Origin of the sequence: Rhizobium sp. CF080 (genome assembly GCF_000282095.2) — a bacterium.
Lineage (GTDB): Bacteria > Pseudomonadota > Alphaproteobacteria > Rhizobiales > Rhizobiaceae > Neorhizobium.
On sequence record NZ_AKKC02000005.1, the window covers coordinates 285,684 to 343,354 of the forward strand.

44 protein-coding genes and 4 pseudogenes (1 of these 48 only partly in view) are annotated in these 57,671 nt (G+C 58.9%); 18 read left to right on the plus strand and 30 right to left on the minus strand.

The window, feature by feature from the left end:
- Nucleotides 1–107 precede the first annotated feature (107 nt).
- Nucleotides 108–1,013: a LysR substrate-binding domain-containing protein gene (locus tag PMI07_RS16965; protein WP_007755389.1), complete on the minus strand. Its 906-nt coding sequence runs from the start codon at nt 1,011–1,013 to the stop codon at nt 108–110.
- A 453-nt stretch (nt 1,014–1,466) separates the two neighbouring features.
- Here PMI07_RS16965 and PMI07_RS16970 point away from each other — a divergent pair, with 453 nt between their 5' ends.
- On the plus strand, nt 1,467–2,180 hold the full coding sequence (locus PMI07_RS16970) for a response regulator transcription factor (protein ID WP_007755385.1): 714 nt from the start codon (nt 1,467–1,469) through the stop codon (nt 2,178–2,180).
- Nucleotides 2,181–2,216: 36 nt separating this feature from the next.
- Here PMI07_RS16970 and PMI07_RS16975 read toward each other — a convergent pair whose 3' ends face one another.
- Genes PMI07_RS16975 through PMI07_RS16985 form a run of 3 tightly spaced genes read right to left on the minus strand, consistent with a single transcriptional unit; the run spans nt 2,217 to nt 5,410 of the window.
- On the minus strand, nt 2,217–3,422 hold the full coding sequence (locus PMI07_RS16975) for an ATP-grasp domain-containing protein (RefSeq protein WP_007755382.1): 1,206 nt from the start codon (nt 3,420–3,422) through the stop codon (nt 2,217–2,219).
- A 45-nt stretch (nt 3,423–3,467) separates the two neighbouring features.
- Complete coding sequence (locus tag PMI07_RS16980; RefSeq protein WP_007755378.1) at nt 3,468–4,511, minus strand: cysteine synthase family protein; 1,044 nt, start codon at nt 4,509–4,511, stop codon at nt 3,468–3,470.
- Between the two features lie 17 nt (nt 4,512–4,528).
- Nucleotides 4,529–5,410: a GHMP kinase gene (locus PMI07_RS16985; RefSeq protein ID WP_007755375.1), complete on the minus strand. Its 882-nt coding sequence runs from the start codon at nt 5,408–5,410 to the stop codon at nt 4,529–4,531.
- A 392-nt stretch (nt 5,411–5,802) separates the two neighbouring features.
- Here PMI07_RS16985 and PMI07_RS16990 point away from each other — a divergent pair, with 392 nt between their 5' ends.
- Complete coding sequence (locus PMI07_RS16990; RefSeq protein WP_007755372.1) at nt 5,803–6,222, plus strand: hypothetical protein; 420 nt, start codon at nt 5,803–5,805, stop codon at nt 6,220–6,222.
- A gap of 143 nt (nt 6,223–6,365) precedes the next feature.
- Here the strand turns inward: PMI07_RS16990 and PMI07_RS16995 are convergent, their stop codons facing one another.
- Both PMI07_RS16995 and PMI07_RS33695 read right to left on the minus strand, forming a co-directional pair.
- A complete protein-coding gene (locus PMI07_RS16995) occupies nt 6,366–6,704 on the minus strand; it encodes a hypothetical protein (RefSeq protein ID WP_155956546.1) in 339 nt (112 codons plus the stop codon).
- A gap of 16 nt (nt 6,705–6,720) precedes the next feature.
- On the minus strand, nt 6,721–7,104 hold the full coding sequence (locus PMI07_RS33695) for a hypothetical protein (RefSeq protein ID WP_007755369.1): 384 nt from the start codon (nt 7,102–7,104) through the stop codon (nt 6,721–6,723).
- 400 nt (nt 7,105–7,504) lie between these two features.
- Between PMI07_RS33695 and PMI07_RS17005 the strand changes: the two genes are divergently transcribed.
- The 5 genes from PMI07_RS17005 (at nt 7,505) to PMI07_RS17020 (ending at nt 14,768) form a co-directional block, all read left to right on the plus strand.
- Nucleotides 7,505–10,090, plus strand: coding sequence for an ATP-binding protein (locus PMI07_RS17005; RefSeq protein WP_007755365.1), 2,586 nt, complete (start codon nt 7,505–7,507; stop codon nt 10,088–10,090).
- 171 nt (nt 10,091–10,261) lie between these two features.
- Nucleotides 10,262–12,850: an HWE histidine kinase domain-containing protein gene (locus tag PMI07_RS17010; RefSeq protein ID WP_007755361.1), complete on the plus strand. Its 2,589-nt coding sequence runs from the start codon at nt 10,262–10,264 to the stop codon at nt 12,848–12,850.
- A gap of 441 nt (nt 12,851–13,291) precedes the next feature.
- Nucleotides 13,292–13,486, plus strand: coding sequence for a hypothetical protein (locus PMI07_RS35745; RefSeq protein WP_007755358.1), 195 nt, complete (start codon nt 13,292–13,294; stop codon nt 13,484–13,486).
- 26 nt (nt 13,487–13,512) lie between these two features.
- Nucleotides 13,513–13,743: a hypothetical protein gene (locus PMI07_RS35750; RefSeq protein ID WP_007755355.1), complete on the plus strand. Its 231-nt coding sequence runs from the start codon at nt 13,513–13,515 to the stop codon at nt 13,741–13,743.
- On the plus strand, nt 13,740–14,768 hold the full coding sequence (locus tag PMI07_RS17020; protein ID WP_007755352.1) for a PHB depolymerase family esterase: 1,029 nt from the start codon (nt 13,740–13,742) through the stop codon (nt 14,766–14,768). The genes PMI07_RS35750 and PMI07_RS17020 overlap by 4 nt, the downstream gene beginning before the upstream one ends.
- Nucleotides 14,769–14,830: 62 nt before the next feature.
- Here PMI07_RS17020 and PMI07_RS17025 read toward each other — a convergent pair whose 3' ends face one another.
- The 16 genes and pseudogenes from PMI07_RS17025 to PMI07_RS35755 form a co-directional block, all read right to left on the minus strand.
- The gene (locus PMI07_RS17025) at nt 14,831–17,197 is read right to left on the minus strand and encodes a PAS domain-containing hybrid sensor histidine kinase/response regulator (protein ID WP_007755348.1); all 2,367 of its coding nucleotides are present in this window, start codon (nt 17,195–17,197) and stop codon (nt 14,831–14,833) included.
- 29 nt (nt 17,198–17,226) lie between these two features.
- Entirely contained in the window at nt 17,227–17,865 is a 639-nt protein-coding gene (locus PMI07_RS17030; protein WP_007755345.1) for a chemotaxis protein CheX, read from the minus strand.
- The gene (locus tag PMI07_RS17035; protein WP_007755343.1) at nt 17,862–18,245 is read right to left on the minus strand and encodes a response regulator; all 384 of its coding nucleotides are present in this window, start codon (nt 18,243–18,245) and stop codon (nt 17,862–17,864) included. Before PMI07_RS17035 ends, PMI07_RS17030 begins: the two co-directional genes overlap by 4 nt.
- Before the next feature lie 52 nt (nt 18,246–18,297).
- Entirely contained in the window at nt 18,298–18,582 is a 285-nt protein-coding gene (locus tag PMI07_RS17040; RefSeq protein WP_007755340.1) for a hypothetical protein, read from the minus strand.
- Nucleotides 18,579–20,540, minus strand: a complete 1,962-nt coding sequence (locus PMI07_RS17045; protein ID WP_007755339.1) for a chemotaxis protein CheA — start codon at nt 20,538–20,540, stop codon at nt 18,579–18,581. Before PMI07_RS17045 ends, PMI07_RS17040 begins: the two co-directional genes overlap by 4 nt.
- Nucleotides 20,533–21,408: a protein-glutamate O-methyltransferase CheR gene (locus tag PMI07_RS17050; RefSeq protein WP_007755337.1), complete on the minus strand. Its 876-nt coding sequence runs from the start codon at nt 21,406–21,408 to the stop codon at nt 20,533–20,535. The genes PMI07_RS17045 and PMI07_RS17050 overlap by 8 nt, the downstream gene beginning before the upstream one ends.
- The gene (cheB, locus tag PMI07_RS17055; protein ID WP_007755336.1) at nt 21,408–22,493 is read right to left on the minus strand and encodes a chemotaxis-specific protein-glutamate methyltransferase CheB; all 1,086 of its coding nucleotides are present in this window, start codon (nt 22,491–22,493) and stop codon (nt 21,408–21,410) included. Before cheB ends, PMI07_RS17050 begins: the two co-directional genes overlap by 1 nt.
- Nucleotides 22,490–23,911 carry a chemotaxis protein CheW gene (locus PMI07_RS17060; RefSeq protein ID WP_007755334.1) on the minus strand — a complete coding sequence of 474 codons (1,422 nt, stop codon included), beginning with the start codon at nt 23,909–23,911 and terminating at the stop codon, nt 22,490–22,492. Before PMI07_RS17060 ends, cheB begins: the two co-directional genes overlap by 4 nt.
- Before the next feature lie 4 nt (nt 23,912–23,915).
- A complete protein-coding gene (locus PMI07_RS17065) occupies nt 23,916–25,853 on the minus strand; it encodes a methyl-accepting chemotaxis protein (RefSeq protein WP_007755331.1) in 1,938 nt (645 codons plus the stop codon).
- 82 nt (nt 25,854–25,935) lie between these two features.
- Entirely contained in the window at nt 25,936–26,460 is a 525-nt protein-coding gene (locus PMI07_RS17070) for a response regulator (RefSeq protein ID WP_245277178.1), read from the minus strand.
- A gap of 51 nt (nt 26,461–26,511) precedes the next feature.
- Nucleotides 26,512–26,826, minus strand: coding sequence for a hypothetical protein (locus PMI07_RS17075; RefSeq protein ID WP_007755328.1), 315 nt, complete (start codon nt 26,824–26,826; stop codon nt 26,512–26,514).
- 118 nt (nt 26,827–26,944) lie between these two features.
- On the minus strand, nt 26,945–29,221 hold the full coding sequence (locus PMI07_RS17080; RefSeq protein ID WP_024163873.1) for a glycosyltransferase family 4 protein: 2,277 nt from the start codon (nt 29,219–29,221) through the stop codon (nt 26,945–26,947).
- The gene (locus tag PMI07_RS17085; protein WP_051484205.1) at nt 29,218–32,403 is read right to left on the minus strand and encodes a glycosyltransferase; all 3,186 of its coding nucleotides are present in this window, start codon (nt 32,401–32,403) and stop codon (nt 29,218–29,220) included. The genes PMI07_RS17080 and PMI07_RS17085 overlap by 4 nt, the downstream gene beginning before the upstream one ends.
- Before the next feature lie 46 nt (nt 32,404–32,449).
- On the minus strand, nt 32,450–34,807 hold the full coding sequence (gene glf, locus PMI07_RS17090; RefSeq protein ID WP_007752815.1) for a UDP-galactopyranose mutase: 2,358 nt from the start codon (nt 34,805–34,807) through the stop codon (nt 32,450–32,452).
- Between the two features lie 77 nt (nt 34,808–34,884).
- Nucleotides 34,885–36,039, minus strand: coding sequence for a glycosyltransferase (locus PMI07_RS34285; protein ID WP_155956557.1), 1,155 nt, complete (start codon nt 36,037–36,039; stop codon nt 34,885–34,887).
- A gap of 217 nt (nt 36,040–36,256) precedes the next feature.
- Nucleotides 36,257–36,455 (minus strand): annotated as a pseudogene (locus PMI07_RS35755) (hypothetical protein); the annotation flags it as partial.
- Between the two features lie 166 nt (nt 36,456–36,621).
- Between PMI07_RS35755 and PMI07_RS17105 the strand changes: the two are divergent.
- The gene (locus tag PMI07_RS17105; protein ID WP_007752819.1) at nt 36,622–37,341 is read left to right on the plus strand and encodes a DUF72 domain-containing protein; all 720 of its coding nucleotides are present in this window, start codon (nt 36,622–36,624) and stop codon (nt 37,339–37,341) included.
- Nucleotides 37,342–37,828: 487 nt separating this feature from the next.
- Here the strand turns inward: PMI07_RS17105 and PMI07_RS33700 are convergent, their stop codons facing one another.
- Nucleotides 37,829–38,434 carry a hypothetical protein gene (locus PMI07_RS33700; protein WP_007752822.1) on the minus strand — a complete coding sequence of 202 codons (606 nt, stop codon included), beginning with the start codon at nt 38,432–38,434 and terminating at the stop codon, nt 37,829–37,831.
- Nucleotides 38,435–38,680: 246 nt separating this feature from the next.
- Here PMI07_RS33700 and PMI07_RS17115 point away from each other — a divergent pair, with 246 nt between their 5' ends.
- Together PMI07_RS17115 and PMI07_RS34290 are read left to right on the plus strand one after the other, a co-directional pair.
- On the plus strand, nt 38,681–39,763 hold the full coding sequence (locus PMI07_RS17115; protein ID WP_007752825.1) for an ROK family protein: 1,083 nt from the start codon (nt 38,681–38,683) through the stop codon (nt 39,761–39,763).
- A gap of 302 nt (nt 39,764–40,065) precedes the next feature.
- A pseudogene (locus PMI07_RS34290) lies at nt 40,066–40,188 on the plus strand (DUF1236 domain-containing protein); the annotation flags it as partial.
- 1,005 nt (nt 40,189–41,193) lie between these two features.
- Here the strand turns inward: PMI07_RS34290 and PMI07_RS34300 are convergent.
- From PMI07_RS34300 to PMI07_RS17125, 3 genes and pseudogenes are all read right to left on the minus strand, one after another.
- Nucleotides 41,194–41,319: pseudogene (locus tag PMI07_RS34300) on the minus strand (DUF808 family protein); the annotation flags it as partial.
- 183 nt (nt 41,320–41,502) lie between these two features.
- The gene (locus PMI07_RS17120; protein ID WP_007752836.1) at nt 41,503–43,083 is read right to left on the minus strand and encodes a sorbosone dehydrogenase family protein; all 1,581 of its coding nucleotides are present in this window, start codon (nt 43,081–43,083) and stop codon (nt 41,503–41,505) included.
- The gene (locus PMI07_RS17125; protein ID WP_007752837.1) at nt 43,083–43,520 is read right to left on the minus strand and encodes a DUF2231 domain-containing protein; all 438 of its coding nucleotides are present in this window, start codon (nt 43,518–43,520) and stop codon (nt 43,083–43,085) included. The genes PMI07_RS17120 and PMI07_RS17125 overlap by 1 nt, the downstream gene beginning before the upstream one ends.
- Before the next feature lie 779 nt (nt 43,521–44,299).
- Here PMI07_RS17125 and PMI07_RS17130 point away from each other — a divergent pair.
- Genes PMI07_RS17130 through PMI07_RS17140 form a run of 3 tightly spaced genes read left to right on the plus strand, consistent with a single transcriptional unit; the run spans nt 44,300 to nt 46,276 of the window.
- Nucleotides 44,300–44,923 carry a hypothetical protein gene (locus PMI07_RS17130; RefSeq protein ID WP_007752839.1) on the plus strand — a complete coding sequence of 208 codons (624 nt, stop codon included), beginning with the start codon at nt 44,300–44,302 and terminating at the stop codon, nt 44,921–44,923.
- Nucleotides 44,916–45,332 carry a phage holin family protein gene (locus PMI07_RS17135; RefSeq protein ID WP_007752841.1) on the plus strand — a complete coding sequence of 139 codons (417 nt, stop codon included), beginning with the start codon at nt 44,916–44,918 and terminating at the stop codon, nt 45,330–45,332. The genes PMI07_RS17130 and PMI07_RS17135 overlap by 8 nt, the downstream gene beginning before the upstream one ends.
- Nucleotides 45,332–46,276, plus strand: a complete 945-nt coding sequence (locus PMI07_RS17140) for a DUF3618 domain-containing protein (RefSeq protein WP_007752853.1) — start codon at nt 45,332–45,334, stop codon at nt 46,274–46,276. Before PMI07_RS17135 ends, PMI07_RS17140 begins: the two co-directional genes overlap by 1 nt.
- Nucleotides 46,277–46,519: 243 nt before the next feature.
- Here PMI07_RS17140 and dinB read toward each other — a convergent pair whose 3' ends face one another.
- Nucleotides 46,520–47,620 (minus strand): DNA polymerase IV, encoded by a 1,101-nt coding sequence (gene dinB, locus PMI07_RS17145; RefSeq protein WP_007752855.1) that lies wholly within the window; start codon nt 47,618–47,620, stop codon nt 46,520–46,522.
- Nucleotides 47,621–47,806: 186 nt separating this feature from the next.
- Between dinB and PMI07_RS17150 the strand changes: the two genes are divergently transcribed.
- From PMI07_RS17150 to PMI07_RS17165, 4 genes and pseudogenes are all read left to right on the plus strand, one after another.
- Entirely contained in the window at nt 47,807–48,115 is a 309-nt protein-coding gene (locus PMI07_RS17150; protein WP_024163874.1) for a hypothetical protein, read from the plus strand.
- A 58-nt stretch (nt 48,116–48,173) separates the two neighbouring features.
- Nucleotides 48,174–50,822 carry a DNA ligase D gene (gene ligD, locus PMI07_RS17155; RefSeq protein ID WP_007757341.1) on the plus strand — a complete coding sequence of 883 codons (2,649 nt, stop codon included), beginning with the start codon at nt 48,174–48,176 and terminating at the stop codon, nt 50,820–50,822.
- A gap of 54 nt (nt 50,823–50,876) precedes the next feature.
- Nucleotides 50,877–51,803: pseudogene (locus PMI07_RS17160) on the plus strand (hypothetical protein).
- Nucleotides 51,804–52,174: 371 nt separating this feature from the next.
- Nucleotides 52,175–52,633: an MgtC/SapB family protein gene (locus PMI07_RS17165; protein ID WP_007757337.1), complete on the plus strand. Its 459-nt coding sequence runs from the start codon at nt 52,175–52,177 to the stop codon at nt 52,631–52,633.
- A 187-nt stretch (nt 52,634–52,820) separates the two neighbouring features.
- Here PMI07_RS17165 and PMI07_RS17170 read toward each other — a convergent pair whose 3' ends face one another.
- On the minus strand, nt 52,821–53,324 hold the full coding sequence (locus tag PMI07_RS17170) for a hypothetical protein (RefSeq protein WP_007757336.1): 504 nt from the start codon (nt 53,322–53,324) through the stop codon (nt 52,821–52,823).
- A 237-nt stretch (nt 53,325–53,561) separates the two neighbouring features.
- On the opposite strand from PMI07_RS17170, the gene PMI07_RS17175 reads away from it, so the two are divergent.
- Nucleotides 53,562–54,941, plus strand: a complete 1,380-nt coding sequence (locus PMI07_RS17175; RefSeq protein WP_007757334.1) for a hypothetical protein — start codon at nt 53,562–53,564, stop codon at nt 54,939–54,941.
- 542 nt (nt 54,942–55,483) lie between these two features.
- Here PMI07_RS17175 and PMI07_RS17180 read toward each other — a convergent pair.
- Complete coding sequence (locus PMI07_RS17180; RefSeq protein WP_007757332.1) at nt 55,484–56,080, minus strand: YiiX/YebB-like N1pC/P60 family cysteine hydrolase; 597 nt, start codon at nt 56,078–56,080, stop codon at nt 55,484–55,486.
- A gap of 361 nt (nt 56,081–56,441) precedes the next feature.
- A protein-coding gene (traA, locus tag PMI07_RS17185) for a Ti-type conjugative transfer relaxase TraA (RefSeq protein WP_007757330.1) crosses the window boundary here: on the minus strand, nt 56,442–57,671 show its 3' portion. Its footprint extends 2,088 nt past the window's final position; 1,230 of the gene's 3,318 nt are visible here — the last part of the coding sequence; the start codon falls outside the window, past its right edge; its stop codon occupies nt 56,442–56,444.

Sequence of the window (57,671 nt, forward strand, 5' to 3'; positions counted from 1 at the left end):
TCTTCCGTCGAAAATTCATTAAGAATCAGCGCAGTGGCTAAAGCATCCTCAGCAAATCGCCGGGTAGCTCAGTGGTCGGGCTATTTTGGTCATGTCGCTGGATATTTCTAGATTGCATTGAATTGCAGGACTGCTCGGTCTCGCTCTTCAGTCAAAAGGGCGAGGAAATTCCGCGTCACGGCCGACGGGGCGCGCAACCTCGGCGTCACCATCATGTAGTCGATTTTGATAGTTGGGCGGAAACGACGCATGACGAGCCCAAGGCCAGCAAAGTCAGCGGCAGCGAATGGGCTGATCACCGAGACGCCAGCGCCGCTCACGATAAAGTTGCAGACAGTCGCGGCGAACTGGGTCTCAATATGCGGTTTGAACTCTACTCCAGCGTTTTCAAAGCTCTGGTCGACCTGCCGGCGCGTGACGTCGTCCTTGACGAGTGCGATGAACGGAAGACCGGCAATATCCGAAGGTGAAATCTCTGTTTTTGCGGACAGGGGATGGCCCGAGGGGAGGATGCAGACGCCATCGACGCTGGCGAAATGCTCCGATCGCTCATCGCGATCGTTTCGCGAGCCTGGCAGGAAGCCGAGGTCAAACTCCTGTGTCGCCGTCACGCCCCTGACTGAACCAGCACTGCGAACCTGAAGGGAGACATTGACGCTCGGATATTGCTTCGAAAAGCGGCTGATGACACGCGGCAGGAAACCCAAGCCGAGCGCCGGCAACGAAGTGATGCGAAGATGGCCGCTATTGAAACTGCTGATGGTGTCGGCGATATGGCGCAGGTTTTCGAGGCCTATGAACGCACGCTTCACTTCCTCATAGAACGCGGTGCCTTCAGGCGTCGGTTGGAGACCGCGGCCGACGCGGCTGAAGAGCTTGAGTTTCGAGACCCTTTCCAGCCGCTCGATCTGGCGGCTCACAGCGGGTTGTGAAAGATTGAGCAATTCGGCGCCAGCGGTAATGCTGCCAGTGCGCATCACCGCCTGAAAGATTTCAATCTGCCTCAGATTCATGGCCGTCCCCTGACCATCGGGGTGACGGAACAGGTTCCGGCTGACAAAGCGATTCGGTCAACGCCGGCCCACCAGACCACCTTGCGGCGTCGAATGGCACCCAGAACAGAAATCTTCAGAAATTTCTCAGCCAAGAACAGCCCCGAGACCGTCCGGCGCGGGCATGGCGACGTGCCATCTCGGTCCGGACGTTACCCACAGGCGAATGCGCGGTTGTATATTCGCGCGGCCCCTTGCCGAAGACAGCGCGTAATTTATGACAGATGAACCTCCACCAAGCAATCCGGCAGAATTACCTGGATCGACCGCCTTTCCGCCCGACCCATGGTTCTGGGGTCCAGCCGGTATTTCCGCCAGGAGAGCTGGTAGTTTTGTGAGTTGACGACATGCGTTTGGCCTTTGCAAATCAGTGGAAGTTGAGGAGTTGCGCGCAAGATTTTCTGGAGCGAGCGCATGAAGGCCTTGGTCGAGATCTGGTCCAGCGATGTGGAATTTCACCTCCTCGCCAACCACATTTTCACGGCCGGCGGGTTCGACACCGTCCTTTCGGACGACGTCGAAGAGGTGCTCCGGTTGGCACACCAGAGGCGTCCTTTCGCAGTTGTGCTGGACTGCAGGGCCGATAGCTCGACGATGGCTGCCGAGATCTGCGTTCGACTGAAAGGCGATCCAGAGACTGCCGAAATTTTCGCTGTCGCTGTCATCAGCCAGGACGCCGGGGATCATTACCTGGAGCTGCTCAAGGCCGGATTTGACGAAACCTGTATGCGTCCCCTCGCACCTTCGAGGTTGCTCGACTTCCTGCGCGCCCGGCTTCGGCGAGAGGACCTCGCAGTCCATCGATCAGTTGACGATGCAGTGCTTCGCTACGAGGGCATCGAAATGAACCTTGCCACAATGCGGGTACAGCGCAACGGCACGGCGATCCATCTGGCGCCGATCGAATTCAGGATGCTGAGACTGCTGATGGAAAAACCGGAGCAAGTGGTTAATCGTGACGAACTGATCGCGGCGGCATGGCCGACTACCCACTATGTGGAGGACCGAACTGTTGATGTTCATGTCGGACGGTTGCGCAAATTCCTGAAGGGCCGGAATGACTCGGACGTGATCCGCACGGTGCGCGGTGTCGGATATGCTCTCGACGCCAAAGCAGACGGCGACTAGCGATCCGCCGCAATCGCTTGGAAGCAAACCCGGTCTTTATTGTGCTTCGATCCGGACATCGAGCAGAGCCAGGGCGCTCTCAAGCGCCGAATCGGTTTGAGCGGCCTGCGACGTCAGGGCGATGACGTGGCCGATTCGATCGCGGAAGTCGCCCCGACGTCGAATTTGCGAACCGTCCGGAGCGTACAGCTCGACCTCAACGATCCCTTCCACCGACCGCGCAAGAGCAACGTCGCAATGCCAGCGCAGAACGCCGTCACTGCCGGGGTTTAGAAAGCGAATGCCTGCGCATTGATTGGCCGGCGCCGTCAGGTCGACAGCGTCGCTGACGACAAGCTTGATCGCTTCTTTGATCAGGTCCAAGCCGTATGCCAACCTGACCAGTTGAGGAATGAAGTCGCCCGCTATCCGCGGATTCACCTCAATGATGACCGGCCCCTCCGGCCCAAGGCGCAGTTCGGTGTGCGCAGGCCCCCATTGTAACCCGAGCGCGCTAATCGCGGTTGTAACGGCAGTTGCGATTTCCTGCTTCACCTGCGTTGACAAATGGGCCGGAAAATCGTGCCCGATCTCGACAAAGAAAGGCAGGGGACCAAGGTGTTTGGCGGTAACGCCGATGACATTTTGACCCATCGTTTCCACGGAGAATTCCGGGCCGACGATATATTGTTCGACAAGGACACCCGGAGAGGAAGCAAAGTCTTCTTCGCGAAGAAGATAAGATGTCTGAGCGGAGACCTCGGGAAGGGCCGTGCAGAGTCTCACTCCCATGCTGCCGCTTCCGACCACCGGTTTGACGATGACCGGCAAGCCAATAGCGTCAGCAAATTCCACAGCATTATGGGGGTCGGTGACGTACCGATAAGCGGGTGTGGCTAGCCCCGCCGCCTTCAATCTGGTCCGTTGCTCGAACTTGTTCTGGCACTGGGCCACCGCGTCAGGATCCGCACCGGGCAATCCAAAAAAACGGCTAACGCCCGCAGCGACCGCCGCATAGGCCCCCGAGCTCGACAATATGCCTTTGATCTCATAGGTCGACTGCAGCCTCTGGCAAACTTCGATCACGGCTTCGACGCTAAGAGTGTTTGCGAACACGGCGACAGGGTCGATTAAGCCCAGACCACGGTATCGCTCGGCATCTTCGCTCAAGAGGATCGGCACGTAACCGAGACGCTTGGCTGCATGATGAAACAGATGACCTGTCGTGCTGCTTTCGATCAGGACCAAGGCTTTTTTCTGCATGGCGGCACCTTTTGCTCGCGTTCTCATCAATGGTTCCGTATTTCGTCAACCCGGGGGGAGACCATCTCCGAGTACCTCGGATAGGCCCCGCCGTCCCCATGGGTAACGAGCCCAGTCCGTCATCTTGACGCCGGGACTCGGCACCGTGATCGGCTCTTCGCTACGCGTCCTTGTCCAATTAGGGATGTTGGCTGCAACCCAGGCCACGTCGAAGACTGTGTCGGCATAGCGATGCCCCTCGTCCGGGAAGATCGCGACGACCCGCTTGCCTGGATGATTGTCGCTCCACCAACGCGCGACGCGAAACGCCGCACCACTTGTCGGGCCCATGAACAGGCCGTGCTTCTTGTGAAGATCGTGAGCTGCGCTTATTATTTCCGCTGCCGAGAGCCAATGGATCTCGTCGAATTGGGTGTGATCGACATTGGCCGGGATAATTCCCCCGCCGAGCCCGCTAACGTGGCGAAGAGCGTTCGGCTGACCGAATAAAACGCTGTTATGCGTGTCGATCCCAACGACCTTGAGCTCCGGAAAGAGCAGGCGAAGATAGCGCGCGGTCCCGCACATCGATCCACCAGAACCCACGCTCCCCACGAGGCAGTCGACAGGACCGACTACATCGATGAACCGTGCGGCAATCTTCGAATAGGCGGTGGGATTGTCGTGGTTGCTGTACTGCGCGGGCCAGTAACTACCGGGCTTGTTCCGCAGGTGGTCCTGAAGCCTTTCAAGGCGGGCAAGCTGAAACCCGCCCGTCGGATGAGCCGTCTCGACGATATCAAGTTCGACGCCGAGCTGGAAAAGGCGGCGCCTCAAATTCCGGTCGAGTGCCCAATCGCCAACGATCAAAAGCCGATAGTCGTTCTGGACTGAAAGCATGGCAAGGGCGAGAGCAAAGGTACCGGATGAAGATTCGCAGATAATCCCGCCTGGGCCGAGCTGCCCCCTTTCCACCGCCCGCTCGAGCATGAAACGTGCCGGCAGGAGCTTCATGAGGAAGAAACAGGCGCCGAACAGGTGCCCCCCCAGTGGTACCATTCTGGGATCCTCGAACTCTTCGAGATTGCGCAGCCGGACACGGTCGAACATCGGTGCCTCACGGTCGTTTAAGTCAGGAACGTGCGCTGACTGAGCCCAAGTGCATCGATCGCCCGTATTGCCAGATCCATGTTCTCCGGTGTGCGCGCGTCGACTGGATCGAACAATAGCCCTGCGATTGTCCCGCTATGCGCAACCTGCAAGCCGGAGGCGCCATACCGCATTGCGATTGCCTGGAGTTCGCGCAACCGCGGTTTCGGCAGGAAGCGCTCATTGATCCACGCGCTTGCCGTCGCCACGCGTCCAAGAGAGAGAACATCGCCCGTATCGATGGCTCTTCGCAACAGGCTGCGCAGCGGCCGGAAGATCTCGACCTCGCCGGGTTCATACTGGGCCGGCTGAAATTCAAGCGTCGAGACGGTGCTCGCCGGTGCCATGTCAACGCTTACGATGTTCAGTGAGGGAATGGGTTTGCGGAAGGCCTCCAGAACGATTCCGTCACGCTGCGCAAACAGTACTGCCTGCTGCTTGAACAGCGTCGAGTCGCAGGCGGTTTCCGCGTCGACGGCAATGCGCATAATGCTCTCAGTGGTGGTGACGATCCCCAGATAGTCCAGGACCGCATGGATGCTGGCGAGGACGTCCGCGGTCGAGGATCCCATACCGCGGCCAATGGGGATATTCGTGACGAGACGCAGGTGCCCACCAGTCCTGACGCGTGCGAACGTCACCAGCGACTGACTGGCTGCACGCCTCGCTTTCTCGCAAAAGGTGGGAGATACGGTGACCTCGTCGCGTTCATTCGGTGCGAAGGTGGCAATCGACGTTAATGCGGGGCAAGGTAGAGATACCAGCCCTCGGAGAAGTTGCCCGCCAGCATCCTCGAACACGCCTTGCAACAGTTCGCCATGGTGGGCGATCGCTTTTCCCGTGCCACGCTTCTTTGCCATTCGCGCCTCCTCCCGTGCGGAGCGTCGAACCGAAATCCTAAGTCAGATGGAGCGAAAGTCTCTCAAGGTCACGGAGGGAATTCAATGAATGCAACCCAAAATATGCATTAACTTTTGATGTGTTGCGCGCCTCTCGGGGATCAGCATCGCGTTTACGTTGCACAACTTTTACGTTCGGACCTAAATCGCTAGTGCACAAGACATGCCATTCCCACACAAGCTCGCTCGCAGATCCTCAATGCCGACCTCAAAGACGATCTGGGGAGATGTGGATGGGGATCCGGAATCGATCGCGCGTGTGGTACAGGACGACGCGCCGCCTGACAGACCGATCACCGTTGACAGCGCCCTTAGAGCCATGGACAAATGCGGCGCCCAAACAGGAGAGATCTATGGCCGACGAAATCAATCCGACACTCGATACCGATATCTCAGGCTCACAAACTGTACCGGTTTCGGAACCGAAGAAGCAGCGCAAACCGCGCACGAAAAAGGCGACCACTGAGACGGTATCAGCCAAGGTCAGCGCGGATATCTCTGGTTCCCCAAGTCCTGCGGGCGTAAAGCCTGGAAGACAAACAAGAACACGCAAATCCAATCCCGGCTCGCCGAGCGCGACCAGCGTCAGGAAATACACCAGAAAGCCGGCCGTGAAACCGGGCAAGCTGGTTACAGGGTCCGAGGTTCTCGCCATCGATGAGCTGGCGAACTTGTCTGAGCTGGAGCAGGAGAACCAAAAGCTTCGTAAGCTGCTGACAGAAAAGCTTCGCGGAGAAAACGCCGATCTGCGCAAGAAGCTCGGTCTCGGTTGAACCAGCGACACGGGGTCGGTCGATAGGCCGCCCGCAACTCTTCCTTCTAACAGGTCGCAGGCTACACAGGACCCTTGCTGGCGCGATAGCAATGCAGGGCAAGCTGAGACGAAAATCTAGCTGCCCTGTCTCCCCTCCACGTGTTAACCTTGGCCAGGGGCCGCTTCCAGCGCTTGTCGATCGGATGCTGAGTATTCGGCCGTTTCAATAGCGGATGCGCCAAGCTGAACATGGGATTCGCACTGCGAAACGAAGTCGTCGCAAGCTGCGAAAAGTTCTTCCTGACTTGTTTTGCCGGTGCGGTAGGCGTTGATGATCAGCTTGACCACGTCCTGACCGAGAACGCTGGACGGATCGAGCGCCCGGCGCACCAGTTGACGTGTGCTTCGCGCATCACGTTGAGCTCGTTGATTGAGAATATCCCGTGTGAACACCCGAACATCTTGCTTCCTCCTGATGTTGCTCGAGATAGCCGCCGACATATTGATGGACCGCCTTTCAGCGGGCGCGGATCAGGCCCAAGATGAATCCGGTCAGGGCTGCCACTCCGACCGCGGCTAGTGGGCGATCTGAGATTCGGCCGCGCGCATCTTCGAGCAGGTTTGCCGCCTGCGCTGTTGCAATCCGCAATGATGCACTGCCTATTTCTGCCGCGCTCTCGCTTAGGCGCCCGACCTCGGCCCGAAGCGCGCTAATCTCCTCGGCCGGTGAGGTCGAGGCCCCCACTCGAAAGGGCCTTTCACCGATCGACGCAAGTGCAAGATCCACAAGGGGTGCGTCAGACTGGGTGTCGGCGACACTTAACGCCGCGGAATCGAACGAGGCAGGCTCGGGGGCAGCGGCCGGAAGCGCTTGTACCGTAGAAGATTTTGAGGTGGTCATGATGTTCCTCCGTCTGACCACGGCTCAACGGGTTTCGTCGACGTATGTTCCGATGCAGTAGGCACGACGGCAGCCAAGCGGTGTTGCACGACGAAAGCTCGACATCCGCACCACCCGTTCGCTTCCGGCACGGTAAAGCCCCCCTTTGCTGACCGCACGTACGAAGTCTCTTTGGGGTGTCAACGAGAACTATCTCATTTAAGAATTTCCAATCGACATGTTCGTTTGTCATGCCCCCGGAGGTCAATGCCCCAATACAACAAGGCCGCGCATCCGAGCTTGTACCGGCCTAGCGCGTCGGACCACTTCACATCAGAGGGCGTGCGCCTATGTATTGTGGAAATTCCTCGCACCTGCGGATTCCATGGCAAACGACACTTTTCCTTCCTCTACTGGAGTAATGGCCGAGAAGATCAGGTCGTTCCGTTGGGAGGCGACACCGCTCGGCCATATCGCAACATGGCCCGTCGCTCTCAGGATCACCGTCGACGCAATGGTGGCTTCTAAATTTCCCCAGTGTCTTTTCTGGGGGACGGATCTGATCGCCATCTACAATGACGGCTATCTCCCGATGCTCGGAGCGAAGGAAGAAGCTCTTGGCAACCCCCTGTGCGTGAGCTGGAGTGAAAACTGGGAGGACCTCAGGCCGATTGCACAGAAAGCGATGTCGGGGGAAGCGGTTTACCATGAAGACTTTCCCCTCGAGACGACGCGGCATGGTCAGACCGAGACCGCCTATTTTACGTTCTGTTATAGTCCCATCCACGACGAGAGCGGAGCCGTCGTCGGGATGATAGACACCGTCATCGAGACGACTGAAACCGTTCGTGGGCGCGAGAAGCTGCGCTCCGAGAGCGAACGCTATCGTCAAATGTTCGAAAATGCTCCGGGCTTCATGGCGATGCTGTCGGGCCCAGAACATGTGATCGAGCATGCCAATCCCGCCTACCTCGACCTGATCGGCCGGCGAGACGTTATCGGCAAGCCCGTTCGATCAGGTATCCCCGAGGCGCTCGAGCAGGGTTTTCTCGATATCTTGGACCGTGTGAGGCTGACAGGCGAGCCGTATTCCGCGACGGCAGCCCGCTTTGATGCCGGCGGTCCAGAACAAAAGCCGCGCACGCGATACGTTGATTTTGTCTACCAGCCTATCAAGGACAGAACCGGGAGGGTGACGAACATCTTCGTCTCTGGCGTGGATGTTACCGAGCGCACTCTCGCCGACATTGCGATCAGGCAGTCGGAGGCCCGCCTTCGTTTCCTCGATGATCTTGCGCGGGAAACCGGAAAAAGCACGGACGCGGATGCGATCCTCGCCATCACGACCCGGATGGTCGGAGAGTACCTGTGCCTCTCAAACTGCGCCTATGCGGATATGGACGAGGACGAAGACGGGTTTACGATCCGAGGGGACTGGGCCGCGGCAGGGTTACCGTCGATCGTCGGTCACTACAGTCTCGCCGACTTCGGAAAACTCGCGGTGTCAAACCTCAGCCGCGGCTTACCTCTGGTGGTGAACGACAACCTTTCCGAGCTCGCCCCCGAAGAAGCCAAGACCTTCCAGGCAATCGGCATTGCAGCCACTATTTGCATGCCATTGATACTGGAAGGCAGGCTGACGGCGTTGATGGCAATCCACGACAAGGTGCCGCGCGTCTGGTCGGGCGAGGAGCTCGCCTTGATCCGGGAAGTGACGGAGCGTTCCTGGGCCCACATCCGGCGGGTCCGATCGGAGGCCGCTCTACGCGAAACAGCGACGGCCCTGGCCGAGCTCAACGCGCACCTCGAGGCAAGGGTCGAGGACCGGACCGCAGCACTGGTTCAGGCCGAGGAGGCCTTGCTCCACGCGCAAAAGATGGAGGCCGTCGGCCAGCTCACCGGAGGGCTGGCACACGACTTCAACAATATTCTGGCCGGAATCGGCGGCAGTCTCGAGCTAATGAACACGCGTCTGGCCCAAGGTCGGATCGCTGACCTGGAGCGCTACCTCAACGGAGCGCAGTCCGCAGTGAAACGGGCGGCCGGCTTGACCCAGCGGCTCCTCGCCTTCTCACGCAGGCAAACACTCGATCCTAAGCCCGTGGACATAAAGCGACTGGTATCAGGCATGCATGACCTTATCACTCGCAGCGTAGGCCCGGCGATCGAAATCAGCACCATCGCAGCAAGCGGCCTGTGGTCGACTTTCGCAGATGTCGGCCAGCTCGAAAATGCGCTGTTGAATCTGTGCATAAACGCCCGTGACGCCATGCCCGACGGCGGCAAGCTCACGATCGAAACGGAGAACCACTGGCTCGATGCGCGTGCTGGAAAGGACCGGGGACTGTCGCCAGGGCAATATGTTTCCCTAGGCGTGAGGGACACGGGGACGGGTATGCCACCCGAGATCATAGCCCGGGCATTCGATCCCTTCTATACGACGAAGCCCACTGGCCAGGGTACGGGCCTCGGACTTTCCATGGTCTATGGCTTCGCGGGTCAGTCGGGTGGCAGCGTCCGCATCGACTCCGATATCGGGCAAGGGACGACGGTCACCATTTACCTTCCTAGGCATCACTTGGATGCGGTCACGGAAGAAGAGACGGCAGACGCTTCGGAAGCTCCGCGCGCACCAGAGAACCGCACCATCATGGTCGTCGACGACGAACCCCTCGTGCGGATGGTGGCCGTCGAGATCCTGGAAGAGCTGGGGTACGGAATCATCGAAGCGGGCGACGGGCCTACTGCTCTTAGACTGCTGCACGGTCGAAACGATATCGACCTCCTGATCACCGATGTCGGCCTGCCGAACGGGATGAACGGCCGCCAGCTCGCCGACGCTGCACGAGGGGAGCGGCCGGAGTTGAATGTGCTTTTCATCACAGGGTATGCGGAGAACGCCGTCCTAAACCACGGTCATCTCGAAAAAGGGATGCAAGTGATGACAAAGCCATTTACCGGCGAAGCGCTAGCCCGTCGGGTGGAAGAGATCATCGGCGATTCATGAGTTGGAACATTTCTAAAGAGGGCGCGTTTTCGCCGTCGTGCCGATCTGTTGCCCTTCTACGCTTGCCTGTACGTCCGCATTTATTCCCGTTTCGCGTTAAGCGCCTCACGCGGTCACCCTGCCGCCAACGCCATGGCAAACACGGCATGCCCAACTTCTTGAGAAAGCGAGATGTCTACCTTGAGTTACGATAGGTCAAAAGTCGATCTGACGAACTGCGATCGAGAGCCGATCCACATTCCGGGAAGCATCCAGCCACACGGGGCGATGATCGTCATAAACGGGGAGGGCCTGGTTTCTTTCGTGTCGGAGAACATTGATCGATTCCTCGGCGAAACCAACCGCGACTATCTCGGAGCAGAACTCGCCGATGTCGTCGGCAGCACCCTCGCGCACGACATCGCGAACGCCGTAGCCCGCGCCGGATCCGGTCATATAGCCGGCGTCGTACTCAAGGCCACAGTAGGCGGGGGGCAGAATGTCGCAGACATCACCGCCCATCGGTACGAAGGCCGCACGTTCCTCGAGTTCGAGCAGCCAGCGTCGGTGGATGACACGGAAGTTGCGCTGCACCTTACTCAGTCCCTGGTGCGCCGCGTAGACGTCTACAAGGAATTCGATCCGCTCTTCAACGGGGTTGCGCGTCTCTTGCGGGCGATGCTCGGTTACGACCGCGTCATGGTGTACCGCTTCCTGCACAACGGTGCGGGCCGCGTAATAGCGGAGGCCCGGGAACCGTCGCTGAACAGCTTCTTCGGTCAGCACTTCCCCGTCTCCGACATTCCGGCGCAGGCCCGAAAGCTCTATGTCAAGAACTGGGTCCGGGTGATAGGCGACGCCTCGTTTGTGCCCGTCCCGCTTATCCCAAACATTTCCGATGGAGAGCCACCAGTCGATCTCTCGCATGCGCATCTTCGCAGCGTATCTCCGATCCACTGCGAGTATCTGCGTAACATGGGCGTTGCCGCATCCATGTCGATATCGATCGTAGTAGACGGAGAGCTCTGGGGCCTCATCGCCTGCCATCACAATACCCCAAAGTGGCTCTCGATCCCCATGCGCGTAGCGACCGAACTCTTTGCGCAGTACTTCTCCCTCCATGTCGCCGCTATCGAGCACCGTGAACAGAAGTCGGCGGCGGTGGCCACGCGCAGCCGCCTGGACGCCATCATCGCGGGGGTCAACCCTAACGACCCTGTCGAAATCACATTACAAACGAGGCTTCGCGAGTTCTCTTCGTTGATTGCAAGCGACGGCGCAGGGCTATGGTCACGCGGGCAATGGTGGGCCTATGGCGTCGCCCCGTCACAAACAGCTGTCCCGCGACTCATGGAGACGGTGGAGCGAAAGGCGGGGCGCTACATCTGGGAGACCCAAGACCTTCAGGCTGAGACCGGTGACCTCGGGGAATATGGAACCCGGGTTGCCGGCCTTCTTGCAATACCAATCTCCGTTTCATCCCCGGACTTCCTGATTTTCTTCCGCAGCGAGGAAGCGCACCAGATCGAATGGGCGGGCGAGCCGGCAAAAAACGAGGAGGTAACGGAGGCCGGGCGCCGTCTGACGCCTCGTGGCAGTTTCAACACCTGGCGCGAGGATGTCCGACACAGGTCCCTTCCGTGGACGAACGCTGACATGGTCGTGGCCGATGCTATCAGGGGTTACGTCAGGGACGTGATGCTGTCGCACAACGACGCGACCGAGGAACAGCGGGAAAAGAACGAGAACCAGCGCAAGCTACTGAATTCGGAGCTGAACCACCGCGTCAAGAATATCCTCGCACTGGTAAAATCGATCGCCACTCAGACCGGAGCCAACGCGGAATCGGTGGACGACTACGCGAGGTCCTTCGAAGGCCGACTCCGCGCTCTGTCCTACGCCCACGATCAGTCTTTCTCGGGAACCGAGGGCGGCGAGCTACGCGGGCTGATCGACGCGGAGGCCGGGATGCACCGATTCAGCAAAATGCCGGACCGGATCAAAATCGTGGGAGGCCCGATCGGGCTCACCGAGCGCGCCTTCGGCGTGTTTGCCCTTCTGCTTCACGAAATGATGACCAATGCCGCAAAATACGGCAGTCTCTCCGTACCTTCGGGCAGGCTGGACATCTCTTGGACGGCGGCTGACAACGGCGACTGCCGTCTCGACTGGGTCGAAAGCGGAGGCCCGGAGGTAAGGCCACCGACAAGGCGGGGGTTCGGATCCAACCTCATCGAAAAGACGGTGGCGCATGACCTCGGCGGGACGGTTGACATCGATTTTGCCAGAGAAGGCCTAAGGGCCCAGATCGTGGTTCCTTCCCATCATCTTCGCGCCGTCGCGGACGGCCGACATGACCCCGAAGAGGCCTTAGCTGCCCTCGACCGTCCTTTGGATGGCCTTCGGGTCCTGCTCGTCGAGGACCAGTCGCTGATTGCGATGGATACGGAGGAACTCCTGAAATCGCTTGGCGCCGATGCGATCGCGGTCGCGCCGAGCGTTGACACCGCCCTCGAGCTGATTTCCGAGCAAGAACTCGAATGCGCGGTCCTCGACCTCAATCTAGGAGGCTCGACTTCGGAGAAAGTGGCGCGGGAACTCGATCGGCGAGACATTCCGTATGTCTTCGCCACGGGTTATCGCGACGGCATCAGCATTCCCAACGGATTTTCAGACATCCCGGTCGTCCGCAAACCCGTTTCCGAACAAGCGCTTGCCGCAGCGATAATAGAAGCGATCAGAGGACGCCAGAGCGCGTCAATGCGGCAGGGGGACGGCTGAGCTAAGCCTGGAAGGATGATCACTGTCCGGACCCTGGTGCAACTGGACGAACAAGAGACACTGGCCCGTCGGGGAACACAGGCTTGCTCATATTCCGCATGCGCGCTGGCACGACATCGCCAATGCCCGAACGATCCAGGCCTACCGAACGACGTTCATCCGAACTTGGCTTCCGGGGCATTGCATCCGCTGCTGTCGCCGTGCAGATTGAACATGATTCCTCCGACGACGACTATGTCAGGGAAACCGGCAATTCTGCAAACAGGTCGGAACCTAATGGGCCCCCAGGGCTTGCCTAGCAAGATCTGCCTTGATCACGATTGATTAGACGATCATCAACGCCGAAAGATGCGAGATGTCTATGCGTTTCACCCGTAAGGCGATGGACCGACTGACCAGTGTTACAGCGCTAATTTGCGATAGCTTAAAATGGGAGAGCCTATGCACGAAGCTGCACAGAACGAGGTCTCCAACGAGGTCGTTAGTCCCGGCGTAGCGCAAGTGGGCGCGCTCTGCTACCGGCGGGACGGGGAGGGACATCTTGAAGTGCTCCTGCTCGGCAGCCGTCGCGGCGGCCGATGGGGACCCCCGAAAGGACATATCGAGAGCCGCGAACATAGCGGCGCGCTGCGTTGAGAGAGGCGTTCGAGGAGGCCGGCATCATGGGTGTCATCGACAACACGCCGTTGGGCAGCTTCACCTATCAGAAGCAGACCGGCACAAACCATTACAACGTCGCGGTTCATCTCCTGAAGGTAACCAAGGTCGCCGGCAAGTTTCCGGAGAAAGGCATCCGGAAGACCCAGTGGTTCCTGTTGAAGGACGCTGTCTGCGACGCCGCGCAGCCGGGTCTGCGGACGCTTTCGTCGCGGCTTGAGACCGTGGGCGTATGAAGTTTAGTTTCGGCAAATCGCTATCAGCGGTTTTTAAAGCCCAGAAGAAAATCAGCAGGCTGGTCGAGAAGGCTCTCAAAGCGCCGCGAAGCAAACCGAAACGTACGAAGTTAACGTCGCGGCTTGCGAAACAGCTTTTGGTCGAGACGACCACGTTCGGAAGCAATCCGGGCCGCCTGGTCATGAAATCTTTCGTGCCGCCGACCCGGCTGCCGAAGAACCCTGCACTCGTCGTGCTGCTTCATGGCTGCGGTCAGTCTCCCGAAAGCCTAGATGCCGCAACCGACTTCTCCATACTCGCCAAAGAGCGAGGTTTTGTTCTCCTTTATCCAGAGCAGAGGAGGGCCAACAATGCACAACGATGCTTCAACTGGTTCAGGCCGAGCGCCGTCGCCCGAGACCGCGGCGAGGTGCTTTCCGTCAAGCAGATGGTCGAGCACGCATGCGAGCGACATCGGATAGATCGTTCGAGGATCTTCGTCGCGGGGCTGTCCGCCGGCGGGGCGATGACGGGCGCGCTCGTTGCGAACTATCCGGAGCTCTTCGCCGGCGCCGCGATTATCGTTGGCATGCCGTTCGGATCTGCTCGCGATGCGATGTCCGCCCTCCGCGCGATGAAGACGGGTGGAACCCCGCCAGCCGGCGGATGGGGAAAACCCGTCACAGAGCTCTCCACAGAAGCCAGGTCGTGGCCCGCAATAACCGTATGGCAGGGAAGGGACGACAGGATTGTCAATCCCGCAAATGCGTTGGCCTGTGTTGCGCAGTGGCTTGAAGTCCGAGGCATGGATAAAGACAGCGGTAGTTTGGAGGAAAAGCCTTGGGGCAGTCTGCAGTCATGGAAGGTGGCAGGCAAGATGAAGGTGGCGCTTTATTCAATCAGCAACATGGGCCACGGACTGCCAATTAAGAAGCGCACTACCTCCACGTCGCGACTATCGGGAGACCCTTTTGTGATTCCAGCAGAAATCTCAGCTCCAGCAGAACTGATGCGCTTGTGGCGCTTGCCGAGATTTCGAACATAACCACGACGCAGCAGATTTATCCGTGGCCTGCGCCGGCACCGCTGGCCACGGCTCGACGGTCTTCACGACGACCCAGCCACAATTTCTCTCACCTTTTGAGCGAGATCGTCGATTGCGAAGGGCTTGGAAATCATTTCCATCCCAGGCGCAAGAAAATCGGCACGCGACGCCGCCATTGCTGCATATCCCGTGATGAAAAGAACTTTCAACGCAGGACGGACGTTCATGGCGATCTCCGCAAGTTGGCGGCCGTTTAGTCCCGGCAGGCCAACGTCGGAGATCAGCAGATCGATTCGGCTTGTCCCCTCGATGATGGGAAGAGCCTCGGTGCCGTCGACCGCTTCGATCACGCGATATCCGAGCTCCTTGAGTACGTCGACGACCAACACGCGCACTGAGTCGTCGTCCTCGACCACCAGAACCGTTTCCCCCTCGCCCCGGGGGGGCACGAAGTCGATCTCGATAGCTCCGTTCTGAGGGGAGATTTCCGCAAGGCTGCCGGGCAAATAGAGCTTGATCGTCGTCCCGAGGCCGACCTGGCTGTAGATCCGGACATGGCCCCCCGATTGCTGTGTGAACCCATAGATCATCGACAGCCCGAGACCGGTTCCCTGACCTATTGGCTTCGTCGTAAAGAACGGATCAAAGGCTTTCTCTATGGTTGCCTGCGACATCCCGATGCCTGTATCGCTAACGGCCAAGACAACGTAGCTTCCGGGTTTTAGCGTCTCACCGCGCGCGAGGTCCGTTTCCGTAAAAACGACGTTGGCTGTTTCGATCGTCAGCTTGCCACCATCGGGCATCGCGTCCCGGGCGTTAATGACGAGATTGAGAATGGCGCTCTCGAGCTGGTTGGCGTCGGTAACAGCCCTCCAGGTGTCGGGCACCAGATCGATAAGGAGTTCCACTTGCTCACCAAGCGTTCGTCGGAACAGGTCCTCCATCGAGCCGATGAGTTGCCTCACATCGACCGGCTGACGATCCAGCGACTGCCGTCGGGAGAATGCCAAAAGCCGATGGGTCAGAGCTGCTGCACGGCCTGCAGATGCACTTGCAGCATCGATGAACTTGTCGAGGTCGTCCAGTCGATTAGCCGCGATCCTCCGCTTAATCACGGCGAGGGCACCGATCACGCCTGTCAGCATGTTGTTGAAGTCGTGGGCTATGCCCCCCGTCAACTGACCGACCGCTTCCATCTTCTGGGCCTGCCTCAACTGGGCTTCGGTCTCTTCAAGAACTGCCTGCTGCTGTTTCTCGAGTGTGACATCCCGGCCATAGGCATAGACGCGGCCGCCCTCGCGGGACGTCATCCACGACACGATGCGGGGAGACCCATCCTTTCGGATCATGCGAATTTCAAGGTCGGTATGCGTATTTTCGACTGCCTTTCTGAGGTCCGGCTTGACCTGTTCTCGGTCCTCGGCCCACACGAACTCGATGACGTGACGGCCTATAACCTCTTCCAAATGATGACCGAGGATATCAAGCCATGCCGGGCTGACGTCGCGGAACACGCCATCCGTGCCGATCACCACGAGAAGATCCCGGGAATTCTTCCAGACACGGTTTCTTTCCCGCATGCTTTCCCGCGCAATTTCCGACAGGGCCTGATTTGCCTCCCGCAAACTTTCGTGCGTCTGTTTGGCTTCGGTGATGTCGAAGATCACGCCCATGAAGCGCCGGCCGCTAGACTCCGTATCGTCAACATATTCGCCCCGACGGGCGAGCCAGCGTTCCTGGCCATCGTCGGGGCGCCTGACACGGAACTCGGTGCTTCGCTCGTTCTGTATGCCGTCCGGATCGCTGAGGTCGATGACCCGATCGTCGTCGGGATGGATCAGGTCATTCAAGGTGCGAACAGGCAAGATACGTGTCGGATGCAGGCCAAAAAGCCGGCAGAACTGTTCCGAAACGTTGATGGTCCCATAACCGACAATATGTTCGAACGTGCCGATTCCGCCGGCAAGCTGAGCAATGCGCAACTGCTCGTTGGCGCGTTTCTGTTCGGTAATATCGACCAGCATGCCGACGAATTTGACAGGCTTGTCATTCTCGTCCAACACGGCCCGACCACTCGCATGGACCCAACGGTACCCCCCGTCGCTCCGCAGCAGCCGGTATTCCTTGGAAAACACTTCGGAGCCGGCTAAAATGCCAGCAACGGCGACTTTCACGCGCTTGAGGTCGTCGGGATGGATGGACGTGAAGAAATGGTCGGTCGATACCCCGTCCATGAGCGCAACGGGATCCTGCTGGGTGATCACCGCAAACCGGGCGTCGGCGAAAAGTTGTTTCCGGGCGATATCCCATTCCCACCCGCATGTCGCACCGGCAGCATCCAGCATGAACTGCAGCCGACGCTGAGCCAGTTCAAGTTCGGAACGCATGCGTGCCAATTCCGCTTCCGGGCTTTCGGCACCTTCAATCATGATTGCCGCCGGTACTCATCTGCCTCACGTTATTCGGTTCCTGTCATCACGCGATCGATGAAGCCGGCGATCAGCTGCTTGAGCTTTTCCAGCGACGGAAGGTCCATGATCATCGCGACGTATCCGCGGATATCACGTTCTCGGACGGAGAAATTGATGTAAAGAAAAAGGACGAAGCTCTCCTCGTCGAGACCCCCCCCAGCCCCGAACAACAGGATGCTGTCGCCCCGACGGACACCCGGAAGCGACATTTTCAGCGTATGCTGCAGCATGTTCGCCATCGAGCCGAGGCAACCGTTCAGGATGACGTTGCCGGTCTCTGCAAGCGCCTCTTCTTCCATCTCGACAAGCTCAGCCTCTCCCATTTCGTCACCGACAATGGCACGAACGAGGGATAATCCGTTGCTTTCGGGGAAAATCAACAGGGCGCGGCCGGAAAACGGACCCTCGAATTGCTGCTGGACGGCAATGAGGTTTTCGCTTTCACGCTGGCCGATCAGCGAAGCCGCAGACTTGCGCGTGACTATCTCAACCGAGGGGACCGAAAGGACCACCTGCTTGTTGACCATCTTGCGCAAGCTTGCGGCAGCGCGGCTAACGCCGATATTGACGAGTTCCGTAAGCGCGTCGCGCTCAAGTTCGTCAAGCGTTATGGTGCTGCCGGTCATGCCCCCGCCTTTTTAAGCCGAAGCGCTGCTCCTGCTATAAAGCCGCTTAAGCCCTCCTGCGTAACTGGTTTTGGCACAAAGGTTGCGTTGAGCGCACGTACCCTAGCGACAATTTCGTCCTGGACATTGGCCGTGATAACGGCGATGGGCATATTCGGATGGTTGACGCGCAATTCCGATGCCAGTTCAAGCCCATCCCTGTCGGGCATGTTGAAATCCAGGATCGCGACATCGATCTGCTGCGAGCCGACGATATCCAAAGCCTCGGCGGTGCTGCCCGCTTCGACGCGAATCCATTCGGTCTGCAACGCAGCAATCGCTTTGCCCGCAACGATCCGGGCTAGTTTACTGTCGTCCACCACAAGGACTGTGATCGCCATTTCTTACTCCGATTGGTCGCAGCAACCTGCCTGCCGCGACCCGATAATACCCTTATTTGGATGACGAAGCCTTCGCAAGTTTATTGCGGGATCCGTCGATATAGGCGTTTAGTACGGGCAGGAGCTTGTCCGCCATTAAAGATGACACAGGGGCGCCGATCATTTTCGGCTTGAACACCATCAACGCCTGCCAGAGGGCCGTGTGCAACGACGTTGCTGTGTTGATATCCACCGGGACATCCGGTCGAGCTTCAAGATAGTTCACCAGCGTCTCGACTTCGTCCACACCGCAAGTTCCAGCCAGGATGATTGCGTCGCCGTTCAGGCTCACTGTCATTGTATAAGTTCCTCCATGTCGAGGACCAGCAGGACCCTTCCATCTCCCAGCAGCGTCGTTCCCGCAATTCCCGGTACGCCTTGCAGTAGCCCGACCAGAGGTCTTGTCAAGGTTTCGACGCGCTCCGCTATGGCGTCGACCGAAACCCCGATATGATGTTCTCCAGTCCGGACGATAAGAACTTTGAGATCGCCGGAACGAGGATGCCACGACGGAATTTTCAACAGCTCGCCGAGATAAAGCAGTGGAATCGTTCTGTCCCGCAGGACGAATGCTCGACCCGCCCTAACCGGCTGAATCGCGCTCGTCGGGAGCTTGTGCGTCTCCATGACGTCCGAGATGGGTATGCCATAGCGCTCGTCACCGACCTCGACAACCATCAGCTGAGTCATCGAAAAGCTGATCGGCAACTTCAGAACGAAAGACGTGCCCACCCCGACCGCGCTTTGCAGTTCGAGCGTTCCGCCAAGCCTTTTTACGGAATTCTGGACGGCATCGAGACCGACACCGCGGCCGGACAGATCGGAGACCGACGACGCCGTGGAGAAACCGGGCACGAAGACAAACTGCAGAATCTCCCTGTCGGAGAGAACCGAAGCCTGGCTTTTCGATAGCAGGCCGCGATCAATCGCTGCGGCCCGGACGTGGTTGGGATCCATGCCGCGACCATCGTCCGCGACCTCGATATCGATTTGGTCGCCACGCTGTCGGGCTCGCAGGAGAATGCGGCCCCTCGCAGGTTTGGAAAACCGCAGCCGTTCAGCTTCCGGCTCAATGCCATGGTCGAGGCCGTTTCGAATGAGATGCAACAATGGTTCAAACAGGTTCTCAACGATTTCCCGATCGGCCTCGACGGTCTCGCCTTCGATGATCAGGTCGAGCGCCTTGCCGAGTCTTGCCGATGTCTCCCGCACCAGCCGCGGAAAGCGGCGGAATGTATGTTCGACCGGGATCATCCGCGCCTGGGTAAGGGCGCTGTAGAGAGAACCGAGGAGACGCTCGAGCTCATGGTGGCTGGAAAGGATGCGTCTTGCCAGCGGGCCGTTGCCCTGGTTGCGCGCCTCGTCCGCCAGCGGAACGAGGCCGTTCTTGGTGGCAATCAGTTCCCCGGCAATTTCGACGAGTTTATCGATCCGCGCCGAATCCACCCGCATCGTTGTCGATTGGCGATCGGCGGATCGCTCTGGTAACTTTTCCGGCGCTGCGAACGCCCGCTTGTCGGCGGTTCGGGGTAAGGGAACAAGATTGACCTGGTCGGGGATCAGTCGGAACACGGCTTCCGCCTCAGCAAGCGAACCACCCGAAACGGCCTCGATCAGCAGGTGGCAGCGGAACGGATCATAATCCTGCGGCGACGGCGGGGGTTCTTTTAGCGAAAACGCCAGATGCCTCAGGTCCGGCAGCCGCGATATCGTTGCTAATGGATCGTCGCCGTTGAAGAAGCACTCGGGATGCGGCTCGTAGCGAATGCAGATCATCGACCCTTCGATATCGGACGCAGCGATCCGTTGTTGCAGGGCTTGTGCCCAGCCGGGTATGGTCGTCGTCGAGCCGACATCTTCGGAGATTTCGCGCTCGGCCATTTTGCCGTTGAGGAGCCCGAGAAGCCTCGGAGCCTGTTTGTCCTGCGCCTCTGAAAGGTGACCCGTTCGGGAAATCCCTTCGATGCTGTCGTCGATCCATTCGACCACGGCGAGAAGCGGTTCGATGAGCGTTGTGTCGATGACGATCCTCCCGGCACGCGCCTGGGACAAAAGATCTTCCGCCTGATGCAATATGCCCTGCATCGGGCCGAATTCGAAAAGGCCGACCGATCCCTTGAGGGTATGGATCGCCCGAAATGCGCTTTCCGCACTTTCTCGGTTTTGCGGGTCTGCCTCTAACGACAGGAGATCTTTCGATGCCTGCTGGACCAGTTCGCGCGCCTCGATGGCGAATTGAGCGATCAGTTCATCCATTCAATTTGTCTCCCGCCTCTCGATAGACGATGGCATCGGGAAAGCGGACAGGTTCGAAGGTCTCCGAAATGCGCGACATGGATTCCGTATGGCCCAAGCAGATGTAGCCGCCGGGATAGAGCAGATCATGGATGTTGCGCGCCGCGATTTCCCGCGCGGTCTCATCGAAATAGATCAGAAGGTTCCTGCAGAATATCACATCGAAACGCCCAAGTGCCGCAAGGCTCTGCCGATCGACGATATTGCCCTTGGCAAAGGTAACGGACTCTCTCAGGTCTCCAATCATGCGGCGCTGCTGACCCTTTTCCGTTTCGAAATATCGGTCAAGGATGTCTTTGGAGAGCTTCGAGAGCGATCGCTGCCCGTAGTACCCGTCGACCGCCTGACGCAGGATGGAGGTGTCGATATCCGATCCGGTGATCTCTATATTGTAGGCATCGACCAGAGGCCAGTTTTCGAGGAGCCAGATTGCGATCGAATAGGGTTCCTCGCCACTCGAACAGGGCATAGACCAGATGCGGATACGGTCGCCCGGCCCTTTCGAGCGGATGATCTCCGGCAGGATCGAATTGCTCAGGCAGGCAAGCTGATGCTGTTCCCGATAGAAATAGGTTTCGTTGACGGTGAAGCTGTTGATCAGTAGCTCGGTCTCGCGCGGGTCGCCGCGCAGTATGGAAATGTAGCTCTTGACCGATTGGGCCTTCCGCTGGTTGATCAGGTCGGTGACGCGGCGCTCGATGTAGTAGCGCTTGGTTTCGCCGAAAACCATGCCGCTGCGTTTGTAAATGATGGCGCAGATCTCCTCGAGATCAGCCATCGAGAGTGGGGCTGCGCCGTAATTTCCCGAGTTGACCGGAGGGATCGCCATCAGCAGATCCGATCCAGCAGTGAGGCTCCGATTTCATCCACGCGTCTGATTTCGCTCGCACCGTTGAGGCGAACCAGCTCCCCCGGCATGCCCCAGACGACGGCGGTCTCCTCGGACTCGGCAATCGTATAGCCACCGGCAGCCTTGAGATCAGCCATTGCAGCGGCTCCGTCATTCCCCATGCCGGTCATCAGCACGCCGACGAGCTCGGCTGCCGGCATGTGTTTCATCGCCGAGCGCACCATCCGGTCAACGCTCGGATGCCATCGGTAGGTCTGGTCGCTCGGGGCCGCCATCGCCACCAGCGCCCCGGCACGGGCGGAGATGATGATATCGGCGTCCCCTTTGGCTATGTAGATATGGCCCGCTTCCAACTTTGTCTGCCGGGTGATCTCACCGACGGTCATGGCGCATATCTTGTTCAGGCGCCGGGCGAGCGGTCCCGTAAACGAGGCCGGCATGTGCTGCGCCACGACCACCGGCCAGCCAAAGCCGGCCGGCAGATGCGCAAGGACCGCGTCGAGCGCCGGCGGACCGCCGGTCGATGTCCCGATCAACACGAGGCCGGACTTAGCCGGATCCCGGATCGGCGTCGCCGGAGGACTTCCGCGACCGCGCGATAAGGCTGTTTGGGGCGGCGGTACTGTCTGCGTCAGACGAACACGTTCGGCGAGCCTGCGGCTACGCCGGATACGTACCGTTGCGGCCATACGAACCTTCTCAACGAGACGCGGGGTCAGTTCGTCGATTCCGAGCGAAATCGCACCACCCGGCTTGGCGATAAAATCGACCGCGCCGATCTCCAGCGCCGCCAATGTTTCCTCCGCGCCTTCTTCTGTCAGCGACGAAACCATGACCACAGGGCACGGATGTTCGAGCATGATGCGATCGAGACAGGCGAGCCCATCCATCAACGGCATATGGATATCGAGGGTCACGACATCGGGCCGGAAGGTCGAGATAGTCCTCAAGGCCTCGGCGCCATCGCGGGCGAATTCGATTTCAAAGTCCCCCTCAGCCCTGAAAATCTGGCCCAGAAGTCTCCGCATGAGCGCGGAATCCTCCACGATGAGAAGACGAATCACGGACCAGCCACCACGGTCTTTTCTTCGGTCATTTCCGCGACGACATCCCGCTCCGCGCGGCTGAGAAGCTCCTGTGGATCGATCAGCAGGATCATTTGGCCGTCGGATTCGATATGGGCGATGCGGTCGAAGACATCCGTCTGATCGGAAGAAAAATCCGGAGCCGCCGACAACGCGGCCGAGGAAACGGCCTTCACTTCCGATACCCCATCCACCACGAAACCGGCCTGCAGGGCTCCGAGCGTCACGACAATTGCGCGCGCCTTGGCAGTTTGCGCCGAGGCCGGCGTGTCGAAACGGGTGCGCTGATCGATTAGTGGAATGGCCTTGCCGCGAAGATTGATGACACCCATCACGAAGCCGGGCGCGCCGGGCATGCGGGTGATCTCACTCGGAACCCGGACGACTTCGTCGACCGATCCGATCGGCAACCCGTAATTCTCGTCACCAAGCTGGAAGATCAGGAACTGTTCGAACCTGTCTACCCTCTGACGTGTCGCTCCCATCAGTCTCGCTCCTTTACTCTGACCGATCGCCTGAGTGACGGCATCATGGCCAAACAGCTTTTCCGGCGCCAGGATGGAGATTAGCAGTCCTCCATCCTCAATCCGGCCGATCGCCACGATCTGCGCATCGCCGCGACCGCGCTGCAGCACCGCTGGCACCGTATCGATCGCGTCGTCAGGCAGGCGACGAATGACGTCAATGGCCTCCACGACGAGACCCACCAGATTGTCCGCATGCTCGATGACGATGATGCGGGAACCTTCGCCCGAAGGGCTACAGTCGAAGCCGAGAAGCGATGCAAGCGATACCAGCGGCAGAACAGTGTCACGCATCGGCACAAGACCGATCACCGCCGTCGCGGCGTTCGGGATGACCGCGATCTCGCCGGCCAGCGTGGCGACCTCGCGGATATCATCCAGCGGCAAACCATAGAGCTGGCCCGCGACCCGGAACGACAGCAAAGCGGTGAGTTGGACGCTCGCCCGCACTTCGGCGCCATGATCTGTATGGGCCGTCCGGTCGACCGACGCACGCCTCGTGAACTTGAATGCCGCATCCAGCAGGGTATTCAACCCGTCGAGGGGTGTCGCCCTGGCATCGGCCGAAAGGCGGAGTACGTCATCGACAAGAAGACCGATCGCCCCGCCATGATCGTAGAGGATGATCTTGCCGCCGGTTCGCGCCACATCGCGGCCACCATCCAGGATCTTGCCCATCGACAGGACCGGGACCGGCTTGCCGCGAAAATTGGCGATACCGGTCAGCGCCGGGGGCCCATGCGGAACCCGGGTGATATGGGGAACTCTCACGACTTCCAGCACAGGGGCCGCATCGATCTCATGGCTTTGGTCTCCAACCCGAAATACGAGCCGGCGCTCGCCTCCGTCCGCACTAGAGGATGACCTTGCCATCGCCTCAGTTTCCGGACATTTGGAGTTCATCTGCCAGCGACGCGATTTCCTCGACAGCAGCGGCCAGATCCTCCGCGCCGCGAGACTGCTGCCGCGCAGCGGTTGCAGCCTGTTCCGAGGCGGCGCTTGCTTCCTGCGCGACTGAGGCGATCTGCTGCGTCCCCGCCTGGACCTGCTTTGTCGCGACGAGGATAGCCTGCGTGGCATCCAGTATCGACGCGTTGCCGCCCGCCATCAGGTCCACATCCGCTTCCGCAGCCACAAGGCGGTCAACGATCTGCTTGTTTTTGACGATCTCGGCTTCCGACGCCACGACGATCACTTCGAGTTCCCGTTGGACGGCCACGATCTGCCGTTGGATCTGCCGGATGATGTCCTTGACACCATCAATGTTCTCGGAGGCATCCTGCGCAAGTTTGCGGATATCAGTCGAGACGATCGCAAAACCACGGCCCGCGTCGCCTGCTCTCGCCGCCTCGACGGAGCCGCTGACGGCCAACATGCTGGTCTGGACCGCGACGAGAACGATCCGGTCCACCGTCCGCTCGATCTGGAAGCCGATGTCGCCAAGCGTAGTCAGGTCCGCCAATGCGCCCCGCGTTTCGATAAGGGCCTCCGCGACACCGGTTGCAATCCCGTTCAGACCGGTCTTGTTCCGGGCAAGAAACGTCTTGATTTCCCCGGTACGCCTGCTCGCCTGATCCGCGCTTTCCCGGGTCTGCGAGGCGCTCCTCTCGATCTGGTTCATCGCCGTGTTGGCCTGCAGGGTTGCCGCGGCCTGAGCTTCGGCACCGCGGCTGATCTGCTCGATCGCGATGAGGATTTCGCTGGCCGCACCGGAAAGCTCCTGCACGGTCGCGGACAGTTCTTCCGCCGCCGAACTCAGTTCCTCTGTCGCCGTGGCACGGCTGGTCTCATTCATCAGGTCTTCAGCGAGGACTGCCAGAGCCTGAGCGGTCTGCTGGCTTTCCTCAAGCGCTGCACTTTGCTGCTGAACAGCTCGCTGTGCCTCCGTGGTGGCTGCCGATTGCTCCTCTGCTGCCGCAGCGACGGCTTCAGCACCTTTCTGCGCCTCTCGGGTTGCAGCCTCGGCCTCCACCGCAGCGATCAGGACAACCTGACTGTTCTCCGAGACAGCCGTCAGGCCGGAGCGTATGACATGCAATTCTTCAGACACCGCCCGCGCCGATACTGTCTGTTCCTGCGCCTTTGCCGCCGCTGACTTGACGCGGTCGGCAATCCGACGAACGCCATCAATAATCGTTTCTGCATGCTGGCTGACATCGCGCGAGCTTCGTTCAGCGATTTCTGCCAAAGAACGAACCTCGTCCGCCACGACGGCGAAACCGCGTCCCTCGTCACCAGCGCGCGCCGCCTCGATCGCCGCGTTAAGCGCCAGGAGGTTGGTGCGATCCGAGATATCGGCGACCGCGACAGTCGTTGCAGCGATACTTTCGGCCTGAGATTGCAATGTGTCGATAACGGCGACGGAAGCGATCTGTCGTAAGGCATTGGCGTCTATAGCCGAGATCGATGCATCGATCTGCGCGGCAGATTCGAAGACCGACCTTTGAAGTTCCTCAGTGCGCCTGCGAGCAGTTTCGGCTTCGGATCGGGCTTCGGAGAACTTGGAAGACAGATGTGTGGTGGCTAAGAGAGACTCGTGCGCGGCGCCTGCCGCTTCCTCAGCCGCACTTGCGATCTGTTCGAGGGCACGACGCAGTTCTTCGGCCGCCGCCGCAGCTTCAGCTACACCCGATGCAAGCTCTTCGGTCGCGGCTCCGATACGCTCGGCCGCTTTCTGCTGGCGCAACCGGGAGCGGTCCTGGGATCGGCGTGAGGCTGCTACCTTTTCGTTGACAGTATTTGCGGCGGACACGGCGGTAACCGCCTTGCTTGCCGAAGGTTTTGCCCCAAGTTGGGATGTCTTCACCAGTGCCATAGAATATCCATTGTCGCTGAGCCCGAGGAGCAATCTTCCGCAGCGGGTTGCGGGCTCGCTGGGTCTCCCAATTCATGTGATTTTATGGCGCAAAGGCCGCCGCAAAGCAAACTTTCCGGCGCCGCCCAATGGTCAGCTTACGGATATGATTGACGATGCGGTCGACTTCATAGGGTTTTGAGAAAAAAGGGATTTTACCGGGCAGGTCGTTTCTAGGAATTTTGAGGTAGCCCGATGTGAGAAGGATCGCGACCTCGGGACGCGATTGTCGTACAAATTTTGCCAAATCCAGCCCGTCCATGGAACCGGGCATGTCGATATCTGTGAAAATGGCCTCGATTTCAGGATGACTATTGAGAATTTTGAGAGCGCCGTCCGCGTTGCCCGCCTCGAACACAACAAAACCTGCGTCCTCCAGATCTTCGACGAGACTCAGCCGTATGAGGCCCTCATCCTCGACGACTAAAATTGAAACAGTCTCAGATATCATGCTTGGGTTACCCGGATGAACAAGCTCGTTTAAATGCATAACAGGAGGATTGGTTCCGCGGCGCCTGCGGATTGGGCGATAATTGCGAAAGCTATTGTCGTAATCTGGCCACGCCATGGATCGTTGCGTCGCTCGGCCCCCTGCGGCGGGTTTACGTTTTTCGTGAGGTCACCGTTTCATTCCCCAGACGTAACCCACCAGTGCAGCGATGGCGACCGCGGCGAAGGGACGCTCGACGACACGATTTTCAAGTTCCTCGCGGGCCTCCGAGGCGATTGAACGCGCCAGGGTAGGTACCGGTGCTATTTTTCCGACTGAGGCCCGGATAACCGCGAGCTGCGATTTGAGAGCGTCCAATTCTTCCATCGCCAACGCATCCGCAGAGCCCAGGTCGCGGTTGCGTTTCACCACTCCGAGGGCCTTGTTGACTTTCGGAGCTTTGGTGCCTGCCGCTGACGGTCCCTTGCGTTCGTTATTAACCATCGGGTGAAACTCCTGTGTGAGTAGAGAACACGCGATAGCCCTTGCTGTTCCGGCACAGCTAAAAGAAGTGGGATGGGTCTATCCGACGGAGTGTGAGCTATGCCACCCGTATGCCTGATCAATCATGCCGCAGGGGAAGGGGTGCCTGCCGACATGCATTTAATGGCGATAATTCGATCGCAGTTGCCAGGGGTCGATGAGCGGCCCGTCCTGACATGGTAATGTCTGCGGAAAGCAGCCCATTCTCGCAGGGCCGATCATCGTCCCAACCAGGGTGATTGACCACCGGATAGAGGCAAATTCCCTCCAGCGGCACACCGGATTGCATTGCAAGCTCCGCTTGGCCGGAAACATATTCGAACCATGAAGCTCTACGCTCAGCTTCGATGCCTGTCTCGGCAATCAGCATGGGCTTGCCATATCGCGCATAAGTCTCGATCAGAATCTTGCTGAGCGGCTTATACAGCGGATGGCCGATGTCGATCGGCGATCCGCCGTGGATCCATTGGTTGTTGAAGTAGTAGTTGACGCCGACGATGTCGAGGTAGTGCTCGTCACCTCCAATTTGCGGCCACATCCGACCGGAAATCAGATCCCAGCCCTGGAACTGCGATTGGCGATGTCCCTCTGCGACACCGTCTTCCCACGGGCGCGACGGATCGGAGATGACGTTGATGACGGGATCGCAATGAACGAAGCGGGCACGCGCATCGACCGACAGGATCGCGTCCATGGCGGCGATGGCGGCGCGTGCGAGCTGCACTTTCAACTCGAAGCCGCGGCCGTTGGCAAACGGGTTGAGATAACCGGCATCGCCTCCACCCCACGAGAAAAACGAGATCTCGTTGACGGGGCAATAAAAGGGGGTGACATCGCTTTCCTGACGGACAATCCGGGCGCAGGCGGCGGCGTAGCGGGAAAACCGATCGACGAAACGCGGCGACCAGATGTCGAGATCATCGGGCCATCCATAGTGTAGCAGATCCCAGATGACCTGTGTTTCCGTTTCTTTCGCGGCATGCAACATCGGCCGGATGCTTGCCCAGTCATATTCGCCTGCCTTGTCGATCAAATGCCAACGGAAGCCGTCGCGGACTGTGCGGATGCCGAAGTCCGCCAGCTGACGATAGTCCTGTGCGGTATGGCGGTCATGGCCGATCGCGGAAATCAGGTCCAGTCGCCGACCTTCGGGCTCGCCGACCCTTGGCCGCAGCCGATGGGTCGAGCACTCGAATCCTCCCTGCAGGAAAGACCTGAACAATCCGGTAGGTGCGGCCACTCTCCTCTCACGGAGCACGTCGGTGAATAGCTGCTCCCACTGCGGCATCACGACTTCGAGGGAATATTTAGCTTCGACCTTTTGCCGCAATGCTGAGCCAAGACCACGCCGGCGGTCCGGATCGGCGATGAGAAGCAGCATCTGCTCGGCAACAGCCGCGGGCTCGCCATAGGGCACGAACAGGCCCGATATTCCGGCTTCGATCTGCTGCATTGCGCCGTTGTCAGGTGTGGCAATGACGGGCAGGCAGGCCGCACCTGCTTCCGCGATGACATGCGGCATTCCTTCGCCGTGCGAAAGCCAGACGAAGATATCGAAGGCCGACAAAAGACCGGGGACGTCTTCCCGGTCGCCGAGGAACTGGAGCACATTGCAAAGTCCCCGTCTGACCGCCAACGCTTTCAGCTCGCGTGCATATTCCGGCAAGAAGGCATCCGGCCCGCCGACGATCACGAAGCGGGCTCGCTTCTCCGCGGCGGTGACCATCGCGGCGGCTTCGATGAAATCTTCTACGTTCTTCTTGGGATCGAGTCTCCCGATCCAGCCGACCAGGATGTTATCGTCAGCCATACCAAGACGCGCGCGCATCCCGTCCCGCTGCACTGGATCGTAGGCAGAAAGATCGACCATCGACGGGATTTCGAGAGCGAACCGTTCGCGCCCCGGCATTCGGGAGGCGGCGGCATCGCGGATCGAGCGGCAGACGCCGACATAGCGGCTGGTGAAATGCTTGGGTCCTGCCTGCGCTTCCGAGACAAGCCCGCCATGTTCGATAAGTGGCGGGCGAAGATGCAGACGATCTAGCGCCGGATAGATATCGGCGACATTCTGGCAGGACACAACGATGTCATAACCGGGGATTTTGCTGGCCAGATAGCTGACCGTATCCTCGAATGACAGCTCGTAGGGCGTGGTATCGACGTTCACGCCGAGCGAACGAAGCTGTTCGTGGGTCTGTTCCGGCATGCCGGGCTTTCTAAAGCAGGCAACGACATTGACGCCGTAGCGCCTTCGGTCCAGGCTCTTGGCCAGCAACCGCACTTCTGTTTCCTCTCCACCTACGACCAGCCAAGCGAAGACGAACAAGATCTGGATAGGCGCTGGATTCCCGGTCACTTGCCCACCTCGAATACGACCTGCAGGAATTGCGGCCGGTTTTCGATCAGGTCGCTCAGGAACGCCGGCGCCTCGCCCATCGGAATGACATGCGTAATCATGTGTTCGCGGATGGACGCACCTTCCACGGCCAGGAGATCCACCGTGGCATGGGCCAGCCTGCGCCGATCCCAGAGCGGTGCAAGCCCGCGCGGCACTCGGTTGATCTGCGCACAGCGGATATTCAGGCCGTTGTGATGGAATTCCTCACCGAGCCGCAGTTGATCCGCGCCGCCTTGGTAGAAGGCGAGGTCGATGACGGTGCCCTGTGGCCGCAGGGCTTTCAGCGCCGTGTGCAAGCTATTGGGATGCGCCCGTGTCTGGAACACCAGATCTGCCCCGCGTCCCATGATGCCGTCCTGCCAGCGAGCCTTGGCATGTTGCCACGCCTGGTCCTCCGTCATGGCGGTGAGGCCCATCCCCTGCGCCTTTTCGCGGCGGAAGTCGGAGGGATCGGTGATGATGACTTCGGAGGCACCGAGCGATCGGGCAAAGAGCGCCGTCATCAGTCCGACAGTGCCGGCACCGATGACGATGACGGGACGGCCGCTCACGCCGGCGCCAAGGGCCGGTACGTGCGCGCCAAACGCCTCGGCATCGGCATGCAGGATGCCGTTTGCGGCGATCGGTCCCATCTGGGCGACGAAGACGCCCAGCAATGGATCCAGTGTCGATGGCAACGGGATAAGCAGGTCGTGAAATGGGTCTGCTGTATGACCAGTCTTGTGAGCATAGGCAGAAGCAACGACTTCGCCATTTGAGAAACCGGCGGCCAGCGACTCCGCCACCCGCGCGACTTCCATGTATCCGAGGAACGGAACGGGGTAGTGCAGATCCGGCTCGTTCTCCAGGAACACACCGCGCGCGCCGTCGAAGCGCGAACGGAAATAGGGATTGGTGTGCTTGAGGAACGTAAGTTCGGTGCCGGCCGACAGGCCGGTATAGAGTGTGTCAAGCCGCACATGACCATTCGCGGGAGGCCCCTCCTCGTATTCAAAGAAATAGGCCCGGCCTGGCGCTTCGACGCCAAGAGAACGCACCTTGCGATGCCCCGGTGGCAGGCGTTGCGGCGCTTCGGAGCGGGGCTGAAACCGCAGCGGGCGGGGTTCCTTTCGCACCACCCTTGACGCCTCAAGGTGCACCGGTTCTCCGATCCGGGCGGAAGACACAACTGCGAGAGCGAGTCGATGCGTGGCAAGTGCCTCGCTATAGGGGCTGCGGATGCGGTTCTCGCCGCCGCGCACGGCGTCGATGAAGTCGCGGTCCTCGCGCCACACGGGATCTCCCTCCGCACTGCGAACAGGTCGACCCTGTCCGATATCCACCATGATGTCCCGGTCGGTCAACTCGATGGCCAGCCGATTGGCGAAGATGTGCAATCCAACGCGGTGGTTCCATCCGAGCAGACACGTGGAGGCAATGTTGGCGATGACGCCCGTCTCGAAAGTAAGGTTCGCTGTGGTGACGGTCGGCACGTCGAAGCCGGGAAATTCCGGTCTTTCCTTGTGTCCGACGCGTCCGTAGACTTCCGTAACCTCGCCAACCAGGAAACGGACAAGGTCAAGGAGATGGGTTGCCTGCTCCACCATCTGGCCACCGGACTTGTCCTCTCTCCACCACCACTGTGGCGGCGGGGTCGAATCCAGCCAGTAGCCGGAAAGAAGCTGGGCGGGGTTTTTGGCCAGCAGGCCTCGTGCTTCATCGACGATGTCGAGATACCGCCAATGGTAGCCCACACCAGTGATAAGGCCTTTGCTTGCTACGGCTGCAGCAATCTCCTCGGCGGTCGCAAGGTCGAGCGATACCGGTTTCTCGACAAAGAACGGGATCCCGCGTTCGACCAGATCGCGCTCGGGCTCGCCATGGGCAAAGGGCGGGATGCAGACATAGACGGCATCGGGCTCAAGAGCATCCAGCATCTCGCGGTGATGTTGGAAAGACTTTGTTCCAAAGCGCATCGCCGCATGGTCGGCCCGGCCGGGATCGGGGTCTGCGAAACCCACGAGTTCGACGTCGTCGAAGCCGGCCAGAATGTCCAGGTGCCGCTGGGCGATGCCCCCGGCACCGATGAAGGCCAGACGTGTCTTTTGCATGGAATTGTCCCTTTGCATGTGCTTAGCCGGTCCACTGAGATATCGGTCGTAGATGGCGCCGGTTTCCGCAGCCATTCTGTAGGCAGAAAAGGTCGTTTGGAATCGTTGACGACCCGCCTCGCCAGCGGCTGCCAGGCGGCGGGGTTCGGCGAGCGCCGATATAATGGTGGCGGACAGAGAGGCCGGGGCACCCGGTTCTGCGAAAAAGGCATGATCGTCGCCCAATGCTTCGACGGTCCCGCCGATCCGGGTTGCGACCACCGGGATGCCGAGCGACATGGCTTCGAGAACGGCGAGCGGCAGGCCCTCGAAGCGCGATGGTAGTACGAAGAGATCGGCGATGCGCATGATCTCAGCAACATCCGGCCTCTGCCCAAGGAAGTGCACATGGCCGCCGAGATTCAGGTCGGCGGTCAGGCTTTCGATATTCGCCTGCCTCTCGCCCGAGCCGACGAGTAGAAGAGCCAAGGCAGGATATACGTTCAGGACAGCTGGCAGAGCCTGCAGGAGGCTGGCGTGATCCTTCTGCCTGGTGAAGCGAGCGACCATCAGCAAGACGAGTTGGCCTGCCAACCCCATCTCCCGTTTCAAATCGGATGTCGAGTCCGTAAGCTGGAAAGGAAAGATACCGTTCACAACCGCCGTCAAACGTGCCTCCGCGACATGGTCCCGGTAGCTTTGCCGCGATGCATTGGAAACGACGATATGGTGGGATACCATTTGGGTCTGAAGCCGATAATGTTTCTGTTGCTCAGGGTCTGTCAGTAGATAGGGAAGGTGCTCCGTCCTTATGATCGGGATGCCCTCGGCCGTTCCGGCCCGTGCGAGTTCATGTCCCTCCCATCCGATTCCCGCATGCACGTGCAGGAGGTCGATTCTTCCTTTCGTCAGCCATTCCCGAAAATCGTCATGATCGGCAGCAAGCTTGATGCCAAGCCCATATCGCGCGGCGCGCGGCAGCAGGCCTGCCCGATCCTCGCTCATCAGCGACAGCGTCACATCCCATCGTTCGGTCAAACCGCGGCCGAGCGCCAGCATGTGCTCCCCCATTCCCGATGGGTCGAGACTGTCGGTGGCAAGAACAATGTGCGGCCTGTCAGTCACGTTGGACATCGGCCATTGCTCCGCCGACGTCGTGCTGCCTTCGCAAGCGCCTATAGGTCGAGAGGGCCTGCCCAACCACCTGGTCCATATTGTAATATTTATAAGTGCCAAGCCGTCCGACGAACGTCACGTCGTCCTGTTTACGTGCGAGAGCTTCATATTGTTTGTAAAGAGCCTGGTTTTCCGCACGCGGGATGGGGTAGTATGGGTCACCGTCGGCACAAGCAAATTCATAGCTGATGCTGGTTCTGGGGTGTACCTGGCCAGTCAGGTGCTTGTATTCCGTGATCCGGGTATAGGGCACGTCTTCCGAGGGGTAATTGACGACGCCGACCGGCAGCAGACGTCTCGCGTCATGCGTCTCGTGCCGGAACTCCAGGCTGCGATACGGCAGCCGCCCAAAACGATAATCGAAATATTCGTCGATAGGGCCAGTGAAAATCGTGTGCCGGCTAAGACCTGCCTGCCGGAGATCGGCGAAGTCTGTTCCAACCATGACGGTAATGTTCTTATGATCCAGCATGCGCTCAAACATGCGCGTATACCCATCGAGCGGCATGGCCTGGAATGTATCCAGGAAGTAGCGGTCGTCTAGATTGGTTCGGGTCGGGACGCGTGCCGTCACTGACCGATCGAGATCGGACGGATCGAGACCCCATTGCTTGCGGGTATAACCCTCGAAGAACGTCCGGTAGAGCTCGGAGCCGATCTGCGAGGTGACGACGTCCCTCGACGTGAGGATGGGATTGCAGGGCTCCGCTCGACCCGCCAGAAAAAGGGCGGCGGCAGCCTCGCTTGCAAGATCAAGGCCGTAAAGTCCGTTCAGCGTCGTGCGATTGATCGGGACGGGTAGACGCAGCTCGCCGATCTGGGCAAGCACCCGGTGCTCGTAAGGCCGCCAATCCGTGAAGCGGGAAAGATAGGCGAAAACATCTTCGCTATTGGTATGAAAGATATGCGGGCCGTACTTATGAACGAGGATGCCCGCCTCATTGTAGTGATCGTATGCATTGCCAGCGATATGGGGCCGCCTATCGCAAACGAGGACTTTCTTGTTCCCCTCTTCAGCCAGGCGTTCGGCAAGGACCGAACCGGCAAATCCGGCACCAACGATCAGGTAATCGTAGGTCTCCGGTTTAACGCGAAGGGGGCTGCGCGGACCAAATCTGTCCGGAGCGGGAAGGGGGGCGCTTTCTCGAACCACCGCACGATCGACTAGAAGCGACATGGCGCTGAACGTGGCGTCCCAGGATGATCGTCCGAGAACCTCGTCTACGGCGCGCAACCAGCTGTCGCCGGACCGTGAGACCGCGAGCGCGGCATCGCAAGCCTCAAGGAATCCCTTAGCGCCGTTGGCAAGGAACACGCCGGGCACGTCATCATATCCGCGCACGACATCTTTGATGCGCGTGCCGACCACTGGTCGGCCTGATGCCAGATATTCCGGGGTCTTGGTCGGGCTGATGAAACGCGTGGCATCGTTCAGCGCGAACGGCATGAGTGCGACATCCCAGCCACAAATGTAGGCCGGGAGATCGCCATAGGCCTTCTGGCCGAGATAATGGATATTAGGCGCGAGCGGCAGATCGTCAGGCGAAATCTTCAACACCGGGCCGACGAGCACGAATGAAAGGTCTGGGCGCGCCGCGGCCACGGAGCGGACCAGACCGAGATCGAGCCTCTCGTCGATCACGCCGTAGTAGCCGAGACGTGGGTGAGGAATGGCCTCCTGATCGGAGGGTTCCGACAAGCGGCCGCGGGCCGCTCGGAAGTGATGGGTATCGACGCTCGAAGGAAATGCATGGATATTGTCATGCTGGTCTTTTTTGGCCTCATAGAGGCTGATACCGCCTGTGAATACCACATCCGCCCGTGCAATCAGCGCCTGCTCGGCCGCCTTCAGATGCGGAGGAGCGAGTTTGAAATTCGCCAGTTCGTCCATGCAATCGTAGATGATGGCGGATGCATCGACATGCTTGGCGAAGCTGAACATTTGCGGCGTGTAAAACCAGAGGATCGGCCGCTTGCCTCCATGCAGGTCGAGCAGGTCGTCAAGCAGGCGGGCAAGGGCAACCTCGCGCTCCGCCAAGCTCCACCAGTGCGGGACGCGAGGACGGATCGCCTTGACACTGGTGCCCTCAAACCTATGGATTTCCAGATAGGCAAGGTGATGGTCGGTCGGGATAAACTCCTCGAAGAAGAAGACACGCCGTTGCTGCGAAAAACGCTGCATTAGGTGCTGCGGTCTTTGCAGTACGAAATCCCATCTCAGATGGGAGAAACAGATCATGGGAGATTTTGCGGGTACGATGACATCTGGCGATTGCAGAAACGAACTCAGCAGATTCATCAAACACCTCGCAATGAACTGACCCCGAACCGGCCAGCTGACCCAAGGTTCCCTGTGCACTTCGAAATTTTAGACGGCTAAGATTTATCCATGAGACGTTTGAGTTTCAGTACGCTATGAGGCCAGGTCCAGTTCGCCAGGACGACCTCCCTTGGATGGAAGGTGTCGAGCCGGCCCAGCATGTCCTCAATGCCCTGGTGAAAGTCCTCGGCCGAAGCCGTGCGGCCCGTCTGCGGTGTAATGTACTGCAACCCGCACCTCAAATGGCGGTTGGCAAGCACCGGAATGCCGGCGAGCATATATTCCGTCAGGATGGCAGGCGCGCCGTCGTCGATCCCACAGACGACCCCCATCCGGGCCTGGTTCATGAGCCGATTGACCTCGGCAAACGGCACGCCCGGCGGCCTCACGAAGTCGACATTCAAGCCGAGCCTATTGGCCTGATGATACAACAGGTCGATCATTTCCCCGTACCCGCAGACGCAGAGCGTGCGAACCGAGCGCGGTAGCTTGTCGAGGGCTTTGAATAAAATATCGTGCCGTTTGTAAGGTTGAGCGGCTGCTACATAGATTACGTCGTAGATCTTCGGTAATCCCAGCGGTCTGAACGTCTGTTCGGATGCAAATTCCGGTCCGATCGGCATGATCGCGATGGGTATATCGGCATGCCGCGAGCGCACCTCTTCTGACTGCCACTCGGCGCCGGTCAGGACAAGATCGAAATGGCGGCTGACCGCGAAGGGGATCCGAAGCGCCGGGGCATCGATCGAATTGTAGATCTTGAAGCTTTCACGACACGCCGACAAGACATCTTCGCCGACACCAAGGCCCCACACGCACAGGATCGACGGTGGACCGAAGGCTTCGATATGACCGAGCATGTCGTTGGAATTGAAGGGAGCATCGGGTCCATTCATCCGGAAGGCACGGCGTGTCAGGAACGGGCTGCCGGTCGTCCAGTCCGGCGGTGGCGTGTCGCCGCGCCAATGGGTCCAAACTTCCGCACAATTTACGAGACCACTTCTTAGAGCGGCGAGGGGAAGCCGTTCTATGTAGCCACCATCGACCCTGATGGCTTGCCGTGGCGGCAACGGGCTGGGAGAATTTCCGCGCGAGCCGGAAATCCATTGATCGGCAAACCATCCAGCAGGGGGGACTTCACTGCTGCTCCAATCGCCATCCTGGAAGTCGCTGATGACGACGATGCGGCGAAGCCCGGAAGCTCTTGGCATTGCCGGTACTTCGACCTCACCCGAGTGATCGTCTGCGGTCGGGGAATTGCCCTTGTTCCTCCCATGCGGGTCATAGTTCAGGTCGAAATCCTCCTGCGGCCTGGTGCCTTTCTGCTTGCGGTGAACGGCTGCGTCCGAACCGGTGGTGAGAGCCGTTGGCGCTATAATTGCCGCTTGACTTGCGGTCGCCTTGGAGGGCGCAAATTGCACCTTGGCGTCATCTCGGGATTGAACATTTCACTCTCCTCCGATCTTGCCTGAATCGAGAATCTATACGCCGGCCCTGGTTGTTCTCGCCAGCCGCATTCCGATCGATATTAGGATCGTCGTTTGCCACCAAGTAGCCGCTGGGACAAAGTCTCTGCCGGACCCTCCGAACGCGGTGATTGGTCGGTTGTGCCGGGAGCGCCGGGTTTGGTGACAAGATCTCCATGCCCTTCTCCTGTTTGCGAGACGCTAACAAGAAGATCGGAAAACGGTTCCAGTCGCTCTGAGGCAAGATGTTGAAAAAGCGGCGGGAACGGTTCCCTGCAAGAATGGTTAAGCTTTACAGTCCGCATCCTGGGGCCGATGGAGAGGATCTTGGCCGTCATTGCCACCGCCGCATGGTCGATACCAAAACCAGTCGCCGATCGATTTCCGGCCGACGGGAGTGGGCTCGAGCGGTATGCGGCCGTTTTCAAAGGCGTTGAGATCAACTCAACCTTCTATCGCCATCATCGTGCAACGACGTTCAGGCGTTGGGCGGACGCGGTGCCTGACAGTTTTCGTTTCGCGGTGAAACTGCCTCGCGCAATTTCCCATGAGCGGATGCTGAAAGATATCGACGACGTATTCCGTTGTTTTCTTCAGGAGATTTCGCCGCTCGATGGCAAGCTAGGCCCGCTCCTTTGCCAGCTGCCGCCCAAGCTGGCGTTCGATCAGGGAGATGCTGAACCCGCCTTTGCGGCGATGCGTTCCATATATGCCGGACCAATCGGCATCGAGGTGCGCCATAGAAGTTGGGCATCCGACCCGGCAATTGGGTTGCTGGATCGGTACCATATAGATCGGGTATTCGCCGATCCTGTCCTTGTCTGGCAGATTGGAGATTTTCCAGAACCGCCGCGCTACGTTCGCCTGCACGGAAAGCCGAAGCTCTATTATTCACCTTACAGCATCGCTGAGATCCACACGATTCTCGAAATTCTTGGGCCGGATAGTTGGTGCGTGTTCGACAACACGGCGTCGGGCTCTGCTGCGGTTGATGCACTGACAATGCTCGACAAATATTCGCGGCAGGTTTCAGCCGAAGCGCTATAGCATTCAGCCGCGATGTTATTGCGGCCGACGATGACAATCATGTTCCGAACGGTCTGTGGCGGTACGGGAGTTCTTTCGCTTCCTGGCAGGTACTCACATCGGAGAACAGCAGGCTCGAAGGTGAAAATGCGTCGCGGATGGTTGTTCTGTCATGCTCGGTTGAGAGTTAAAGTATGCTCGATCCGAAACGTTGGCGTCAACCGGTGGTCAATTAAGATGAGAGCGGCTACGTCGCAAAGTTAGCAGCACGTAACAAGCCCCGGCATCATGACTCCCCTTGGCCCGTCAACTCTTGGAATGAGTTTCTCAAGGATCGTGAAATTTTCCTCGACGTCATGAGAAGTAGCCGCCCGCAGCGGAAGCGCGAGCCGCATTTCTGCGAGCGGCAGAAGAGGCCGACCTTGATATCAGTGTAATTGATTGATGCGGTCATAATCCGTCTCACGGTCACCGGTCAGGATCGGGCGCCCACCCACGGGCAGGGCGCTCACTTCAAGCTCTCAACCCTCGCTTCGGGATCCTTAAGAGCATGTTCGACGACATACACCCTGACCCGAGGCCGATCAATATCGCGCGGACCCACCTCAATACGTTGCGTGATGATCGGCACAACTTCTTCCTCGTAGCCTTGCTTGATAATTGCCGCAGCCTCGTCGGGGTCGATTAATTTCGGAGGATCTTGCAATCCATCCAGAAAGGATTGAGTGCCCTTTTCCTCTTCAGACGTGAATCCTTTTGCATGCTCGTCGAGATCCACTGCCCCTTCATCGTCAAGTATATCGAGTGCCACTTCGAACTGCTCCTGCGACACCCCCGATACCAGCACGACATAACCACCGCGACGAAGTCCCTCGCTATAAAGGTCGTGATCGTCTTTCGGAAAGATGAAATCTTCCAGCCTGGACCACAAGCTCCGTTCCTGCTCGGGGATTTGGCGGTTGCCTCTCGCGTCCGCCATCAAACCGATCGAGCTATCCGGGATCCCTGCATCACGAAGCCGCTGAAGCGCAGTTTGAGCAACGCCGAGGTCCTTGAACAATGCGGTCAGCATTCTATTAGGCGAGACCGCCTCTGGTTGATCCTCGGTATTCATCTCATACTCCATGTCAAAGGGCCTTTCACGCGCTCAAATCCAGTTCAGGCTCGGAACCGACCGACGGCGGTGTCATCGCGCACTATCCATAGAATTCTCGGAGGAAGAGAGGGTTCCGCGAGAACGACCTAAATAAAGGAACTGCCCCGACGGGTTTTGAGGTCATGAGCTGACAGCATGGAACATCGGAAGGTGGCCGCGCGTTGCGCTGTCCCTGCAGTATCGGCGTCGACAAAAAGGCATCTCATGGCAAAGCCCAATCGTCAGGAACAAACTGAGACAACACCGCTCATTCATGGTGGTGCTACATTGCAGTCAGTGGTGGTGGATGATTACAACAATGAAATGCGCGGCCGGACAGGGTTCATAGGCGATGACGCCAACAAGAAGACGTTCAGGCTGAAGCTCGAGGAATTGAGAAAGCGGATGCGGGAGCTGGACAGAGATCCTCTTGGCGCTGTCCCGACGAAAGAGATATCCAAGAAGAAGATCGACGGTTTGCTGCAGGACGATAATCCGGAGGCAGTTGCGCTCGTCCTGGGGGCGATCGAGGGTTTCTCTCAGAATTTCGCCGACGTGATCAGAAAATTTTTGAAGGACAAAAGTTGGTCTAAGACTAATCGGATCGTCGTGGGCGGGGGCTTCCGCCAACGACGGGTGGGTGAACTGGCCATTGCGAGGACAATGATGCTGCTCAGGGACGACAATGTGGACATCGAGATCGTGCCGATCGCTCATCATCCGGACGAAGCAGGGCTGATAGGAGCCGTACACCTGATGCCCGACTGGATGTTGAAGGGACACGAGGCAATCCTCGCCGTAGACATTGGTGGCACTAATGTTCGTGCCGGAGTTGTGGAGTTCGGAAATGGCAAAACCCGACATCTAGATGATGCGAAAGTTCGCGAATCGGTGATCTGGCGGCACGCTGATGAGAAACCTAGTCGCACAGCAACTATGACGAAGCTGACATCGATGCTGGAAGATCTCATCAAGAAGGCGAAGGCTGCACGCATAAAGCTTGCTCCATTGATCGGCATTGGCTGCCCGGGTGTCATCGAGGTGGATGGATCAATCACTAGAGGCGGCCAAAACCTGCCTGGCGGGAACTGGGAGAGCGACCACTTCAATCTCCCGGCGGAACTCATGAAAGCTATTCCCCAGATCGAAGGCAGCAACACGTTCATCATCATGCACAATGACGCTGTCGTGCAGGGGCTCTCGCAGGTCCCACTGATGGGGGATGTTGCAAGTTGGGCAGTACTAACGATTGGCACGGGACTCGGCAACGCTCACTTCACCAACCGTGTCGCCGAAGATCAGAAGTAGCGCCTAGAGCGCGTCCACTTTACTCGGGGTCCGCAGGATTCGAAGTTGTTGGCGCATTCCTGCGGGTCGAAGAGCGTGACGATCTGGCCGACCGTATTCCATAAGCCCTCGACCGTTCGCTACGGAAGATTATTCTCTTGTCGTCAGGCTTCACCACAGGATGCCTAAGGCGGGGTACCGGTGAACGCATTCTCGCGGACCAAGAGCCTGCGGGACCTCACTTTCTAGTCCGCCGCAGCTCTTCTACCTGTTGGGTTCAATACTGAAATACGTGCTTGAGCCAATGAATATGGACTGGCTCGCTCCCCTCGACTGTCGTTGTCCAGCCCGTGACGGACAACCCCAAATATTCCTATGCGATTGTAAACAAGCAGCGGGTGATCGTCGAGCCTTCCTCTCGCAAGGTCATCCAGGTGATCAAGTAGGATCACGGCTGAGGTGGTTCGAACGCGACCCTCTCAGAGTGACGAGCCACTCGTGTTTATGCTCCGGAATTCAAAGCATTCCAGGAGAGTAAGTAGGCACCCCTGGGTCTAGCGGGGATTGATTGTGGGTCAAAAATTCCATATGGGGCAGCGCGATCACCACCCGGATCTTTCAATCCGCGATCTTTTCCTGAATGTCGCGGAGTCATCGGGTGGCGAACGCATCACCATTGGTGCTGACGCGGGCGGAGCCGTGGCACAACCGCGCCGAACGTTTCCTTGCCTTTGCTGTCCGGCTACGTCGTCGAACGGATTGTGAGCGTACTGGGGCTAGTGCTATCGACCGTGTTGGTGCTGCCGATTCCTCTGGGCGACATGGCTCCAGCCGCCGCCCTCTGTTTGATCTCCCTGGACTTCTCGCCGCTGACGGCATCGCGGGGAGTGTTGTCGCGGGCCTGGCGACCGGGGTCTGGCTTGGCATAAGACAGATGACACGGGCCTAGTGACATCGCCGCTGGGCTTCCAACTCGCCTTCATAAGCCGCTAGGAAGAAGCTTCTAGCAACATCCGGATCCGCTTCGCAGCGAAGTGCGGCAAAACAGACTTCCACCGCCCGAGAATAGGCGGGACTTGATTGGTCGTTAAAGCAGGTCCGCATGTAACGGATTGCCTCCGCCGGACCGAATATGTGTCGGACCCTCTTCTGTTGCAGCAGACAGACTGGTATTCGCCAGCGCGCCCCAAACAATACTGGAATGACGTCGGTCATAGCTCTTTCCCTCTAGCTCTTTTTATTGAGGCTCAGACCATGTTGGGCCTTTTGACCTCGTCGGCCAATTCACCCGAGCTAATCAAAAAGACGTAGTGCCCGGCCAGAAACTCCCGCGCCGAGCACCGTCAAAATCCGCCTGCCAATCGAGCGGAGGCGGCGCCCCATTCAAAGAAAATTTCGCAGACGGCGTCAGCTCGAAGGTTGTCGAGAGATAGCCGGGGGGCTCATGATCCGATCACTACGCCCGCCGCCTTGGCGCTCGCCTTGGCCACTTGAGCGGCGATGTCGTCTACAGATGCGGCCGCCAGCTTCGCGATCGCAGCAATGTCGTCCAACAGCGCGATCAATCCTGTAGCCATACCTTACTCTCCTTATTTTGCCGGATTCCTTGTTGAACAACTCGGCTCGTTGGGGTTGGCACTCAACTGTAATATCACACGGCAGAAATCTGTAGCGGAAGCAGGTTAGCATGGCTGAAACCTTGCTTTGGAGGTTAACCACATGCCATCCCAGTCGTTCATTCAAACTGGATTCACCGAATATTAGGGTCCGGCCGCAGGGGCGATCTGCATCTGGGTAGGTTGGAACTTGTCCGGCGGTCCGGAAAGTGGTTTTTGATCAGTCAGGCGTTCCTCGGCCGAGGCTGGCGGGGTCTTGGATTGAGCGGTCGAACCCGTCGTTTCCGTTCCGACGCTGGGAATCATATCAGCACTCCGACCCGTTTTCGCATTCGTCGAGAATTGTGGGTTGACTGAAACCTGGTCCGTGCCGATTGGCTGTGGCGTAACCTTGCCGTCAGACGAAGCAATACGCCAGACGGTATTGCCGGCGTCGTCGGCAACGAGTAACGCTCCCGTCCCGTCGATTCCGACGCCGACGGGCCGTCCTTTCGCCTGGTCGCCCTGAATAAAGCCGGTGACGACATCCTGCGCTTTGCCAGATGGCTTGCCGTTTTCGAATGGCACGTACACCACCTTATAGCCGTTGAAGCTGTCCCGGTTCCAGCTACCGTGCTCGCCGATGAAGGCGCCGTTGGCGTAAGCGGCAGGAAGAGCAGAATTCATCGAGAAGGTCAGTCCAAGCGCCGCGACATGGCTCGACAAGGCATAATCCGGTAGGATCGCCCTTTCGACCATGTCGGGACGCGGGGGATGCACACGGCCATCGACATGGTTGCCATAATAGCTCCAGGGCCAGCCGTAGAAACCGCCTTCCTTGACCGACGTCATGTAGTCGGGAACAAGGTTCGGACCGAGTTCGTCGCGCTCATTGACCACCGTCCAGAGCGCACCTGTGTGGGGGTCGAAAGTAAGGCCGTTCGGATTGCGCAGACCCGAGGCGAAAACGCGCGCAGCACCCGTGTGCCGGTCGACCTGCCAAATCGCCGCGCGGCCTTTTTCGGCTTCGAGCCCGTTCTCGACGATGTTGGAATTCGAGCCCACCGAGACGTAGAGCATCTTGCCATCGGGGCTGAGCGCCAGATCCTTTGTCCAATGGTGATTGATCGGCCCACCGGGAAGGGGCGTTAGGAGTTTCGGTTGGGCTGCGATTTCATTCTGTCCGAGTTCGTAAGGGTAGGCGAGAATGGCGGTGGTCGACGCGACGTAGAGAGTGTTGTCGATCCAGGCAACACCGAACGGAGAATCGAGTCTCTTCAGGAGATCGTGCCTCTCGTCCACCTCGCCGTCGCGGTTCGTGTCACGCAGCACTGTGATGATGTTGCTTTCCTTCTGCTCGCCGCCACCGCCGCCATGGGCGATCGACATGATCCAGCCCCGGATGAAATCCTTCGGCCGAGAGGTAGGCTCGCCGCTGGGGCCGCGGGCCTGGATCACCAGTACGTCGCCATTCGGCAAGGTGTGGACTGTGCGGGGGTTAGCGAAGTCCTTGGCGTAGGCCTTGACGGTCAAGCCGTCTGGAGCGACCGGCATCTCACCATCCTTCCAGCCAACGACTTTCGCTACCTTCAGATCAGGAAATAAGGAGGGGGCTGGATCTGGGAGGACCGGGTTCGGTCCGATTTGCTGAGAGATGTCAAAATTTCCGCTCTGCGCGTAAGCCGCAAGGCCGACGCCGACTGCTATCGACAGAACCGAAGCACCGAGAAACTGCGAGTTTACCATCATACCCTCCAGGCCAGCCTGGCATATTTGCGGGCGGAAACCGCTGCGGCCACCAAACACAAAACAAAAGTGGCAGCCGAGAGCACAAGTCCATACGGAACTACGGCCGTCCATCCATCGCCGGCATGCATAAGGTTGTTGACAAAGGCCAGACCTAGTATGATCAGATAGAGGAGCATGGACAGCCACGCCGGCCGCAACGGGCGAGTGCGGGGACGCACCAGATCCATCAATCCAGCCAGAATTGCGAGCACGCCGAACGCCAGCCCGGCGAACAGCAACCATGCGGAGAAGTTCTGCCACATCAGATTGCCATTCCACCAGAAGGCGATATCCGTCGCTAGTGCGAGCGTGAAGCATACGAAGGGAAATGGGACAAAGAGCGACTGTAGGGGATAGGCAGCCGCATCGCGATCACTAGGGGAAAATATAGCCATGGCATGCTCCATTGAACAAAGAGCTTGGATGCCAATCAACCCGCGGCGACGGGAGATGGTTCCGTTAGCCGTCGAGGGGGTCCAGCGGCTGAAAGAGCGTTCTAGAGCTCTCTCGTGGACGAAATCCGGTTACTGTCGTCCTTCGGTTTGGTGAAAGGAAATGGGGCAGATCCGCAGCGAACGGGTTGAGGCAACCAAAACGAGCAGGCCCCGTTACCACGCACAACCGGGCAGTAACGCGATAAGTCAGTGGCCCCGCGCTGGTCCGCTAGGCGCAGGCCCCTGACCTCACGCAACTACCCTTAGGTTGAGATGCAGCTCGCTCATTTTTCCTGTTCGAGCCCAATCGGTCTCTTTGGCAAAATGATCATTGCGCAATTTTAGAGCTAATTCATCCCCCGTTTGGGAGGTCCTCATGCGACGCGCAGTGGCTACAACGCTACATAGACGTGATGAAGAGCCAAGAACCGAACGCTGCCCATAGTGCAGAAAGTATGACGCGGAACATCAACGCACTCCAAGCCCAATTATAACGTCTGTTGAGATGGCTCACTCCGTGGCCCCGTACATACCCACTTCGGGTGCTTCCCCGCGAATGCCTCGGCGGCGACGGCAACGTCAAAGACGCGCTATAGCGTAGGAAGATCTTCGCTCCTCCCTTCGCGTATTGGTGTGCGAACGCAGCCGAACGCGGCGGAGGAACAATCCGACGCTTTGTAGGTTCGATGTCAGAGCCCTGCGACGGTTCGCAGGTTAATCAACCCTTTGTGGAGTGTTCAATGACTGAGACCGGAACCGGCCAAGGCAGCGGGGACATCTCGTCCTCCATATATGATGCGGCGAAAGAGGAGAGAGCCGCTCTGAGCGCAGTCGGCGAGAAACCATCGCCGAGTGCAACCGATGTTCGGCAAAGGATTTCAGAGGACGTGCAATCCGTCAAGCAGGCCGCGCAGGATCAGGTCTCCAGCGTGAAGGAAAAGGCGAAGGACGTGGTCGACGACCAAAAGAATGTCATCGCAAAACAGCTGAGCGGGATAGCTGCTGCCGTTAAAAAAGTTGGAAATGAACTCCAGTCAGGCGACCAGCGCGAGTTCGGAAGGATTGCCCGAAACGTCGGCTCAAGCATGCAGAGGTTCGCGGATGACATCCAGGATCGCAATCTCAGCGAAGTGGTCGGGATGGCGGAGGATTTTGGGCGCAAGCAACCATTTGCCTTTCTTGGCATGGCTGCCATCGCCGGATTGGCCGCAAGCCGCTTTCTGACAGCTTCTGCCAGCCGAGGCGAGGATGCGGTCTCCAACAAGACTTTATCCGGTGCTGCGTTCGGAAAGGGCGGACAGCTTTCACCTTCCGTTGCAAGCGCGTCTAAGCAGCAAAATTCGGAGGAAAAATTCAATGGCTAGTCCGTCCGAAAACCCGTCGCTTCCCGAACTTGTCAGCGGATTGGTCGGCGACATCACCGGCCTCTTCCGCAAGGAGATCAATCTCGCAAAAACCGAAGCGTCGGAAAAAATGTCGCATGCGCTGACTGGAGTGGAAGCATTCGCGGCCGGACTGGTTTTCGCGGTAGCAGCTGTCGGTGTTCTACTGGCAGCCCTCGTCAACGGTTTGACAGCCTTCCTGGTAGCGCGCGGCATGTCAGAGGCTAGCGCAGATGCTCTGTCGTCCGTCGTCGTCGGTGTCGTGGTGGCTTTCATTGCCTGGGGCCTGATTTCACGCGGTCTCGCGGCATTCCGGGGCAACAATCTGAAGCTGGACCGGACCTCTGCCTCGCTGAAGCGCGATGCGCAGATTATCAAGGATAGAACGTGATGGCCTATACAGCGGAAATCCCCAAATCAGTCGAGATCGAGCGCGAGATCGAACAGGATCGGCAACGCATCGAGGACCGAATTGATGCTATCCAACAGCGTATGTCGCCGGGCCAGTTGGTCGACGAGGTCATGGCCTATGCGAAGTCGAGCGGCGGCGGTGAATATGTCGGAAATCTCGGTAACGCGATGAAGAAGAACCCCATCCCGGTTGCATTGATCGGGGTCAGCCTTGCATGGCTGATGGCTGGCCCGAAGAACAACGTTGCCGGAGGCAATGAAGGTGAACGGGACTATCCGCTGGCTCCCATCCACGGCGATATCCGTCGGATCGGGCCGGTCGAACAGGACGGTGGGGGCCGGTACAGCCATTTTGCCGACGGTACCGGAAAGCGTTTCAAGGCGCTCACCGATGAAACCGGGCGTCGAGCCGGGCATTTCATGGACGAAAGGGGGAGGACGTTCCGCGGCTTTGCGGATGCCTCCGGCCGGCAGATCCACGACATCCGCGACGAGGCGGGGAAGCTATTCGATGATGCCTCCGGATGGGCCTCCAAGACGTGGCAGGCGGTGACGGACTCCGCCGGAAAGATGCGCGACGCAATGTCGGGGGCCGGGCGTGGTTCGTTGGATGCCGGAGCACAGTTCAACGATGCGATTTTGAAACACTTCAGGGACCAGCCGCTGGTCGGCGGCGCGCTTGCTTTTGCGGTCGGGGCTGCGATCGGAGCGGCTCTACCCCATACTCGCCAAGAGGACGAAGCGGTCGGCGCTGCGGCAGATAGCGTGAAGGACCGCTTATCGGCCGAAGCGTCAAACACCCTGGACAAAGCCGAGGGTCTCGCCTCCGACGTCGTCGACAAGGCGGTCTTGGTTGCGGCTGAAGTCCATGACGTTGCGCGCGACAGGATCGCGGAGGAGGCTTCGGAGCTCAAGAAAGGGTAAGACGCGCGTATAACTCGATAAGTGTATACTTTGTTTGAACGACGCTGCTTCCGCCGACAGGCGGAAGCAATTCATTGTGGACCCGGCCTCGGCCACGCCGATCGCATTTCAAGGGCTCGCTCTCGAGGGTTGGTTCCGTATCGCTACGCCGACGAGCCTACGCACGATCGCGCGGCTTTAACGGCGAGACAGTATTCTTCGTGAAGTTTCGCTGCCTCGTTCGTTTCAGGAGCCTTATCCGTGCTATAGATTCAGATTGAGTTGCTGCCGTTCCTCGATCGCGTCGCTGGGCTGATCCTTGGTCAGCGACGACAACGTCACGCCCAACAGACGCACCGACCGTTTGAAGGGATAGACCGTTGCGAGAAGTGCGGATGCCGCGTCGAAAACATCCGACATGTTGGCGAAAGGCGCAATGCCGGTCCGACTGCGGGTCGCTTGGGTAAAGTCCGAGTATTTGATTTTCACTGTGACCGTCTTGCCGCTGATGCCCTGTGCCTCGCAGTAGAGCCAGATCTTATCGGAAAGCGGCTTCAACTCAGCCGTCGCGCGTTCCAGATCATCGATATCCTCGACGAATGTGTCTTCCGCTCCCACCGATTTTCGGATCCGGTCGGCTCTGACCCGACGCTCGTCAATGCCGCGGGCGACGCCATAGAAATAAGGACCTGACTTCCCGAAATGCTCCTGCAAGAAGATAAGCGACTTCGATTTCAGATCGAGCCCGGTCTCGATCCCTAATTTACGCATGCGTTCAGCGGTTGCCGGCCCAACCCCGTGGAATTTCTTGACCGGGAGGGCTTCGACAAAGCTTGGCCCATTATTAGGGGTGATGACAGCTTGGCCATTCGGTTTGTTCAAATCGCTGGCCATCTTGGCGAGGAACTTGTTGTAGGAGATGCCGGCCGAAGCATTGAGCCCGGTGACCTGCTTGATCTTGGCGCGAATTTCCAGGGCAATTTCGGTGGCGATTGCCATACCCTTCAAATTCTCGGTGACATCGAGATAGGCCTCGTCCAGCGACAGGGGCTCTATAAGCATCGTGTATTCCGCGAAAATTTCGCGGATTTGCTGAGAAATCGCCTTGTAAACGTCGAAGCGCGGCGGCACAAATATCAGGTCGGGGCATTTCCGCTTCGCCGTCACCGATGGCATTGCCGAGTGCACGCCGAAGGCGCGTGCCTCGTAGCTGGCGGCAGCCACAACGCCACGCGCAGCCGAACCGCCGACGGCAAGCGGCTTGCCGCGGAGATCGGGGTTATCGCGCTGTTCGACCGACGCGTAGAAAGCATCCATGTCGACATGGATGATTTTTCGGATCGGCGTTGGCGTCATATCGCTCATGGGGCTCGGCAAAAAAAGGCAGCGGGCTCGGGCGTCCTATGAGACCTTCACCCGAAACAAAGAGGGAACATAGCAGCGTTCGCTGGGATATCAACAACCTCAATTAATCCGGCCTTCGACGCAGCGAAACTTGTCGCCGCTCAGGGCGTTCTAATCCTGTGACATCAATAAGCAGGAGACAATCCAATGGCGGACCAAAGCACTACCACAATCCGGGCTACTTTCGAGACACGCGAGGCAGCAGACCTTGCGGTCGAACACCTGGTTCAACAACACGGTATCTCGCGGCCGGACATCTTCATTCAATCCACCACCGATCGAAATACCGCCGGCACCGCGCCGTCGGGCGGCGACGCTTCCCATGACGAGGGCGCGCGAACCGATGCTGCACTCGAAGGCGAGATCGAGGTCTCGGCAGAGATTGCAGCCAGTCAGATCGCCGTCGTTCAACGCAGTCTCGGAGAGGCGGGCGCGATCCGGGTATCGGGTCGCTAGGTCAATGGCAGGAGCCGATAGCCGGTTTTGTTTGTCAGAATGGGAGGAGGGGGCGCTCATGACCGACAATCTTTCAAAATATCGTGCCAAACGCGATTTCAAGAAAACGGACGAGCCGAGCGGCGAAGCTCAGGTGAAGTTATCGAACCGTCGGCGGTTTGTGATCCAAAAGCACGATGCGACGCGGTTGCATTACGATCTTCGGCTTGAGCTCGACGGCGTATTCAAGTCGTGGGCGGTGACCAAAGGCCCGTCGCTCGATCCCCACGACAAGCGGTTGGCGGTGGAGGTCGAAGATCACCCACTCGATTACGGCGATTTCGAAGGGACGATCCCGAAAGGCCAGTACGGCGGCGGTACGGTGATGTTGTGGGATCGCGGCTACTGGGAGTGGGAGGGCAGCAAGTCTCCAGAAGAGGCACTGAAAAAGGGCGACTTCAAGTTCACTCTTGAAGGCAACCGCCTCCACGGCAGCTTCGTCCTCGTGCGTATGCAGCATGATCGCGATGGCGGCAAGCGGACCAATTGGCTGTTGATCAAGCATCACGACGACTTCTCGGTCGAGGAGAACGGCGCCGCTATCCTTGAGGAAAACAATACGTCGGTGGCGTCCGGCAGGGCTATGGAGGCCATCGCATCCGGAAAGGGCAGAAAGCCGAAGCCATTCATGATGCAGAATGGCGACGTCAAGGCCGACGCGGTGTGGGACAGCAATCACGGTCTTGCGGCCGAGGAACGCAAGGCGGGCGTGAAGGCTACGAAAAAGTCGACAGCCCCCAAGCGGACAAAATCGGCAATGCCGGATTTCATTGCGCCGCAGCTGTGCGAAATCTTACCTCGCCCGCCATCCGCCGATGGCTGGATCCATGAGATCAAGTTTGACGGCTATCGCATCCAGATGCGAATTGAGGATGGTGAGGCAACCCTGAAAACCCGCAAGGGTCTGGACTGGACGGCAAAATATCCGGCGATCGCCAAGTCAGCCTCCGCTCTTCCCGATGCCATTATCGATGGTGAAATATGCGCACTTGACGAAAACGGCGCCCCCGATTTTGCGGCCCTTCAGGCTGCGCTGTCGGAAGGAAAGACAGACGATCTGGTATACTTCGCCTTCGACCTCCTTGTTGCGGGAGACCAAGATCTGCGTGGGCTCCCGCTCACGGAACGAAAGGATAGGTTGGCGACGCTGTTGTCGGATGCCGGTGAAGATCCGCGTCTTCGCTTCGTCGAGCATTTCGAAACCGGCGGCGACGCCGTTCTCAGATCTGCCTGTCGTTTGTCGTTGGAAGGGATTGTGTCCAAGCAAGTCGATGCGCCGTATCAATCGGGCCGCACCGAAACCTGGGCGAAATCGAAATGCCGGGCAGGGCATGAAGTTGTCATTGGCGCCTACGCCAAAACCAACGGAAAGTTCCGCTCCCTTCTCGTCGGCGTCAATCGCGGCGACCACTTCGTCTATGTCGGCCGCGTGGGCACGGGCTATGGCGCCAAGACCGTCGAAGCGCTCCTTCCCAGACTCTCAGAAATGGAGACGTCAAAATCGCCGTTCACGGGAATTGGAGCGCCGAAGAAGGGTCCCGACATCGTCTGGCTGAAGCCCGAACTCGTCGCTGAGATCGAGTTTGCCGGATGGACGGCCGATGGCCAGGTGCGTCAGGCCGCATTCAAGGGTTTGCGGGAAGATAAGCCGGCGGCGGAAGTCGGGGCCGAGAAACCCGCGTCGCCCTCCAAAACCGAGGTGCCCGATCCGGAGAGGTCGAAACCGGCGCCAAAGCGTTTCCGCAAGGGCGGAAAAGTGGAGGTGATGGGCGTGATGATCTCCAGTCCCGATAAGGCGCTATGGCCGGATGCCGGTGACGGAGAGCCGGTGACAAAGGTTGATCTGGCGCACTATCATGAAGCCGTGGGCTTCTGGTTGATCGATCACATCAAGGGGCGACCCTGCTCCATCATTCGCACACCGGATGGCATTGCAGGAGAACAGTTCTTTCAGCGCCATGCCATGTCAGGGACATCGAACCTCGTGGAACTGGTAACGGTATTTGGCGACAAGAAGCCCGACCTGCAGATTGACCGCGTGGAGGGTCTTGCTGCCATCTCCCAAATCGGCGGGGTCGAGCTGCATCCCTGGAACTGTGAGCCGGGCCAGCCGGAAATGCCTGGCCGTCTGGTGTTCGACCTCGATCCTGGTCCGGACGTCGAGTTCCCCACGGTCGTCGCAGCCGCTCGCGAAATCCGCGACCGGCTCGAGGAACTCGGGCTCGTCAGCTTCTGCAAGACGACCGGCGGCAAAGGCCTTCATGTGGTGACGCCTCTTGCCGTGCCAAAGGGCGAGAAACTCAGCTGGGACATAGCGAAGGGCTTTGCCCATGATGTCTGTGAGCAGATGGCCCGCGAAAATCCGGATCTGTATTTGATCAAGATGGCCAAGAACCAGCGTGAGGGCCGCATCTTCCTCGACTATCTGCGCAATGATCGCACGGCCACGGCTGTCGCACCGCTTTCGCCCCGAGCACGGCCCGGGGCTACCGTGTCTATGCCGCTGACGTGGACCCAGGTAAAGTCAGACCTTGACCCAAAGCGGTTTACGGTTCGCACAGTTCCGGCGCTTCTTGCGAAAAGCTCGGCGTGGCAGGATTACTGCGATGGTCAGCGGCCGCTTGAGCAGGCTATCAAGCGTCTTGGAAAATCAAGGAAGACAGCGTGAGCGCTCAAGGGCCGCGCAGTGAAAGAACAGGACTTTGATGCAAGCGGTAAAGCTATGGAAAAGACACCGACCGGCAACGCAGAAGCTGAACCGCAGGTAGGCGCGACAACTGACCTGCCTCACGACCGCATAACGGTGCAGCGTTTTTCGCGAGTCTTTTCCACGCACACTCTGGAGCGACAGTTGAACGCCTGGTTCGTGCCTGGCCAGACCGCCGAGACGCGCATCGAACGCTGGCTGGCCGAGATGGAAGCGGAGGCCGACGCTTTTGCCGACGAAAGGGCAGGGACGCTTTCGCATTCGATCCGATCGAAAGCCGCTATCTCGAAGCCGCGCCTTCTGCCCTGCAAGTCCGGACGCCTTACTCTCCCACTGTTGTGAACGAAATCCGAGAAATCCGTATGCGCGCCGGGACGCGGATCGTCGACTTTTCACAGTGCCTTAGCGGTATTACGAGGAACTGCGCGGACGATGGCCACCGCTCGAGGCGGCGGCGGAGCGCAATGAGCCCGAGGTCAGGAGGGCGCGGCGGTAAGAAATGAAAGGCACGGATGAAGAGCAGGCTCGAAGAAAAGACTGAAGGAGCGCCGGCGAAAACGTTATCCTGTGCCCGTTGGCAATGTTCCGCCGTTTGGTCGTGCGATCGCCACGCATGCTGGTGTGGTTATCTTCACCGGCACGGATGGCGAGTTCGCAGATCCCATCACCGTCAGCACGTTCTTTTTCCCCGTATGGCAGAGTGAGGAGCATGTGTGGGCATCCTTGCGACCCGGCTCTCTCGAGGAGTTGGTAACGACGTGGCCGGCGCGAACGCCAGCCGAAGAGGAAGACCTCTTTCGAGGCTGGTGGTTGCCGGATGGGCGAATTGCGGGCCGCGCCGCAAAAGGCCAGAAGACGGCGCCCAACAGCGCAAGGAAGAAGAGCAGGATTTGGAAAGTGATGTGCGGTATGAGAAGCGTCTGGATGGGCAGGCGAAGCTGAACGAGCTTGAAAAATTTCGTAGCTTGCGGCGATCGAGCCGCGCGAGATGATTGGGTATGGACCGGCCGCGCATTCCGTCTGGCCATCTTTTCGACGGCCGTGTTGGAAACACCTCGGTCAGTTCGCGCTCATGCTCCAGCGGCGTTGGCACAGGCTCTCAATGTTCAGCATCGAAGGACCGCTACGCGAACGGCTGACTGTCGTCAATACTCAAGCAGAAACCTTTGATCCTTGAGGACGTTTCGAAATTTGTCAGGATAACGCGACCTCCTCCTCGGCTCTTGTACTCAACGAAGCGGCGAGGAGTGATGGGTCGATGATTGTCGAACTTTTCATTTACGGCGGCAGTTCTGCGAATAAAGGGGATACCTATGATTGACCAACTCTACTCGATCGGGACTGCGTTCAATGTCGTTCCGCATCTCGGGGCACTGATTGTCGCGTATATTCTGGCGCTACCAATTGGGTGGGATAGGGAGAAGAGCGAGCGCAGCGCTGGCCTTCGCACGTTTCCCCTGGTTGCGATAGCCAGCTGCGGTTTCATCCAGGCGACAGAGCACCTGACGATGGGTAACGCGGAAGCGACCGCCCGGATCGTAGAGGGATTAATTACCGGAATGGGTTTCATCGGCGGCGGAGCTATCCTTGTTGTCAAAGCAAGCGTTCGAGGCACCGCCACGGCCGCCAGCCTCTGGGCAACCGGCGCAATCGGTACAGCCGTGGGTCTGGGTGCCTACGACATCGCGCTCGTTCTTTCCATCATGACGTTCCTGACGCTTCGCTTCATGAGCAATCTCAAGCCGGACGGACAGGAGGAAAAAACAGACTGATTTTAGTTGAGGCTGGCGGCGGCTTCCGACCTCACGACTTAGCGACCTCTATGCAAAACGCCGGAATGGGTTGGATGACCGGGAGTTATTAGCCCCCCATTGATAGGAGAGCCCCCTCAGACGCCAGGACAAGTGACGGAACAACGGGCTTCCCCGCAACCGAAACCCCTTAACAATTTAGGTTGGCTCAGCGTCGCCGCAGATCCAGCTGAGTTGTGACGATTGACTTCCCTGTGTCCGGATCTCTATCGATGGTCCGGATGCGGAGGCCGTCGTCCCCGACTTTCTCAATTGTCATCTTGGCGGCGCGGTCACCGTAGATCGGGTTGGCCCAGGTTACGTCGAGATTGATGGTATTGCCGTTTCGGCTGCCCTCAAGTTTCGAGGGCTTGCCCGACACGCCAGTATAATTGCCGGAATAGGAAGCTCCAGACGCTTTTACGTTCGCGGTGAAGCTCCGCGACACAACGGCCAAAGCCCTGCACGTTCCATTCATCGAGAAACTCGATGAGGCTGCGTCCGACTGCATGTTGCAGGAGACGTTGACGTTGCTCCCACCCAGTTTTGTCAGCACCGACCCGCCGCCTGTCCACTGTCCTTCGATCGACTTCAGGAAGTCTTCCTCAGAGGCGAGAGCACTGGAATAAAAACTGGCGGTGCATACAAGGGCGATGGCGGGTAGAACGCGCATGTGGACAATCCTGATTGGTTGACTTCGAGAAACATCCGGTTGCTCGAATTTGTTCCGCGGACAGCTCACTCTCGGTCATTTGGGCGAGCAGAGGGATCGAAGCAATGGTACCTCCCATCACGTTTTGAAATGAACGGTCACTCAAAATGACTTCCTATTCCCTGCCGCTGACGTCATGTGACTATCTGAGGTCGACCGAGCAATCGCTCGACGACACCTGACCTAAAGAGCCGAAACATGGAAAACCCAGTCGCATTGAATCGCCTTTCTGAAAACACTGTCTTCCGTAAAGGCGACGTGTTCGTCCTTTTCGGCGAACTGTTTGGGCGCGGATACGCCACGGGCCTGCTCGACGAAGCCCGGAAGGCCGGGATGGAGATCGTCGGCATCACGGTCGGAAGGCGCGATGAGAACAATCTTTTGCGTCCGCTCGACGCCGAGGAGTTGTCTGCGGCCGAAGCTCGGTTGGGTGGCACGATCATCAACGTTCCTCTCATGGCCGGATTCGATCTCGACGCGCCTGCGGGTGCTCCTACCGCCACCGATCTGCTGGCTGGGATGACACTAGAGAACTGGCAAAATGAAAGGCTTGATTGGGATTACATCAAGCAGTGCCGGGAAATTGCCACCGAGCGTTTCACGACGTCGCTTTCTAACGTCATGGCTATCCTCGACGGCTTGGTCGCGGATGGCCGCAACGTGTTCTTCGCCCACACCATGGCCGGAGGCATTCCCAAAGCGAAGGTGTTCCTGGTCGTCGCCAATCGCATCTACAAGGGACGCGGAACCCGCCACATGTCCTCGCAGGCCTTGCTCGATAGCGACATGGGAAAACTCATCCTGCAGAATTTCGATGACGTCTCCGCTCACACCTTTCGACATCTCATCGACTTCAGCTCGGCAATCCGCGAGCGCGTCGAGGCGTCAGGTGGCCAGGTCCGGTATGCGGCCTACGGCTACCATGGATCGGCGATCCTGATCGACGGCAGCTACCGCTGGCAGACCTACACCAACTACACTCAAGGTTACGCCAAGATGCTGCTTGAGCGCATCGCCGAGGAGGCGTGGGCGGCAGGCGTTAAGGCAACAGTTTATAACTGTCCCGAAATTCGCACAAACTCCTCCGACGTATTCACGGGGATCGAGCTGCCACTGATACCGCTGCTGCTTGCTCTGAAGAAGGAGAATGGCGGCCGATGGGCAGAGGAGCAGTGGGAGGCATGCCAGGGGCTTCTGGCGGACGGCTTTACCATGGAGGATGTCTTTCGGAAAATCACCGTCATGCAGGCCAGCGAAGTGATGCGTCCCTTCTACGATTTCTCGGCATGGCCGATGTCGAACAGCCAAGCACAGGCCGATCTGACGATCGGCACATCCAACGAGATCACCGTGATGCATCGCGACAGCAAGGCGATGATCAGCGAGCTGCTGAGCGGTTTTGTTGTGGAGGCAACCGGACAGCTTATTTTTGGCGAATCGTCTGCCCCGTCCGGTCCGGTCCAGTGGCTCAACCACGATATCGTGGCAAGACGGCTGAATGCTTCCCACGCTCAATCGGAGCCTGCGGCTGCGATGATCGTCCCGAGAACTGCATCCTCGCGTTTCGAGATGGCTTGACGGTTAGCTAGGTGCTTCCGGGAACGGCGAACGGGTTTGGTTTTAGGCGAGATTTGCTGCCGTCCACAATATGGCGGAGGCGACGGTTGGTCGATGGTTCCATAACATACCTTATGCCGCATTTGCATAGCATACAATGCATTATAGGCGACTCGCGAGGTCTCGGCACTCGCCTCGCGACTAGGTTGAGCAGCGGAAGTTGGAAGGCATTCGCCGAATGAGGAGCCATTTTCTTGTCGTAGTACCCTGAATTCTGACCCGACCCATAAGCGGGACAGATTCCGAATCCAAAATCACCTTAGTCAGCTTGCTCCAGTAATACGGCTTCTTGCTCCGCCTCGACTTTGTCGATGTGGTCGATTTCGACCTCGGCCCCGACAAGCCCGTCTCATTGACGATCGACGAACCTTCCGAGAGCGGCGCTTCAAGTAGCGTGTCCGGAGGCGTAATTTTCGGTGTTTAGGTGGAACCAAGGGCCCGGCGTGACGGGCGACGCCAGCCTGGCTTTCTGGGCCACATCCAATGTGCCTGATCGGCCGACTTCAAGTCAGACCCGGGATCGAACCTACGACGGAGATAATCTCAAGACGCTTGTCAGAACTTAGATCGGCAGGGTTTGAGCCTGGTTCGCCATCGGGAACATCCATTCCGAAATATTGATAGTATTCCCTCCAGGCACGCAGGATTTCTCCGGTCGCGGGATCACGAAAGCTCATCGGTCTCTCGGGGAAAAACGGCGCATCGCCATTGGCCTTGGCAAACATATCAACGATCAGTTCACTGCAATACAGCGCCTGCTGGTCCGTTGAGTAAAGCCGATCATAGGGGACGTCCCGCGGCTTCAATCCGTATTGGATTGCATTCGGGATGAGCCCGCGATGGGGCGGTCTAAGCCTCCCGACCATATAGGGTCGGTCGGCCCCTCCGGCAGTCGCCAGTGTCCGGCGCGCGCACACTTCCCAGTTCGTCACGCGCACTTCTGGTGGGAAGGCTTCCAGCACAAAGAGACCTTTTTCGTTTTCCACTGCAATGCCGACATGGTTCAGGAGCGCTCCGCGATATCCTCGAGTAACAGCAGAAATGGCGTCGGTCATCGGGCCGATGCAGGCAAACACGAGATCCCCTGTCGTCAACGTCATGGCTCACTATCCCTTCTTCAACGGGAGCCGGCCTCGCCCGGCAATAGGTAACAAGCATAGATTGAGCTTCGACACAGTCGAGACTGCAGCAGGCTTCGCAGCGGTCGGGAATGTAGGCCGTTTTGGCGCGGGCGGACCGACAGTTGTGAAAATAGGAGAGTGGCCGACCTTGCGTCAGCGTCGCGACCGGGGTCTTCGACGGCGCGGACACAAAAAAATAGAGCACGCACCGGATTAGTTCAGTTAGTCTGCGGTTTCTTGCCAAACCCTCATAAACAACCGCCCTGTCGCGCATAAATCATCAAACAATACCGCGGATTCATTGTGAACTTATCTGGTACGGTGAAGCTTCTCTCCCTGCTTACAGCCCCAATGCAAACCCCTTATTGAGGGTACGCTTCAATTCGTATTGACGCGACAGTTCCGCCCGCTGCACCCGCTCGACGATGCGGGCAACAGCCCTGATACGATCCATATTGGCGGAAGCGCCTTGCCCGAGCCGCAGGTTGTCCGTCTTAAGGTCGCGAAGATTGGCACCGCCGAAGCGCTGCGTCAGAGCTTGAGCGATTTGTCTCGCCTCCTCGAGTGCCTGCTTTCCCTCCAACGTGCCAGATAGCTCTCCCAGGAATTTCGGCTTCTCAGCCTGTGGCAGTCCGTCGAGCTGCTTGAGGATCGCCTCGCTGCGCCGGGTGAGGCCCGGAACCTCGACCACATCGCACTTGTCGCGTTTCCAGGCCTCCAGCTGGCGTTCTGCCTCAACCCGTCGCTCCCAGGTCAGACCAGCTGAGGCCACATGGTTGCTGAACGCCCTGGCATGCAGTCGCGCGGCCCTTCGCTCCTCGTTCTCACCCAGGAACCCGACCCTCCCGCACAACGACCCGAACTGCTCGGGCCGCTCGGCAACCGCTTTCGCCAGAGCCTGGGCGTCCATGCCCTGGCCCAGAACGGCAAAGCCGAGCGTGGCTGCGACACCATCCGGATCCGCGTAGACATGACGGCCGGCGGAACGCACCACCTCCATCGCCCGCTCGAAATCCGGCCGGGCCCTCTCACGAGCTACATCCTCGGCGCTGCGGGCATGGCTCGTGATAGCCGGCACAAGCGGCTCGACCTTTTCGGCTGGCCCATCACCCGCTTGCCGTCCGCCCGGCGCCTCGATGGCTGCCGAGGGCTGAAGATCGGCCGGAGAGCGAACGCGCTCATCCGCAGCGCTGTAGTGAGCCGCAGGCCGCTCTTCAGCCCGACCAGATGAGAGCCTGATGGCAATCTCGCTTTGGACCCCGAACTCCTCGGCAAGTCCGCGCCGCTCGGCAAAAGCCCGGGTATAGTCGAGCGTCGTTTCCTTCGCGCCGGATCGGCTCATGCTAGCGCTGAGCACCTTCATGTCCTTCAGCTCGTCGCGGCCGGCGTAAAGCAGCACATGATCTCGGTGGCGCGTCATCGCCACATAGGTCAGATGCCGGTCCATGGTGCCGGAGGCCATGACGAAGGCGCGATCGACGGTCGCCCCTTGAGACTTGTGGATGGTCGTCGCGTAGCCGTGGTCAAAGGCCTGGTAACGATTGACCGGTAGGATGACGATACGGGGCCT

What these genes read in the sequence shown, in the direction of transcription:
- PMI07_RS16965 (WP_007755389.1), bottom strand. Translation starts at nt 1,013, where the DNA reads ATGAATCTGAGGCAGATTGAAATCTTTCAGGCGGTGATGCGCACTGGC.
- PMI07_RS16970 (WP_007755385.1), top strand. Translation starts at nt 1,467, where the DNA reads ATGAAGGCCTTGGTCGAGATCTGGTCCAGCGATGTGGAATTTCACCTC.
- PMI07_RS16975 (WP_007755382.1), bottom strand. Translation starts at nt 3,422, where the DNA reads ATGCAGAAAAAAGCCTTGGTCCTGATCGAAAGCAGCACGACAGGTCAT.
- PMI07_RS16980 (WP_007755378.1), bottom strand. Translation starts at nt 4,511, where the DNA reads ATGTTCGACCGTGTCCGGCTGCGCAATCTCGAAGAGTTCGAGGATCCC.
- PMI07_RS16985 (WP_007755375.1), bottom strand. Translation starts at nt 5,410, where the DNA reads ATGGCAAAGAAGCGTGGCACGGGAAAAGCGATCGCCCACCATGGCGAA.
- PMI07_RS16990 (WP_007755372.1), top strand. Translation starts at nt 5,803, where the DNA reads ATGGCCGACGAAATCAATCCGACACTCGATACCGATATCTCAGGCTCA.
- PMI07_RS16995 (WP_155956546.1), bottom strand. Translation starts at nt 6,704, where the DNA reads ATGTCGGCGGCTATCTCGAGCAACATCAGGAGGAAGCAAGATGTTCGG.
- PMI07_RS33695 (WP_007755369.1), bottom strand. Translation starts at nt 7,104, where the DNA reads ATGACCACCTCAAAATCTTCTACGGTACAAGCGCTTCCGGCCGCTGCC.
- PMI07_RS17005 (WP_007755365.1), top strand. Translation starts at nt 7,505, where the DNA reads ATGGCCGAGAAGATCAGGTCGTTCCGTTGGGAGGCGACACCGCTCGGC.
- PMI07_RS17010 (WP_007755361.1), top strand. Translation starts at nt 10,262, where the DNA reads ATGTCTACCTTGAGTTACGATAGGTCAAAAGTCGATCTGACGAACTGC.
- PMI07_RS35745 (WP_007755358.1), top strand. Translation starts at nt 13,292, where the DNA reads ATGCACGAAGCTGCACAGAACGAGGTCTCCAACGAGGTCGTTAGTCCC.
- PMI07_RS35750 (WP_007755355.1), top strand. Translation starts at nt 13,513, where the DNA reads ATGGGTGTCATCGACAACACGCCGTTGGGCAGCTTCACCTATCAGAAG.
- PMI07_RS17020 (WP_007755352.1), top strand. Translation starts at nt 13,740, where the DNA reads ATGAAGTTTAGTTTCGGCAAATCGCTATCAGCGGTTTTTAAAGCCCAG.
- PMI07_RS17025 (WP_007755348.1), bottom strand. Translation starts at nt 17,197, where the DNA reads ATGATTGAAGGTGCCGAAAGCCCGGAAGCGGAATTGGCACGCATGCGT.
- PMI07_RS17030 (WP_007755345.1), bottom strand. Translation starts at nt 17,865, where the DNA reads ATGACCGGCAGCACCATAACGCTTGACGAACTTGAGCGCGACGCGCTT.
- PMI07_RS17035 (WP_007755343.1), bottom strand. Translation starts at nt 18,245, where the DNA reads ATGGCGATCACAGTCCTTGTGGTGGACGACAGTAAACTAGCCCGGATC.
- PMI07_RS17040 (WP_007755340.1), bottom strand. Translation starts at nt 18,582, where the DNA reads ATGACAGTGAGCCTGAACGGCGACGCAATCATCCTGGCTGGAACTTGC.
- PMI07_RS17045 (WP_007755339.1), bottom strand. Translation starts at nt 20,540, where the DNA reads ATGGATGAACTGATCGCTCAATTCGCCATCGAGGCGCGCGAACTGGTC.
- PMI07_RS17050 (WP_007755337.1), bottom strand. Translation starts at nt 21,408, where the DNA reads ATGGCGATCCCTCCGGTCAACTCGGGAAATTACGGCGCAGCCCCACTC.
- PMI07_RS17060 (WP_007755334.1), bottom strand. Translation starts at nt 23,911, where the DNA reads ATGGCAAGGTCATCCTCTAGTGCGGACGGAGGCGAGCGCCGGCTCGTA.
- PMI07_RS17065 (WP_007755331.1), bottom strand. Translation starts at nt 25,853, where the DNA reads ATGGCACTGGTGAAGACATCCCAACTTGGGGCAAAACCTTCGGCAAGC.
- PMI07_RS17070 (WP_245277178.1), bottom strand. Translation starts at nt 26,460, where the DNA reads ATGGCGTGGCCAGATTACGACAATAGCTTTCGCAATTATCGCCCAATC.
- PMI07_RS17075 (WP_007755328.1), bottom strand. Translation starts at nt 26,826, where the DNA reads ATGGTTAATAACGAACGCAAGGGACCGTCAGCGGCAGGCACCAAAGCT.
- PMI07_RS17085 (WP_051484205.1), bottom strand. Translation starts at nt 32,403, where the DNA reads ATGGGGGAGCACATGCTGGCGCTCGGCCGCGGTTTGACCGAACGATGG.
- glf (WP_007752815.1), bottom strand. Translation starts at nt 34,807, where the DNA reads ATGAATCTGCTGAGTTCGTTTCTGCAATCGCCAGATGTCATCGTACCC.
- PMI07_RS34285 (WP_155956557.1), bottom strand. Translation starts at nt 36,039, where the DNA reads ATGCCAAGAGCTTCCGGGCTTCGCCGCATCGTCGTCATCAGCGACTTC.
- PMI07_RS33700 (WP_007752822.1), bottom strand. Translation starts at nt 38,434, where the DNA reads ATGAATACCGAGGATCAACCAGAGGCGGTCTCGCCTAATAGAATGCTG.
- PMI07_RS17115 (WP_007752825.1), top strand. Translation starts at nt 38,681, where the DNA reads ATGGCAAAGCCCAATCGTCAGGAACAAACTGAGACAACACCGCTCATT.
- PMI07_RS17120 (WP_007752836.1), bottom strand. Translation starts at nt 43,083, where the DNA reads ATGGTAAACTCGCAGTTTCTCGGTGCTTCGGTTCTGTCGATAGCAGTC.
- PMI07_RS17125 (WP_007752837.1), bottom strand. Translation starts at nt 43,520, where the DNA reads ATGGCTATATTTTCCCCTAGTGATCGCGATGCGGCTGCCTATCCCCTA.
- PMI07_RS17130 (WP_007752839.1), top strand. Translation starts at nt 44,300, where the DNA reads ATGACTGAGACCGGAACCGGCCAAGGCAGCGGGGACATCTCGTCCTCC.
- PMI07_RS17135 (WP_007752841.1), top strand. Translation starts at nt 44,916, where the DNA reads ATGGCTAGTCCGTCCGAAAACCCGTCGCTTCCCGAACTTGTCAGCGGA.
- PMI07_RS17140 (WP_007752853.1), top strand. Translation starts at nt 45,332, where the DNA reads ATGGCCTATACAGCGGAAATCCCCAAATCAGTCGAGATCGAGCGCGAG.
- dinB (WP_007752855.1), bottom strand. Translation starts at nt 47,620, where the DNA reads ATGAGCGATATGACGCCAACGCCGATCCGAAAAATCATCCATGTCGAC.
- PMI07_RS17150 (WP_024163874.1), top strand. Translation starts at nt 47,807, where the DNA reads ATGGCGGACCAAAGCACTACCACAATCCGGGCTACTTTCGAGACACGC.
- ligD (WP_007757341.1), top strand. Translation starts at nt 48,174, where the DNA reads ATGACCGACAATCTTTCAAAATATCGTGCCAAACGCGATTTCAAGAAA.
- PMI07_RS17165 (WP_007757337.1), top strand. Translation starts at nt 52,175, where the DNA reads ATGATTGACCAACTCTACTCGATCGGGACTGCGTTCAATGTCGTTCCG.
- PMI07_RS17170 (WP_007757336.1), bottom strand. Translation starts at nt 53,324, where the DNA reads ATGCGCGTTCTACCCGCCATCGCCCTTGTATGCACCGCCAGTTTTTAT.
- PMI07_RS17175 (WP_007757334.1), top strand. Translation starts at nt 53,562, where the DNA reads ATGGAAAACCCAGTCGCATTGAATCGCCTTTCTGAAAACACTGTCTTC.
- PMI07_RS17180 (WP_007757332.1), bottom strand. Translation starts at nt 56,080, where the DNA reads ATGACGTTGACGACAGGGGATCTCGTGTTTGCCTGCATCGGCCCGATG.